The 57,671-nt window shown below is 37.3% G+C and carries 49 protein-coding genes; 10 read left to right on the top strand and 39 right to left on the bottom strand.

What is annotated here, in order from left to right:
- Nucleotides 1-237 precede the first annotated feature (237 nt).
- From APS80_RS04865 to ezrA, 9 genes are all read right to left on the bottom strand, one after another.
- A complete protein-coding gene (locus APS80_RS04865) occupies nt 238-1,437 on the bottom strand; it encodes an acetate kinase (RefSeq protein WP_059107152.1) in 1,200 nt (399 codons plus the stop codon).
- 110 nt (nt 1,438-1,547) lie between these two features.
- Nucleotides 1,548-2,468 (bottom strand): class I SAM-dependent methyltransferase, encoded by a 921-nt coding sequence (locus APS80_RS04860; RefSeq protein ID WP_059107151.1) that lies wholly within the window; start codon nt 2,466-2,468, stop codon nt 1,548-1,550.
- 134 nt (nt 2,469-2,602) lie between these two features.
- On the bottom strand, nt 2,603-3,085 hold the full coding sequence (tpx, locus tag APS80_RS04855) for a thiol peroxidase (RefSeq protein WP_059107150.1): 483 nt from the start codon (nt 3,083-3,085) through the stop codon (nt 2,603-2,605).
- 97 nt (nt 3,086-3,182) lie between these two features.
- The gene (locus APS80_RS04850; RefSeq protein ID WP_083498169.1) at nt 3,183-3,737 is read right to left on the bottom strand and encodes an RDD family protein; all 555 of its coding nucleotides are present in this window, start codon (nt 3,735-3,737) and stop codon (nt 3,183-3,185) included.
- Between the two features lie 9 nt (nt 3,738-3,746).
- Nucleotides 3,747-4,721 (bottom strand): signal peptide peptidase SppA, encoded by a 975-nt coding sequence (gene sppA / locus APS80_RS04845; RefSeq protein ID WP_059107149.1) that lies wholly within the window; start codon nt 4,719-4,721, stop codon nt 3,747-3,749.
- A gap of 218 nt (nt 4,722-4,939) precedes the next feature.
- Complete coding sequence (locus tag APS80_RS04840; protein ID WP_059107148.1) at nt 4,940-5,710, bottom strand: TSUP family transporter; 771 nt, start codon at nt 5,708-5,710, stop codon at nt 4,940-4,942.
- Between the two features lie 169 nt (nt 5,711-5,879).
- A complete protein-coding gene (gene thiI / locus APS80_RS04835; RefSeq protein WP_059107147.1) occupies nt 5,880-7,103 on the bottom strand; it encodes a tRNA uracil 4-sulfurtransferase ThiI in 1,224 nt (407 codons plus the stop codon).
- Nucleotides 7,100-8,239 carry a cysteine desulfurase family protein gene (locus tag APS80_RS04830; protein WP_059107146.1) on the bottom strand — a complete coding sequence of 380 codons (1,140 nt, stop codon included), beginning with the start codon at nt 8,237-8,239 and terminating at the stop codon, nt 7,100-7,102. The genes thiI and APS80_RS04830 overlap by 4 nt, the downstream gene beginning before the upstream one ends.
- A gap of 231 nt (nt 8,240-8,470) precedes the next feature.
- Nucleotides 8,471-10,171, bottom strand: a complete 1,701-nt coding sequence (ezrA, locus tag APS80_RS04825) for a septation ring formation regulator EzrA (protein ID WP_059107145.1) — start codon at nt 10,169-10,171, stop codon at nt 8,471-8,473.
- A gap of 379 nt (nt 10,172-10,550) precedes the next feature.
- On the opposite strand from ezrA, the gene APS80_RS04820 reads away from it, so the two are divergent.
- Together APS80_RS04820 and rpsD are read left to right on the top strand one after the other, a co-directional pair.
- Nucleotides 10,551-11,006: a GAF domain-containing protein gene (locus tag APS80_RS04820; RefSeq protein ID WP_370688026.1), complete on the top strand. Its 456-nt coding sequence runs from the start codon at nt 10,551-10,553 to the stop codon at nt 11,004-11,006.
- Between the two features lie 272 nt (nt 11,007-11,278).
- Nucleotides 11,279-11,881, top strand: a complete 603-nt coding sequence (gene rpsD, locus APS80_RS04815) for a 30S ribosomal protein S4 (RefSeq protein WP_059107143.1) — start codon at nt 11,279-11,281, stop codon at nt 11,879-11,881.
- 49 nt (nt 11,882-11,930) lie between these two features.
- Here rpsD and APS80_RS04810 read toward each other — a convergent pair whose 3' ends face one another.
- Nucleotides 11,931-12,677 carry a glycerophosphodiester phosphodiesterase gene (locus tag APS80_RS04810; RefSeq protein WP_059107142.1) on the bottom strand — a complete coding sequence of 249 codons (747 nt, stop codon included), beginning with the start codon at nt 12,675-12,677 and terminating at the stop codon, nt 11,931-11,933.
- Nucleotides 12,678-12,758: 81 nt separating this feature from the next.
- Between APS80_RS04810 and APS80_RS04805 the strand changes: the two genes are divergently transcribed.
- The 3 genes from APS80_RS04805 to serA all read left to right on the top strand — a co-directional run bounded on the left by APS80_RS04805 (nt 12,759) and on the right by serA (nt 16,115).
- Nucleotides 12,759-13,202, top strand: coding sequence for an SACOL1771 family peroxiredoxin (locus APS80_RS04805; protein WP_059107141.1), 444 nt, complete (start codon nt 12,759-12,761; stop codon nt 13,200-13,202).
- 164 nt (nt 13,203-13,366) lie between these two features.
- Entirely contained in the window at nt 13,367-14,527 is a 1,161-nt protein-coding gene (locus APS80_RS04800; RefSeq protein ID WP_059107140.1) for a pyridoxal-phosphate-dependent aminotransferase family protein, read from the top strand.
- Nucleotides 14,520-16,115: a phosphoglycerate dehydrogenase gene (gene serA, locus APS80_RS04795; protein ID WP_059107139.1), complete on the top strand. Its 1,596-nt coding sequence runs from the start codon at nt 14,520-14,522 to the stop codon at nt 16,113-16,115. The genes APS80_RS04800 and serA overlap by 8 nt, the downstream gene beginning before the upstream one ends.
- An 87-nt stretch (nt 16,116-16,202) precedes the next feature.
- Here serA and APS80_RS04790 read toward each other — a convergent pair whose 3' ends face one another.
- The 3 genes from APS80_RS04790 to APS80_RS04780 all read right to left on the bottom strand — a co-directional run bounded on the left by APS80_RS04790 (nt 16,203) and on the right by APS80_RS04780 (nt 19,764).
- A complete protein-coding gene (locus APS80_RS04790; RefSeq protein WP_059107138.1) occupies nt 16,203-17,324 on the bottom strand; it encodes an HAD family hydrolase in 1,122 nt (373 codons plus the stop codon).
- Between the two features lie 97 nt (nt 17,325-17,421).
- Nucleotides 17,422-18,912: an N-acetylglucosamine-specific PTS transporter subunit IIBC gene (gene nagE, locus APS80_RS04785; RefSeq protein WP_059107137.1), complete on the bottom strand. Its 1,491-nt coding sequence runs from the start codon at nt 18,910-18,912 to the stop codon at nt 17,422-17,424.
- 228 nt (nt 18,913-19,140) lie between these two features.
- Entirely contained in the window at nt 19,141-19,764 is a 624-nt protein-coding gene (locus tag APS80_RS04780) for a lysophospholipid acyltransferase family protein (RefSeq protein WP_059107136.1), read from the bottom strand.
- A 227-nt stretch (nt 19,765-19,991) separates the two neighbouring features.
- Here APS80_RS04780 and APS80_RS04775 point away from each other — a divergent pair, with 227 nt between their 5' ends.
- Complete coding sequence (locus APS80_RS04775) at nt 19,992-21,224, top strand: S1C family serine protease (RefSeq protein WP_059107328.1); 1,233 nt, start codon at nt 19,992-19,994, stop codon at nt 21,222-21,224.
- Between the two features lie 157 nt (nt 21,225-21,381).
- On the opposite strand, the gene APS80_RS04770 is transcribed toward APS80_RS04775, so the two are convergent.
- The 4 genes from APS80_RS04770 to acsA form a co-directional block, all read right to left on the bottom strand.
- Nucleotides 21,382-21,888, bottom strand: coding sequence for a cysteine hydrolase family protein (locus tag APS80_RS04770; RefSeq protein ID WP_059107135.1), 507 nt, complete (start codon nt 21,886-21,888; stop codon nt 21,382-21,384).
- A gap of 492 nt (nt 21,889-22,380) precedes the next feature.
- Nucleotides 22,381-23,643, bottom strand: coding sequence for a tyrosine--tRNA ligase (tyrS, locus tag APS80_RS04765; RefSeq protein ID WP_059107134.1), 1,263 nt, complete (start codon nt 23,641-23,643; stop codon nt 22,381-22,383).
- 481 nt (nt 23,644-24,124) lie between these two features.
- Entirely contained in the window at nt 24,125-25,792 is a 1,668-nt protein-coding gene (locus APS80_RS04760) for a formate--tetrahydrofolate ligase (protein ID WP_059107133.1), read from the bottom strand.
- Nucleotides 25,793-26,124: 332 nt separating this feature from the next.
- Nucleotides 26,125-27,837: an acetate--CoA ligase gene (acsA, locus tag APS80_RS04755; protein WP_059107132.1), complete on the bottom strand. Its 1,713-nt coding sequence runs from the start codon at nt 27,835-27,837 to the stop codon at nt 26,125-26,127.
- A gap of 278 nt (nt 27,838-28,115) precedes the next feature.
- On the opposite strand from acsA, the gene APS80_RS04750 reads away from it, so the two are divergent.
- Together APS80_RS04750 and APS80_RS04745 are read left to right on the top strand one after the other, a co-directional pair.
- Nucleotides 28,116-28,748, top strand: coding sequence for a hypothetical protein (locus APS80_RS04750; RefSeq protein WP_059107131.1), 633 nt, complete (start codon nt 28,116-28,118; stop codon nt 28,746-28,748).
- A gap of 13 nt (nt 28,749-28,761) precedes the next feature.
- Nucleotides 28,762-29,919 carry an acetoin utilization protein AcuC gene (locus APS80_RS04745; RefSeq protein WP_059107130.1) on the top strand — a complete coding sequence of 386 codons (1,158 nt, stop codon included), beginning with the start codon at nt 28,762-28,764 and terminating at the stop codon, nt 29,917-29,919.
- A 60-nt stretch (nt 29,920-29,979) separates the two neighbouring features.
- On the opposite strand, the gene ccpA is transcribed toward APS80_RS04745, so the two are convergent.
- The 10 genes from ccpA to APS80_RS04695 form a co-directional block, all read right to left on the bottom strand.
- Entirely contained in the window at nt 29,980-30,972 is a 993-nt protein-coding gene (gene ccpA, locus APS80_RS04740) for a catabolite control protein A (RefSeq protein WP_059107129.1), read from the bottom strand.
- Nucleotides 30,973-31,191: 219 nt separating this feature from the next.
- Nucleotides 31,192-32,283, bottom strand: a complete 1,092-nt coding sequence (locus APS80_RS04735; RefSeq protein ID WP_059107128.1) for a bifunctional 3-deoxy-7-phosphoheptulonate synthase/chorismate mutase — start codon at nt 32,281-32,283, stop codon at nt 31,192-31,194.
- A gap of 321 nt (nt 32,284-32,604) precedes the next feature.
- Entirely contained in the window at nt 32,605-34,134 is a 1,530-nt protein-coding gene (locus tag APS80_RS04730; RefSeq protein ID WP_059107127.1) for a hypothetical protein, read from the bottom strand.
- A 72-nt stretch (nt 34,135-34,206) separates the two neighbouring features.
- A complete protein-coding gene (locus APS80_RS04725) occupies nt 34,207-34,701 on the bottom strand; it encodes a DUF948 domain-containing protein (protein ID WP_059107126.1) in 495 nt (164 codons plus the stop codon).
- Nucleotides 34,702-34,768: 67 nt separating this feature from the next.
- Nucleotides 34,769-36,082, bottom strand: a complete 1,314-nt coding sequence (gene murC, locus APS80_RS04720; RefSeq protein ID WP_059107125.1) for a UDP-N-acetylmuramate--L-alanine ligase — start codon at nt 36,080-36,082, stop codon at nt 34,769-34,771.
- Between the two features lie 22 nt (nt 36,083-36,104).
- Nucleotides 36,105-39,812 (bottom strand): DNA translocase FtsK, encoded by a 3,708-nt coding sequence (locus APS80_RS04715; RefSeq protein ID WP_059107124.1) that lies wholly within the window; start codon nt 39,810-39,812, stop codon nt 36,105-36,107.
- An 18-nt stretch (nt 39,813-39,830) separates the two neighbouring features.
- The gene (gene ytpR / locus APS80_RS04710) at nt 39,831-40,430 is read right to left on the bottom strand and encodes a YtpR family tRNA-binding protein (RefSeq protein ID WP_059107123.1); all 600 of its coding nucleotides are present in this window, start codon (nt 40,428-40,430) and stop codon (nt 39,831-39,833) included.
- Between the two features lie 12 nt (nt 40,431-40,442).
- A complete protein-coding gene (locus APS80_RS04705; RefSeq protein WP_059107122.1) occupies nt 40,443-41,318 on the bottom strand; it encodes a DUF1444 domain-containing protein in 876 nt (291 codons plus the stop codon).
- A gap of 129 nt (nt 41,319-41,447) precedes the next feature.
- The gene (locus APS80_RS04700; RefSeq protein WP_059107121.1) at nt 41,448-41,756 is read right to left on the bottom strand and encodes a thioredoxin family protein; all 309 of its coding nucleotides are present in this window, start codon (nt 41,754-41,756) and stop codon (nt 41,448-41,450) included.
- A 12-nt stretch (nt 41,757-41,768) separates the two neighbouring features.
- Nucleotides 41,769-42,848 carry a M42 family metallopeptidase gene (locus APS80_RS04695; RefSeq protein WP_059107120.1) on the bottom strand — a complete coding sequence of 360 codons (1,080 nt, stop codon included), beginning with the start codon at nt 42,846-42,848 and terminating at the stop codon, nt 41,769-41,771.
- 79 nt (nt 42,849-42,927) lie between these two features.
- Here APS80_RS04695 and APS80_RS04690 point away from each other — a divergent pair, with 79 nt between their 5' ends.
- Complete coding sequence (locus APS80_RS04690; protein WP_059107119.1) at nt 42,928-43,257, top strand: hypothetical protein; 330 nt, start codon at nt 42,928-42,930, stop codon at nt 43,255-43,257.
- A 47-nt stretch (nt 43,258-43,304) separates the two neighbouring features.
- Here APS80_RS04690 and APS80_RS04685 read toward each other — a convergent pair whose 3' ends face one another.
- From APS80_RS04685 to APS80_RS04650, 8 genes are all read right to left on the bottom strand, one after another.
- Nucleotides 43,305-44,135, bottom strand: coding sequence for a YtnP family quorum-quenching lactonase (locus APS80_RS04685; RefSeq protein WP_059107118.1), 831 nt, complete (start codon nt 44,133-44,135; stop codon nt 43,305-43,307).
- A 152-nt stretch (nt 44,136-44,287) separates the two neighbouring features.
- Complete coding sequence (gene trmB / locus APS80_RS04680) at nt 44,288-44,926, bottom strand: tRNA (guanosine(46)-N7)-methyltransferase TrmB (RefSeq protein WP_059107117.1); 639 nt, start codon at nt 44,924-44,926, stop codon at nt 44,288-44,290.
- Nucleotides 44,927-44,942: 16 nt separating this feature from the next.
- Nucleotides 44,943-45,734 (bottom strand): phosphotransferase family protein, encoded by a 792-nt coding sequence (locus tag APS80_RS04675; RefSeq protein ID WP_059107327.1) that lies wholly within the window; start codon nt 45,732-45,734, stop codon nt 44,943-44,945.
- Nucleotides 45,735-46,177: 443 nt separating this feature from the next.
- Complete coding sequence (gene dat, locus APS80_RS04670) at nt 46,178-47,029, bottom strand: D-amino-acid transaminase (protein WP_059107116.1); 852 nt, start codon at nt 47,027-47,029, stop codon at nt 46,178-46,180.
- Nucleotides 47,030-47,032: 3 nt separating this feature from the next.
- The gene (pepV, locus tag APS80_RS04665; RefSeq protein WP_059107115.1) at nt 47,033-48,451 is read right to left on the bottom strand and encodes a dipeptidase PepV; all 1,419 of its coding nucleotides are present in this window, start codon (nt 48,449-48,451) and stop codon (nt 47,033-47,035) included.
- Nucleotides 48,452-48,773: 322 nt separating this feature from the next.
- Entirely contained in the window at nt 48,774-49,187 is a 414-nt protein-coding gene (locus tag APS80_RS04660; protein ID WP_059107114.1) for a YtxH domain-containing protein, read from the bottom strand.
- Nucleotides 49,188-49,202: 15 nt separating this feature from the next.
- Nucleotides 49,203-49,901: a pseudouridine synthase gene (locus APS80_RS04655; RefSeq protein ID WP_059107113.1), complete on the bottom strand. Its 699-nt coding sequence runs from the start codon at nt 49,899-49,901 to the stop codon at nt 49,203-49,205.
- Nucleotides 49,898-51,538, bottom strand: a complete 1,641-nt coding sequence (locus APS80_RS04650; protein ID WP_059107112.1) for a putative polysaccharide biosynthesis protein — start codon at nt 51,536-51,538, stop codon at nt 49,898-49,900. Before APS80_RS04650 ends, APS80_RS04655 begins: the two co-directional genes overlap by 4 nt.
- 396 nt (nt 51,539-51,934) lie before the next feature.
- Here APS80_RS04650 and APS80_RS04645 point away from each other — a divergent pair, with 396 nt between their 5' ends.
- The gene (locus tag APS80_RS04645; RefSeq protein ID WP_059107326.1) at nt 51,935-53,212 is read left to right on the top strand and encodes a BaiN/RdsA family NAD(P)/FAD-dependent oxidoreductase; all 1,278 of its coding nucleotides are present in this window, start codon (nt 51,935-51,937) and stop codon (nt 53,210-53,212) included.
- A 53-nt stretch (nt 53,213-53,265) separates the two neighbouring features.
- Here APS80_RS04645 and APS80_RS04640 read toward each other — a convergent pair whose 3' ends face one another.
- From APS80_RS04640 to APS80_RS04625, 4 genes are all read right to left on the bottom strand, one after another.
- Nucleotides 53,266-53,469: a hypothetical protein gene (locus APS80_RS04640; RefSeq protein WP_059107111.1), complete on the bottom strand. Its 204-nt coding sequence runs from the start codon at nt 53,467-53,469 to the stop codon at nt 53,266-53,268.
- Nucleotides 53,470-53,748: 279 nt separating this feature from the next.
- Entirely contained in the window at nt 53,749-54,060 is a 312-nt protein-coding gene (locus APS80_RS04635; protein ID WP_059107110.1) for a rhodanese-like domain-containing protein, read from the bottom strand.
- Between the two features lie 19 nt (nt 54,061-54,079).
- Nucleotides 54,080-56,494 (bottom strand): leucine--tRNA ligase, encoded by a 2,415-nt coding sequence (gene leuS, locus APS80_RS04630; RefSeq protein ID WP_059107109.1) that lies wholly within the window; start codon nt 56,492-56,494, stop codon nt 54,080-54,082.
- A 304-nt stretch (nt 56,495-56,798) separates the two neighbouring features.
- Nucleotides 56,799-57,671: MFS transporter (locus tag APS80_RS04625; protein WP_059107108.1), on the bottom strand; the 873-nt coding region annotated here is incomplete at its 5' end.

Raw genomic sequence — 57,671 nt, 5'->3', positions numbered from 1 at the left:
CTGTGCTTTTTTATGTCTATTTTTACAGACTACCCTCATAAAGAGAAAAAACTAAACTGGCTTGCAGAAACGACACACACTCCCCCGCTTCACGTTGTGAGAAATTGGTTCTCGATCCCCTGCTGATTATAAAACTTTGCAACTCTACATACCTATAGAAAAAGCCACTAAAACATCTATTCAAATGATTTAGTGGCTTTGATTTGTAATTAATTTTAAAACTCAATTATTTAAAGATTAATCGTGAAGTTCACCGAAATCGACAACGTCACGTGCAATCATAACTTCTTCATTTGTTGGGATAACCATGACTTTGACTGGTGAATGAGGATAGTTAATGAATCCTTCTCCACTGATGGTTTCATTTTTCTTAACATCCCAGTAAACACCCATGAATTCTAGACCTTCGAGCACTTTAGCTCTTACTTCGTCTGAGTTTTCACCGATACCTGCAGTGAAGATGATCACATCTACGCCGTGCATACGTGTCGCATAAGAACCGATGTATTTGTGGATACGGCTCGCAAATACGTCTAATGCAAGTTGTGCACGTTCATGACCTTCTGCTGCTTCTTCACTGATATCTCTTAAGTCACTTGAAGTACCTGAAATACCAAGTAGACCAGATTCTTTATTTAAAATGTTTAATACTTCTTCAGCTGTTTTGCCTGTTTTTTCCATAATAAATGGAATTAACGCTGGGTCGATGTTACCTGAACGCGTACCCATTGTCACACCTGCTAATGGTGTGAAGCCCATAGAAGTATCTACAGATTTACCACCATCGATAGCTGCAATTGAAGCCCCATTACCAATGTGGCAAGAAATAATACGTAATTCTTCAATTGGTTTATCTAAGATTTCAGCTGCGCGTTGTGACACATATTTATGACTTGTACCATGGAAACCATATTTACGGATACCATAATCTTTATAGTATTGATAAGGTAAGCTGTATAAATAAGCTTTTTCTGGCATAGTTTGGTGGAATGATGTATCAAATACAGCGACATGTGGAATGTCTGGAAGTAATTTTCTGAACGCACGGATACCCATTAAGTTCGCAGGGTTATGCAACGGTGCTAATTCGCTGAGAGACTCAATTTTTTCTTCGACTTCATCTGTAACAACGGCAGATGTTGGGAAGATTTCACCACCGTGCACGACGCGGTGTCCTGTACCATCAATATCGTAAATGCTGTCGATGATACCATGTTTTTGGAAGCTATCTAACATGATATTGACTGCTTCTTCGTGATTATCTAAATCATTAACTTCTTTAATTTTTTCCCCATTTACTTCGATCGTAAATACAGAATCTTTTAATCCGATTCGTTCAACTAAACCCTTAGTGATTAACTTTTCTTCTGGCATTTCAATAAGTTGAAATTTAAGTGAAGAACTACCTGCGTTAATCGCCAAAATTAATTTTGACATAAGCCATTGGCCTCCAATTTCCTTTATTTGTTATACAATTCTATTTAATCATTAATACAGAGCGATTTCAAGAGTGTTACAGTTTAATTTTTTGGATGATTTGTGTCGATTCATTGATTCAAATCTTGTAAGAATGCTTGGAATTGTTGTGGGTTTTTGAAGTCTGGAATATTCGCGAGTAAAACTTCCACAGGTTTAGTTACTTTCGGCTCTTTACGTTGTAAAATTAAAATCGATTTACGTGCTTTTTCGTTTTTAAATAAGGTTGTTGGTAAATTTAAGAAGGCTTGCATTTCTGCTTCTGTAGCAATATAATTTTGCAACTGTTTCACATGTTCTCCTTCAAAAATATCACTCGGCACGATTAAAAATGCATAGCCAGATTGTTTCAATGCATCAAGTGCTTGTTCGATCAATAGATAATGCGCATAACTATGACCTTCATCAAAACCTAAGTTCATCTCATGACTGCGTTCATCTAATGGATAATAGCCAATAGGTAAATCACCGATCACAACATCTGCATCCTCAAATGGTAGAGGTTGGATTGCATCTTGCGGATAAACATCAAACGGAATTTCTAAGAAGTTCGCTAAATGCACACTAACACGAGAGAGTACAGGATCTACTTCTACAAGATGATGCATTAACGTTGTATCAGTAATGATTTCATGGATGGTTGCACTGAGATGTCCTGCCCCACTTGCAATGTCAGCAACTTGGAGAGACTCTGGATCTCCCACAAATTGTTTCACTAAAAAGCCAAGGATGAGTCCGATAGAATCTGGTGTAATTTGATGATTCGCTTGCACTTCTTCTTGTTGTAAAATGCTCAAATACGCGAACTGAAACGCTTTTCTTCTGTCTTGCATCGTTGCTTGTTCAAGTAAATCTCGTTGGTTGCGATAAACATCTTCCATCGCAAGGCCAAGGTTTTCAATTAAACTTTGCCCATTCTCTTCATGTAAAGTTTTGGCTTTATCTTCTAAAACTTTAAATAACTGTTCCATTATCGTTTGTTCTTGTGCCATGTAACGTTCCTTTCTAAAAAACTGCCCATAATCGTTAGGTTGGGCTTACTTATACCAATTTCCTAAATAATTATGGACAGTCGCTAATATATTGTCAAAAATGATGACTATGCGTCGTATGATGATTCATTCAATTATGCATTACGATATGCAGAAAGTGCAGAATCAAAATCAGGGAAATCTGTACCTTCAGCTACGATTTGTTTGTAGACGATTTGATCATTTGCATCTACTACAAATACTGAACGCGCAAGTAATCTTAAGTCCTCCATTACGACACCGTACGCTTTACCAAATGATAAGTCACGGTGGTCACTTAATGTGATGACGTTATCTAAGCCGCTTGACGCACACCATCTTTTTTGAGCAAAAGAAATCGTAAGTACGACACCGTCTTCTTCCGCTGCTTGTTCGTTAAATTGACGAGTTTGTTGATCACAAACACCTGTGTCTATAGAAGGTACGACACTAATTAATTTCTTTTTACCTTTATAATCTGATAATGATACTTCATTTAAATCGTTATCTAATACAGTGAAATCAGGTGCTTGTTGTCCCTCTTCAACCTCATTTCCTGCCAATGTCATAGGATCGTTTTTAAATGTAATTTCAGTCATAATATGCTGCCTCCATTTATACTTGATGCTTAATACAGTTGTATTATACATGGTGGGTCCATGATTTTAAACTCATGACACTTCACGCGATATGACATTACTTCATATAGAAAAGATGTTCTAATTTATTTCTAATCACGACCGTATCAGCGACATAATCATGAATCCCTCTATGTTTATTTGTAAAAGCGATCACTAGATAAGGTAAATTTAAAAATAACCCGCTAATAATTCTACCGATCCACTCCCTAAACAAGACGTCTGACCATGTTAAACGTTGTCTATCAATACGTTCCACACGAATATTACAAATCATTTTACCTAACGTCTGTTTAAAGTATTTTGTCATTAAGACAAAATACAAATAGAAAAAGAGTGCATCTAAGATGTGATCAATACCTAGATATGGAATGAGTAGCTCTACCTCATCAATGTGAGTAAAATGATAAATCGGTGTTAAAATCAAACTTTTAATGCCAAAGAGCACCAATATATCAATAATATAGCTCAATAAACGAATCCCAAAACCCGCATATAATTGTTTTGCTAGTGCGTCATGATTGAGTTGCGCTTGTTTCGGATCTTCACGGTTTGATGCAAGTATTTCCGCTGGTTGCTGGACATATTGCTTACCATTATATATTTCTACCATCTCGATCACCTATCCTTCATAAAGGTACATGGGTTTCGCTTGGGTATCATTCGTGATGACGCTTTTAATTGCTTTTACATCTGATTTGAGACCCTGTACAGTAGATTTTACATTGAATAGTGTGAAGAAGCTGCCTGAAGCATCATATTCAAATACTTCCGGTTGATCTACTTTAATTTCTTTACTCAATCCCTTAATAACATCATCTTCATAACCAATTTCATCAATCAGGCCGTTGGATTTCGCTTGTTGAGCCGTATAAATTCTACCGTCAGCAAGTTCACGTACCTTTTTCTCATTCATATTTCGGCCATCTTTGACGATATTCACAAAGCGATCAAAACTATCATCAATAATAGATTGCATGATGTTTCGCTCTTCTTGTGTCATCTTTCTTGAACTACTCAATATGTCTTTATGTTCACCTGATTTGAACACATTTTCTTTAATGCCTAATTTTTCTTGTAAGCCAGTGTAATCCGTATTACTCATAATGACACCGATTGATCCCGTAGTGGTTTGTGGTCCAGCATATATTTTATCTGCAGGTGCTGAGATGTAGTAACCACCTGAAGCGGCCATTGTTTTCATCTGTACATAAATCTTTTTGCCTTTATGCTTAATTTCTTTGATCTTCTGGTAGATTTCATCACTTGCGTATGTACTACCTCCTGGCGTATCGACCGTTAATAATACCCCTTTAACCGTCTCATCATTTTTCACATTATCTAGTTGTTCTAAAAATTCAGTATGATTATAACCATCGCCCATGAAACCGCCGCCTCCCTCGACGATTTCACCCTCTAATGAAAGATGTGCGATACGTTGCGTTGGATCTCCTTCTTTTTCTGGTACCTCTCCATACATATATGTATCTGCTTCTGTAACCACATTCGAGACGATTGCAGAAATAGAACTCATCACAATGCCACCGATAACGATCACAACAGCTAACACAAGGGCTATGATTCTCTTGTTCGACATAAACTCACCTCTTCTGGAAATTTGCTTTGTTGTTCTTATTTAAACACAATTGATAAAGCAATGTATACCATCTATTAAAAATATATAATATACTTATTTCTTCTATCTAAAAACTTGTGGAATATGCATGTAAGCGATTTAAACATTCAACAATTAAAAAGAACTCAAATGCGTGTCAAAAACACGCATTGAGTTCAATATGATATGTATGCTCCACCTTAAAGAAGTTGCATGATATAGTCATACGTATTTTTAATGATTAACAGTAGGGTCACAATGACAAATAAAGCTTTTACATAGCCAACGCCCTTACTGATCGCAAACTGCGCCCCTACAAATGACCCAGCAATCATACTTGCAGCCATTACAAGCCCGTACAGATAGTTCACCTGACCTAATATCATGAATAATATTAAGGCACCTATATTAGAAGCAAAGTTTAACACTTTCGCATTCCCAGCCGCACTGAGAAAGTCAAAGCCAAACATAAGTAACACAAACAACATAAACGAACCAGTACCACCACCTAAAAAGCCATCGTAGAAGCCGATGAGTCCCATCAACGCTGCAAAGATGATCGCCTTTATAACCGTGAGACGTTGAAATGTACGCACATCTCCCCACTCTTTTTTAAATAACGTATATATAAGTACAAGCGTTAAGACAACAATCACGATAGGTTTTAGTAATTGTGACGGCAACATCGTCGCTAATGTCGCACCACCCATAGATAAGATAAAAATAAGTGGCATCAGGCGCAGGACGATTTTAATATCTACATGACCAGCTCTTAAGAAGCGTAGCGCACTGGTGAGTGAACCAAATGAACTCGCTAACTTGTTCGTCCCTAATGCGACAGCTGGCGACAGTCCAATTGATAACAAGGCAGGAATGGAAATCAAACCGCCACCCCCTACAACTGCATCGATAAATGCAGCTAAAAAACCAAATGCTATGACAATTAAGATTAAAGTTATATCCCATTCCATGTCCCATCCACCCTTTCTGTTTAAACCTTTCATGTTGATCCAACTTTTCGATAATACATGCCATCGATATAAAATAAGCCAACATATCGTCATATATCGTATCGATATGCTGGCGTCCATTATCTATGTGCTTTTACCTATTTTATTACTATAGAACTTCTAGTGAAGATTAAAAGAGATCTTCTGCTAATGCATCTGTTTCGCGATCTTTATCACTTTGATAATCTTTCGTGATCGTAAGCGTTTCTACGCCATCCACTGCACGTTCTATCATTTCTTCAAAATCATAGCCACTTTCATATTGTTCAACCTTTTCGAAGTTAGGTTCAGTCACTGGATTTTTTGGTGTGAAAATCGTACAGCAATCTTCAAATGGTTGAATAGACGTTTCATACGTGCCAATCGCTTTCGCTTTTTTCACAATCTCTTCTTTATCTAGTGTCAATAATGGTCTTAAAACTGGAGTTGACGTCACATGGTTAATCGCATACATGCTTTTAAGCGTCTGACTCGCAACTTGACCTAGATTTTCCCCATTCACGATCGCATCTGCGCCAATACGATGAACGAGTTTATCCGCCACTCGCATCATCATGCGACGTGTAGAAGTCATCGTATAACGTTCATGAACGACTTTGTTCACTTGTTTTTGTAGTTCTGTAAACGGCACGATGTGGAGCTTAATTGTACCCACGCGTCCCGCTAAAATACGTGTTAGTTCGATGACTTTCTCTTTCGCTTTATCACTTGTAAATGGTGGACTGTGGAAATGAATTGCTTCTACAGTGACACCACGACGCATCACTTCCATGCCTGCAACGGGTGAATCGATCCCACCAGAAAGCATGAGTAATGTTTTACCACCTGTACCCACAGGTAAGCCGCCTGCACCTTCAATGATTTGATCATACACATAAATCGCATCGAGACGGACCTCAACTTTGATTGTATGATCTGGGTATTTCACATCTACGTGAATACCGGTTGTATTTTTTAATACCGCTTCCCCAATATCGCGTTGCAGTTCAAAGGTTTCCATTGGGAATTGTTTATCAGAACGTTTCACTTCTATTTTAAATGAGTCGCCTTGCGCATAATTTTGCGCAAATGCAATCGCTTGTTGGTTCGCAGCTTCAAGTGTTTTGTCTATTTTTAGTACTGGGCTGATTGAGCGAATACCGAAGACACCTGATAAACGATCAAGCATTTCATCAAGGGGTGCATCCGGTTCGAGCTCAATATACATTCTGTCGCGATTGGCATTCACTTTATACCCTTGTAACGGCATAAGTGCTTTTTTCGTATTAGATCGTAATTGACTGACGAACGTTTTTCGATTCGCTCCTTTTAGTGTCAATTCGCCATATCGCACAAGGATATGATCATATATCATTTTTGTAACAACTCCTTAACTTCTTCATAAACATTTTCGAATTGAGCTTTGAATGCTTCTATGTCCTCTTCAGAAGTTTCACTACTCATAGAAATTCTAATACTGCCTTCAATTCGTGTTTTATCCACATTCATGGCAAGTAAAACCTCATTAAGGGTTGCTTTTTTAGAAGCACATGCACTAGTGGTAGATATCATGATATCGTATTTTGAAAATGCGTTGACGAGTACTTCACCTTTAACCCCTGGGAAGCTGATATTTAAAATGTGCGGCGCTGCCTCTTTCGGTGAATTGATATAAACACCAGGATATTGTTGGATAAATTCACGTAAAGTTTGGTTGAAATAGGCTAATTTTTCATTTGTTGTTTCCGTATCTTGTACAGCATGTTTTAATGCTTTCACGACTGCCACATTCATCGGAAGATTTACTGTACCGCTTCGCAAGCCATATTCTTGTCCTCCCCCATGAATAATCGGTGTCAATTGATGTAAATTACGGACAAATAGTAAACCTTGCCCTTTCAATCCATGGAATTTATGACCACTAAGACTCAAACTATCGACATGATCAAAGTAGAGCGGCACTTTACCAATCGCTTGTACAGCGTCCACATGTAAATGTGCTTTTGGATATTGTTGGACGATCTCAGAGACCTTTTCAACAGGTTGAACTTGCCCCATAATATTATTCACGTGCATACAAGTCACAAGACCTACCCGATCAGTCATCAATGATTGAAGATGATCTGTATCGATTTGTCCATCTTCAGTGACGTTGACATATTTAACAGTAAAGCCTTCATCTTCGAGTGAACGCACGACTTCTAGCACAGAAGGATGTTCTAATACTGATGTGATAATTTCATCAGCTACATCTTTCTTTTTATATGCGATCCCTTTAATAGCTAAATTGTTAGATTCAGTGGCCCCACTGGTGAAAATTAAATCAAATTCTGAAGTGATATCGAATAGCTCAGTAATTTGGTTTTTTGCGCGTTGTAATAATTGCTCACCTTGTAACCCTGCTTTGTGAGGACTGTTCGGGTTAAAATACACAGCTTCATTTGCTTTAATATACGTTTCTAACACAGAATGGTTAGGTTTCGTCGTCGCTGCGTTATCTAAGTATATCACTTAACTCACCTCTTCTATTCCGTTTAATCATAACATACGGTGAATCGCTCACGCGTTCTTATTTCTATATTCTGATTTATAGACAATATAGTATTATACGCTATAAGCCGCCTGAAACAAAAGAGGCAAACTGACAAAATGATAAAATCGTAAAAAAACTCCTTCTCAAGATTCCACTTTATCGTAGAACCTTAGAAGGAGTTAGCTATTTCTCGTGATATGTCTGCTGTTTTATGATTGTGACTCAGTGACCTGTGCTTCAATATCTTTTGTCACGCCTGGTTCAACGTCTTCCAATGCTTGTTCAGCAATTTCAATTGAACGTTTATAACGATTATTTTTAAATAGACGTTCAGCTTCGTTTAAGCTTTTATCTATAGATGAATAATCTTTACGGTAACGGTTACCATATTGGATGAGTTTTTCAGCGTAAGCCGCATTAACTAACACGTCTGTTGCTTCTTCTTCAAATTTATTCATTTGAACGACGGCTTTAGACACTTTATCTTTTAATTGTTGAACGTGAAGCGGACGCACATCAAATTTCTTATTGATTTCTCTTACTTCGTAATCAATTTCATTTTTCATGATGATGAAGCGTTCAGGTACGCTTGGTAGATTAGAACCTAACAATTTACGATAAACTTCTTCTTTTTTACTTTGAATACGTAATAAGCTGTCTTCAGCTTCTGACTCATCTTCACGTAATTGGATGAGATGATTTTGTAGTTTTTCTTGTTTGTCGTTAATGACATCGACATGCTCTTTAATGTATTCGAGATTGTCTTCAACTTCACTATAACGCACCGCTGATTTAGCCATTTCTTTCAATATTTCATCGTATACTGAGATGAGATTTTGAATTTCGTTTTCAAATTGACGTACGTTTTGTAAATCATTTTCATCGATGTAGTAATTTTCACGGACGTAATCAATTTCAGTTTGTAGCGTATAGTTCATTTCTTTTGCTCTGAAGAGATTATCTGTGATCGTTTCTTTTGTTTCCTCTACTGTATTTTTAGCGTTGATTTCATGTTCAATGAGGTCATACATTTCGTCTAAACGATCATTGATGCTATTGAGTTTACTGTCCGCTTCATCGAGTTCTAATCGACTAATCATTGGTTCAACGAAGCTTAATTCGGTCTTTAAGGTTTGTAATGTGCTATCAATTTTAACGTGATCTAAGTCATAGCCTTCAACCTTCAAGTCTCTGCATCCATATTTCAAATCTTGGAATTGACCTGGCAATTCTTTTTGAGCTTCTTTAATCAGAGAAGGAATTTCTGACATATCTTTTCTTAAATAAGTCATATCGTTTTTAAGATTTTTAATATGTTCATGTGCCTCTAAGTAATTTCCTTCTTCTTTTAGTGATTCATATTGTTCTAGCTCAGGTGCTAAGCCATCAATTTCTTCTTCAAGTGGTTCGGCTGCTTCACCATATTGATGACGGTTCGCTAACACATCGCGTTTCATTTCGCGGTATTGTGTTTTTGATTGTTCGTAGAGTTGATCGCTGTTTTGATTAATCGTTAAAATTTCATCAATCTCTTCATTAATTTGGCGATAATTTGCTTCATATTTATCCATTAATTCGTGAGCCTCATCAACCTCTGACTGTGCTTGAGAGAATTTGAATTTGTCTAAATATGTTTCAGCATCATGAAGCTTTTCCTCTACAGGAGCTAAATATTGTGTTTCACTTTCTAACGTCAATTGTTTAAATTGATCATGTTTTTCTTGGATTTCACCAGTAAGTTCTAATTCAGACAGACGAGACACGCTATCTTCGTAAGGTAATTGAGCGACTTCGGTTTTACGTGTCTCTGCTTTTTCTATGATTTGGCTCTTATTCGAGCGCATATAAAATAATACACCCGCAGCAATTAATATAATGATAATAATTGCTAAAATAATATACAGTACCATAAATTCTCTCCTCCTAGTTTATCATCTCTCATTATAACGTAAATCACCCTTTTATTTAAATAGAAAATGATTTAATTATTATGAATATTTCTCTTTCTGTGATGAATTTGCATACTCTTATCAAAAGTACTTATAAACAGGGATGCTAATATATGACAAATGCGTTCGTGTGTTAGGAGTGTGCCATGGACATTTCTGTTTATGTAAAACGTATTCACTTTCGCAAAGCTACAATTTAACCTATCATTTAAACATTGACACTTACTATTCATCATACCCATTCTAGCCATCTTTTATACTGTTTTGACACGAACAATTTTGATTGCTTCAGTATGCCCCCACCCTTTATAATGAACAGAAAATGAGAAGAGGTCCTCCTATGCAAACAAATTATAATTTACTACAAAAACAACTTGAGAGTTTAATAGAAGATGAAACAAATTTAATCACAATTCTAAGTAATGCATCCGCACTCATTAACGATAATTTAGATGAAGTGAATTGGGTAGGATTTTATTTAGTCGACAATGGTGAATTAATCCTTGGACCATTCCAAGGACACCCAGCATGCATGCATATTGCTTTAGGTAGCGGGGTCTGTGGCACTGCAGCAAGTCAGGACGAAACACAAGTCGTTCAAGACGTTCATCAATTCCCCGGTCACATCGCTTGTGATGCCAACAGTCAATCTGAAATCGTTGTACCCATTCATCAACATAATGAAGTGATCGGTGTGTTAGATATCGATGCCCCAATTAAAAATCGATTTGATGAAACGGATAAGCAAGGTTTAGAAACAGTAGTCGCTATACTCGAAGCGCAATTGAATCATTAAATCAAACCACGCGTGATTACATTTTAAATCTTCTTCAATGATTAAATGTAAAAATGCATTGACACGCACCCAAAATATCAGTATAATGTACTTTGTGTGAATAAACGAAAATAGCTGTTGTATATTCATTGGCGCTATGTTGTTCCCAATGCGGACGTGCCGTGTAACCATTGCTATGAGGCGAGGACACACAAAACAACATATCCAATGTAAGCATACAACCCTCTTTTTTGTTTTTTCATAACAAGAAAAAGAAAAGGAGGAGCTTATCTATGGCAACATTTAGAGGCTCAAGCTGGAAAAAATCACGTCGCTTAGGCATTTCTTTAAGCGGCACTGGTAAAGAATTAGAAAAACGCCCTTACGCACCAGGTCAACATGGACCTAACCAACGTAAAAAATTATCTGAGTATGGTTTACAATTACGTGAAAAACAAAAATTACGTTATTTATATGGCGTAACTGAAAGACAATTCCGCAACACATTCGAAGAAGCAGGTAAACAAGGCGGTGTTCATGGTGAAAACTTCATGGCCCTACTTGCAACTCGTTTAGATGCTGTTGTTTATTCATTAGGTTTAGCACGTACACGTCGTCAAGCACGTCAATTAGTAAACCACGGTCACATCGAAGTAGATGGTAAACGCGTTGATATCCCATCTTACTCATTAAAACCTGGTCAAACAATTTCAGTACGTGAAAAATCACAAAACCTTGATATCATCAAAGAATCTGTTGAAATCAGTAACTATGTTCCTGAATACTTAGAATTCGATGCTGATAACTTACAAGGTAAATTCATCCGTATGCCAGAACGTAGTGAATTACCAGCTGAAATCAATGAACAACTTATCGTTGAGTACTACTCAAGATAATGTGTTTCACTTCCTCACCAACATATCATTGCGATATGTTGGTGTTTTTTTATGCTTCAATATGTGTCCAAGAATCAAGTTGTTCTGGCACATCACTAATCACCCCATCGACGCCGAGTTCACGTAAATGCTTTTCGGTTCCTGTCGAATTCACTGTATAAGGGTAGACGGTTAAATGAGCATCATGCGCACGTGACACAAATGAATGCGTCACCAATTCATAGTTAGGATTCACATAGTCTGCAAAGTTCGCAATGTCTTTAAATCGAGGTTGACGATTCCAAAATAACTTTTTACTGATTAACACCCCTATCGGATAAGTTTGTTGACTTGCAGCCATCAGTTGCATACTTTTAATATCAAATGATTGAATTATTGCTTGACTACGCTGATAATGATGACGATCTAACGCTGCTAAAACTGCTTTTTCTATCCCTGGATATTGTCTCGGCTTTTTTAACTCTATTAATAATGCTTCAGGTCTATGTTTAAAGAGTTCCAATACTTCTTCAAACGTAGGTATGTGTTCGCCTTCAAAACGTTGATCCTTCCATGACCCTACGTCTAATTGCTTTAATTCTTCTAATGTAAAGTCTTTTATTTTACCAGAACCATTCGAAGTACGATTGACACTATCATCATGCATCACGACGAGTTGTTGATCCTTTGTCATATGGAGATCTATTTCTACTCTCTCTACTCCTAAATCTATCGCAGCTTGAAAAGCAGGCATTGTATTTTCAGGATAACGACCTGATAAACCACGATGTGCAATCACCGTATAATTTTTAGACATGGTGTACCTTCTCCCTTTATTTCTTCATCGCTATTAACTAAACTTAACTTATCATATCTCTTTAAAGGAGGGAAAAATTTTATGGCTCAACATGATTTTAAAGTGACGACACAATGGCAAGGCGGCCGAGAATCCGTGGGTCAACTTAAAGGTGACGTACTTGAAGAACAAGTCTCTATTCCATCTGGATTAGGCGGTAAAGGCGTCGGAACTAATCCAGACGAAATGCTTGTTGCAGCTGCCTCTACGTGTTATATCATTTCACTCGCTGCAGTTTTAGAACGCTCTGGATTTAATGATATTCAAATTACGCAACAATCTATAGGTCGTGCCTCATTAGATAAAGGTAAGTTTAAAATGGTAGAGATTACACATTATCTAGAAGTAAAAATTGACGAAGCACAATTACCAAAGTTAAAAGATAAACTATCAAAATTATTACAATTAGCAGATCGTAACTGTATGATTTCAAATGCCATCCGTGGTAATGTAGAGGTGAATATCGAACCATCGCTTCAAAACTAATCTATCTCATTTCATCCTCGAGACGACAGTTACCGTTTCGAGGATAAATGTAGATATCACAAATAGAAAAGCTGCTCATTTTATAAAAAGACGTCTTTAGCACTTTATTATTTTTAGAAAATTGGTTATAATATAAAAATTATAACATTGGGAGATGGTTAAACATGAAATTGAACCATAGATACTTATTAACCCCTGGACCTACGCCAGTACCACAACCGATCTTACAAGCGATGCAACAACCGATGATTGGACATCGCACCGCTGAATTTGAAACCCTCGCCGATGAAGCCTCACGTGCACTCATGCCAATATTCGGTTCTGAACATCCTGTACTCATACTCACTTCAAGTGGAACGAGTGTATTAGAAGCAGCCATGTTGAATACGGTTGAAGCAGAAGACCACTTTGTTGTCGTCGTTTCTGGCGCTTTTGGTTATCGTTTTAAACAAATCGCAGAGACCTATTACAAACACGCACATATTTACGATGTTCCATGGGGAGAAGCTGTAGATGTCGAGGCGCTAATAGCGTTTATTAAGTCTTTGAACGTACCGATCAAAGCAGTATTTTGCCAATACTGTGAAACCTCTACTGCAGTGCTCCACCCTGTCCAACAACTCGGTCATGCACTCCATCAATATGATGCCAATATTTATTTTATCGTAGATGGCGTCAGTAGCATCGGTGCGGTTGATGTGAATATGTCACGTGATGACATCGATGTGCTTGTGTCAGGAAGTCAGAAAGCATTGATGTTACCTCCTGGTCTCGCTTTTGTAGCGTATAATGATCGTGCTTTAAAACGATTTGAATCCATTCAAACCCCAAGTTTCTACCTAAATTTAAATCGTTATATCACAGCACTTAACGACCACTCTACACCGTTTACACCTAACATTTCACTCTTTCAAGGCATCCTTGCCTACGCGTCCTTAATAAAGGAAGAAGGCTTTACAGAAGTGATTAAACGTCACTATCTTGTCAGAGATTGCTTGCGCCAAGCATTGATTGCATTGGACCTCGAGTTACTCGTCGTAGAAGAAGATGCATCCCCTACCGTCACCGCTTTTAAACCTAAAGATGCCGAAGAACTCTCTACGATTAAAAGTGAACTCGATTCACGTTTCAACATTGTCATTGCAGGAGGTCAAGGTCAGTTAAAAGGTGAAATCTTGCGTTTAGGACACTTAGGCCAAGTGACACCGTTCGACATTTTACAAGCAGTCGCAGCCCTAGAAATCATCCTCACCGATCATCGTCAAAATAATTATATAGGTAAAGGTACGACAGCCTTTATGGAGGTATTAAGTCAACATGTATAAAATATTAGTCGCAGATGCAGTATCAACAGAAGGTCTATCTCCATTACTTCAGCACGAGCAGTTTGAAGTAGAGATTCACACACAATTAACAGAAGCAGAACTCATCGACATGATTCCCGATTACGAGGGATTAATCGTCAGAAGTCAAACTCAAGTGACTAAAGCAATCATACAAGCAGCCACGCAACTTAAAGTCATCGCACGAGCGGGTGTCGGCGTCGATAATATCGATCTTGATGAAGCGACAAAGCACGGCATCATCGTAATTAATGCGCCTGAAGGTAATACCATTTCAGCCACCGAACACTCAATGGCGATGTTACTATCCATGGCACGACATATCCCTAAAGCACACCATTCATTACAATCGGGTGAATGGAATAGAAAAGCATTTAAAGGAACAGAACTGTACAACAAAACGTTAGGGATTATCGGTACAGGGCGCATCGGTTTAGGTGTCGCCAAACGCGCGCAAAGTTTTGGTATGCATATTTTAGCTCATGATCCATATTTGTCAGAAGAAAAAGCACAGGAATTAGGCATTGAACGAAGTAGTATTTCAGATATTGCACGAGAGGCAGACTTTGTCACTGTTCATACACCTTTAACCGCTAAAACAAGAGGGATTATCGATTATCCATTTTTCGAGCGTGCAAAACCAACGTTGCAAATTATTAATGTAGCGCGTGGAGGTATCATTAACGAACAAGATTTAGTTCAAGCACTAGATGAAGAGCTCATCGCTCGAGCAGCGATCGATGTTTTTGAAAATGAACCTGCGACCGCTTCTCCACTCACGAAACACGACAAAGTTATCGTGACTCCACATCTAGGAGCCTCTACTGTGGAAGCAGAAGAAAAAGCCGCTGATTCAGTGTCCAATGAAATCATTGCCCTGTTTGAGCAAGGAACGATTCGAAACGCCGTCAATGCACCTAAAATGTCTATCGGGGAAATCGATGAGCACTTGCAACCTTTCGTTTCAATTAGTGAAACCATCGCTCAATTTGCTGTGCAACTTATCGACGAAGCGCCACGTGAACTTCATTTAACGTATCGCGGTACGATTGCTGAAGAAGATACGAGCATCCTTACACGAACACTTGTCAAGACGGTATTACAACAAGATTTAGGTACACGTGTTAACTTAATCAATGCACTCGTCCTGTTAAACGAACAAGGCGTGAAATTTAATATAGAAAAAGATGCCACACAAACACCTTTTCAAAATGCAATTGAATTAACACTCTATACAGAGCACCATTCGATCAGTTTGGCTGCCACTGTCGTCAAAGGATATGGACCAAGAATCGTGCGTATTAATGACTATGCGATTGACTTTAAACCAGGACGCTATCAACTCGTCATTCATCATACCGATCAACCTGGAATCATTGGACAAACTGGACAAATCTTAGGTCACCACGATATCAATATCGGTAATATGCATGTGGGTCGTGCAGATAAAGGTGGCGATGCTTTCATGATTCTATCGCTCGATTCACCTGTTAAATCAGACATCATCGAAAAATTGTATGAAGTCCAAGGATTTAAAACGATACACTCCGTTTATATGAATCCTTCTTAAACTCATTATGCATATATAAAGAGCAAGACAGTGCTACTGTCCTGCTCTTTTTTTGATTCAAACTATCTTTTATTGAAAGTCCGTACTTTATAATAAAATATCCCTGATGTCGCATACATCGTTCACGATATAATCTGCACCATGTGCTTCTAATTCTTCTTTTGCATCAGCCCCTTTTAACCCGGTCAACGGACCAATGAATGTGGCACCGATCGTTTTTGCGCTCAATAAATCAGCGAGTGAATCCCCGACGATAAAGACTTCATCTTTATTCACACGATTCGATTGATCTGTAGCGTAATGATGGTATTGATCAATCTGATTACCATCTAGGGTCGCTAAATAGCTAAATGGATTTGGTTTACCAAGAGGTTTAAGCTCAGGATACTTCGCTTCAGCGTTTAAGACTTCTGAAGCTGTCACGATATGTGCATCGTCAAAAAATCTCTTTAATCCTAATGTTTCAAACGGTACGATTGTTTCAGTTCTCGGGCGACCTGTAACCACAGCGAGTTGATAATGTGCACCGGATAAATCCTCTAACAATTGTTTCAGTTCATCGACAGGTTTTAACACCGTTTCATGATATATATAGCCTTGTTTAAAAGTCGTACGAGGTGTTTGATGTTCAACCTCCGCAAACAATTCATAACCGAGATACCATTCTTGATATATGGATTGAGCTAACTGCCAGAGCGGTCCTTTTAATTCAAATAGTGAAGACATATCAACATTTAATTGTTCCGAAGTGTAGTGTATTAAATTTTGATATACATTTATCTTACCTGCAGAAACATGTTGAAGGAAGCGTAAAGGCATTTCAAAATCTATGTGAGAAGATGACGCCACTTCACCAACTGATTGGAGCATTTCTGGTGTGATTTTTTCTTCTGTTAACAAGTCTTGCCACTGACTGTGCGGTAATGGTTGTAAGATGCGTACCAGATGTAGCGCCGTGATGATAAATACCATATCCCAATTTGAATTCAATCCTAATGATTTTAACCGATTTAAAATTTGATCATCTTTAAAAACACGGGAACGGATTGCTTGTATCTCTTCATCTGATAACGATTCAAATTTCACTGTTGGATCCAAGCCTAAATAATCTTCGCTCATTAATAATTCGTAAACAGTTAAAGCCGAAACGTCGAAGCATCGTGCTTCGCTTAAAAACACCCCATCGACATCAAATAATATTGATTTCACCGTTGTCACCTCTTTTTTCTAATTAAGTATACTTAACGTAATAGTAATATGCCTTACAAAAAAGCGCAAATGACCCTCGTCACTTGCGCCCTTTAAATTATATATTTTTATCGTCCATCATTTTTTCCATTTCATCAGCCACTTGTTGGACATGAGTACCGATAACAACTTGGGTACTATGTTTACCACTTTTCGTCACGCCCACTGCACCAGCTGATTTAATTTTCTTTTCATCGATGATTGAATTGTCGTCGAGTTCCATACGTAATCTCGTTGCACAATTCGTGAGTGTTGTGATGTTTTCCTCGCCGCCTAAACCATCTAAAATTTGGCTCGCCGTTTGGTGATATTTGCCGACACTTTTAGAATCATCTGTATTTTTTGGAGCATTTGTATTCTCTGCATCTTCCACAGGATCAGCTAATAAGTTTGTGCCACGTCCCGGTGTATTTAAGTTGAGTAACTTAATCGCTACGCGGAAAACGACGTAATAAATGACGAAGAATATGATACCTTGGACAAACAACATCCATGGATGATTTGCATTCGGGTTGATTAATGACAGTAAGCCGTCTAATAACCCTGCACTGAACGAGAACCCTGCTGTCCAATGTAATAACGCTGCAATGAAAAGCGAGAGTCCAGTTAATAATGCGTGAATGACAAATAGGACAGGTGCAACAAACATAAACGCAAATTCAATAGGTTCAGTTACCCCTACTAAGAAAGCTGAGACCGCACCCGCAAGCATTAATCCGTAAACACGTTTTTTCTGCTTCGTTTCTGCAGTATGGTACATTGCTAACGCTACAGCAGGAATACCAAACATCATGACTGGGAAGAAACCAGCTTGATAACGTCCAGTAATTCCTTTGATAGCACCATCACCTGTTTGGAATTTCGCAATATCATTGATACCAGCAAGATCAAACCAAAAGACCGCATTGAGTGCGTGATGAAGTCCTGTAGGAATCAATAACCGGTTGAAGAAGCCATATAAGAAGGCTCCGACAGCCCCAAAATCAATAATCCATTTACCAAATGCGACAATCGCATTGTAAACCGGTGGCCAGACAAAGAGTAACACGACGATTAAGAATAAACAGAAGAACGCCGTCATAATCGGTACCAAACGTTTACCGCTAAAGAATGACAACGCCATCGGTAATTCCGTTTCACTAAATTTATTATAAGTAAAAGCAGCGATTAATCCGACGAGCATCCCCACAAACACATTCGCATTATTCATTTGTTCAAAAGCCGCATCGACATTTTCTGGTTTCATACCAATAATCGGTGCTATTTTTTCAGGACCTAATACGACTGTAGTTAAAAAATAACCTAAGGTCGCTGCTAAGGCTACAGACCCATCATTTTTCTTGGCCATCCCTAACGCGACACCAATCGCAAATAGAATACCTAATTGATCTAGAATCGTTGTACCAGCAGTAGAGAAGAACTCCGCTACTGTCGGCCATAGATTTAATGCATTGAGCCCGTTCCCTATACCCACGATAATCGCGGCAGCAGGTAATATCGCAACAGGCAACATCAATGATCTCCCTAGCCGTTGTAAGAAAGCAAACATGTGATTCCCTCTTTTCTTTATGTAGAAATTTAATTTTAGTCTATCATTTTAATTATGTAAGCGTTTTTGTTAAAATCAAACCTTTTCTATAATACCATATTTTATTTAGTAAAATATATCTTTTAGTATTTTAACTAAATTTTTTAGAAACAAGAAGTAAGAAGTTGAAAATAAAAAAACCGAAAGTGGTATGTCAGTGGCATCCATTTCGGTTTCAATCATGATTCGTTAGTCATTTGTAATATTGTATTGTTTGAGTTCTGCTTGTAGTTGTTTTGTACGTTGTTCAAGTTCTTTTGTGAGATATTCTAATTTTTCATTTCGTTTCATTGATTTAGGTAAAGATTTCGTTTCAATCGGTTCACCGAATTTGATCATAGCTTGGCCTGTAATGAGTCCCATAATATGTTTAGGTCCTACATACGCTGCTGTTAAGATCGGTGAGCCAGAGAGCATTGCGATTGTGACTGCCCCACGTTTAAGTGGTGCTTCTTCATTACCTTTAGTACGGTGACCCGTTGGGAAGATACCGACTGTTTTATTATCTTTCAATAATTTAATCGGTTGTTTTAATGTACTTGGTCCAGGATTTTCACGATCGACTGGAAAAGCATTTAATGATTTTAAGAAATCACCGAAAAATTTGTTTTGGAACAATTCTTTTTTAGCCATATAATGAATTTCATTTGGATACAGTGCAAGACCTAACATAATCACTTCGTTGTAACTTTCATGTGTACAAGTGACAACATATTTATTGTGTTCTGGGATATGTTCTTTTCCTTTAACAATTAAACCTTTACCTAACGTTCGTATGTAGAAGTATAATAACGAACTGATAAATTTATACATGCTTTCACCTACTTCGTTTACTTAATAATCAATTATAAATTCTATCATTTACGTCATGGTGGGACAAGCACAATTTAAATTCAGTCCAAAGTTGTACAGTAGATTACTAGCATTCAACCTAAAAAACATAGATAATATGGGATATAGAAAAAATTATAAGGAGGAAAAGCATGACTGAGTACAACACAAACCAAGAGCAACAAGATCAGTCAGATTACGATACTGAAATGCACCGTAATCTGAACGAAGATATGACTGAACGTAAACCTAAATTCCCTTGGTTCAAAACAATCCTTGTCGCTTTAATCGCCGGCATCCTAGGTGCCCTCCTCGTCATGGGTATAGGTAAACTCATTGATAATAAATTCTTAAATAGCGGCGGTTCAGAAGTTCAACAAACAACGAATAGTAAAGGCGGCAATACGTTAGATGGCCAAAGCGAAAACTACGATTCAGTCAATGAAATGATCAATGATGTGTCCCCTTCGATTGTCGGCGTCATCAACAAGCAAAAAGCTAATAGCTTAGAAGATTTACTCCGTGGCAAAACATCAAAATCTGAAGAAGCAGGTACAGGTTCAGGTGTCGTTTATCAAAAAAATAACGGCTCCGCTTATATCGTAACGAATAACCACGTCATCGATGGTGCAAACGAAATCACTGTTCAACTTCATAATTCTAAACAAGTCGATGCGAAATTAATCGGTAAAGATGCCTTAACTGATATTGCAGTATTGAAAATCAAAGATACAAAAGGTACCAAAGCCATTAACTTCGCAGATTCATCTAAAGTTAAAACAGGTGATAGCGTCTTCGCAATGGGTAACCCACTCGGTTTAGAATTTGCAAACTCTGTAACTTCAGGTATTATCTCAGCAAATGAACGTACAATCGATACAAATACGTCAGAAGGTAATAATAAAGTTAATGTATTACAAACAGATGCATCGATTAACCCTGGTAACTCTGGTGGTGCATTAATCGATATTAACGGTAATCTCGTTGGCATTAACTCAATGAAAATTGCCAGTGAACAAGTCGAAGGTATCGGTTTTGCGATTCCTAGTAATGAAGTGAAAGAAACTATCAAACAACTTGTTGAAAATGGTAAAATCACTCGCCCTTCTATCGGCATTGGTTTACTCAACTTAGATGAAATTCCTGATGCGTACAAAGATCAATTAGGCATTAAAGAAAAAGAAGGACTCTATGTCGTTGAAGTCGATGGCAACAATGACCTTAAAAAAGGTGACGTCATCACAAAAATTGATGGCAAAAAAGTTAAAGAAGATACAGACTTACGTTCTTATCTTTACGATAATAAAAAACCAGGAGATACTGTTCAGTTAACTGTAGATCGTGAAGGAGATACACAAAACATCGATGTAGAATTAAAAGAACAACAGCCTTCTAACAACGATGAAAGTGAAGAACAAAGTAACGACAGCCTATTTGAATAATATAAATAAAGTGCGGGTTGAAAATGGTTCAATCCGCACTTTTAATCTTTACAAACATTTGTAATGGATTAATGTCAATGTTTATTAAGCGGTCTTCAACAGACTGCTTTGTCTTCTCACATTCCCAAGTACTTTGTCTCAACAAAATTTCACTTGATTATACTCTTTTTCCAATCATTTTCTCTAAATACTCCTCCAAATATGGAACCTCTATCACATTAGACCAATTTAGTATAGATCCAATAAAATCAGCAATATCTAATCCTGGCATTTCGTAAGTATCTTCATTATTAACAGTGCCACAAGCATCTTCTATCATATAAACTTTAAATCCTAATTCAAATGCTGTTATAGAAGTGAATAGCACACAATACTCAATATTAAATCCAACTATAACGACTTCTTTTATACCATAACTGTCTAATATAAGTTTTAGATTTGTATGAAAAAAAGCACTAGGAGTTTCTTTTTTAATAAGAATTTCACTTAATTTAAGTATATCTTTATCTAAATTGCTAGAACAATGTTTATCTTCTACTAAAATTATTGGCATATTTTTATACTTGAACTCTTCACCTAATTTTAATACTTTACTTTTTATTTCTTTACTCTCCTTTGCTTGGAGAAAATTTTCATGCATATCTATAATTATTAAAGCTTCCACTTAAATTACCTCGTTAATAAATAATACTCATTATTTTCATCTCATTAGAAAACATATTCCTCTAAATATATAACTGAAATTTTACATTTTAAAAACAGAAATAATATCATCTCATTTATTTTTTCATTATATATGAAAGAATAAAATGAATTCTGTCGATTTAAAAATAAAATAATCCCACCTATGCTTATTATTAAGATGTCCATTTTATCCTCATTTTTTCAACTATTTTCTCAACTGAATTGTTAGATTTTTATTACCATAAAAAGTGAAACGCAAACATCAATTATATGAATTTTCTGTATATTGATATAAAATACACACGGTTACTTTTTCTGTGAATTTCCCCTGGGTTTACACCCTATCTTTGTATTTAAATATAATTGGTTAGGAAAGGTACTTAGTAATATACGATATTATTAAATATATAAGTCATACAAAAAGAGGAGTGAAAGCCAAACCGGTTTCACTCCTCTTCCTTTATCTCATTGGTTATTTATAATTCACCATGAAGTATTTTTTCTTACCGCGGCGAATGATTGTAAATTCACCTTCGATTTTATCATCCTCAGATAATTCATATTTTAAATCTTGTTGGCGTTCGCCGTTAATATAAATGGCACCGTTATTAATATCTTCACGTGCTTGGCGTTTAGAAGATGAAATACCAGTTTCTACAATCGCATCGACTAAGTTTGTTGTTTCTAGACTTAGTTCAACTTGTGGTACATCTTTAAATCCAGCTTTTAATTCATCAGCGGATAATGATTTTAAATCACCTTTGAATAATGCATCAGAAATACGAATCGCATCATCCAACGCATCTTGACCATGAATGAAGCGTGTGACATCTTCTGCTAATGCTTTTTGTGCTTCACGTAAATGTGGCGCTTCTTGTAATGATTGTTCTAAGCGATCAATTTCGTCATGACTTAAGAATGTGAAGTATTTCAAGAATTTAATCACATCGTCATCAGATACGTTGATCCAGAATTGATAAAATTCATATGGACTTGTTTTCTCAGGGTCTAACCATACTGCACCACCTTCTGTTTTACCAAATTTCTTACCATCTGCTTTAACGACAAGTGGAATCGTAAAGCCATAAGCTTCTGTTTGACCGTACATACGACGCATTAATTCAATACCTGTTGTGATGTTACCCCATTGATCAGAGCCACCAATTTGAATCTTACAGTTTAATTCACGGTTTAAATGACCAAAGTCGATGGCTTGTAAAATTGTATACGTAAACTCAGTAAATGAGATCCCATTTTCTAGACGTGTTTGAATTGAATCTTTCGCTAACATGTAGTTAACTCCGACGTGTTTACCATAGTCTCGTAAGAAATCAATGAGAGAAATTTGGCCTAACCAGTCTTTGTTATTAACGAGTTGAGCACCTTTTTCTGTATCAAATTCAAACAAACGATGCATTTGTTCTGCTATACCTTGAACATTTTGTTCAATTTGTTCTTCGTTGAGTAATTTACGTTCTTCTGATTTACCAGATGGATCACCAATCATACCTGTACCTCCACCTATGAGTACGACAGGACGATGACCATGTTCTTGGAAGCGTCTTAACGTTAAGAATGGAAGTAAGTGTCCAATATGTAGACTATCAGCTGTTGGATCAGCCCCACAGTATAAGGTTACTTGTTCTTTATCTAATAGTTCTTCGATACCTTCTTCATCCGTTTGTTGATAAACGAGCCCACGCCATTTCAAATCTTCTAATAATGCGTTTGTCATTACAATTCCTCCTCTTTCGTCTTTAAAATATGGTGCGTTATGTATATTTTCAATAAAAAACACCCTTACGCCAAATACGTAAGGGTGCGATTGCACGGTACCACCATACTACTTAAATATAGTTACTCTATTAATGATACGTTCATTAACTCAAACGTTGAATTACGCGAAATAGTGCGAGAAAGGTGTATTCACATCATAGTTTGTGTTAGTTCACAGCGGCCACTAACTCTCTGAAACAATCTATCATGCTACTTGTCCTTTAATTCAAAATCCATATCTAATTGCATTTTATTATAATGAAAATGCATGTGAAAGTCAACTTATATAAGATGACTCATCTAAAACGACGGAACTTTACACCTCAGTATAAGAACAAGAAAAGACACCAACTCCCATTCCAATTGGAACGGAAATTGGCGTCTTTTGTGTCATTTGAATTGATTTGTTTATTCAGGCGTTAAACAAATAGTATTGCTTATTAGAATAAGCCGACTGCATGGCCGTCATCAGTCACATCCATGTTTAATGCAGCTGGTTTTTTAGGAAGACCAGGCATTGTCATGATTGCACCAGTTAAGGCAACGATGAAACCAGCACCTGTTTTCGCTTCAAGTTCACGAATTGTGATTTCAAAGTCTTCTGGTGCACCAAGTACTGATGCATCATCAGTGAATGAGTATTGTGTTTTAGCCATACATACTGGATAATTATCCCATCCATTGTCTTTAAATTGTTTTAATTGTTTTTGGGCTTTAGAAGTAAATGTTACTTTGCTACCACCGTAAATTTCTTTAACGATTTTTTCGATTTTTTCTTCTAATGGTAAGTCTAAATCATATAATTGGTGGAATTCTTGTGGTTGGTCAATGACTTCTAATACTTCTTTAGCTAAGTCAATACCGCCTTTACCACCTTTTTCCCAAACTTCTGTTAATGCAAGGCGTACGCCATTTTCTTTAGCCCATTGTTCTACGAATTCTTGTTCAGCTTCAGTATCGTGAACGAATGCGTTTAATGCAATAACAGGTTCTAAACCGTATTTTTTAATATTGTTAACGTGGCGTTCAAGGTTTACGATACCTTTTTTAACCGCTTCAACATTTTCTTCTTTCAAGTCATCTTTTGCTACACCGCCATGCATTTTCATAGCACGAATTGTTGCAACAATAACGACTGCTGAAGGTTCGAAGCCTGCTTCACGAGCTTTGATATCGATGAATTTTTCGGCACCTAAATCAGAACCAAATCCAGCTTCTGTTACAACGATGTCAGCTAATTTTCTAGCTGTTTCAGTTGCAAGAATTGAGTTACAGCCATGTGCAATGTTTGCGAATGGTCCACCGTGTACTAATGCTGGTGTACCTTCGATTGATTGTACTAAGTTTGGTTTGATAGCGTCTTTAAGAATCATAGCTAATGCGCCTTCAACTTTTAAGTCAGCTACAGTTACCGGTTTACGGTCTCTTGTGTAACCAATTGTAATTTTGGCAATTTTTTGTTTTAAATCTTTAAGGTTATTAGCTAAGCAAAGGATGGCCATAATTTCTGATGCAACTGTAATGTTGAAACCATCTTCGCGTGGAACACCTTTAGTTGGTCCACCTAAACCTACAACGACTTGACGTAACGCACGGTCGTTCATGTCTAATACACGTTTCCATTCAATACGTCGTTGATCGATACCTAATTCGTTACCTTGATGAATGTGGTTATCGATAAATGCTGAAAGTGCATTGTTTGCTGTAGTAATGGCATGGAAGTCACCGTTAAAGTGTAAGTTGATATCTTCCATTGGTAGGACTTGGGCATAACCACCACCAGTTGCGCCACCTTTGATACCGAATGTTGGTCCTAAAGCCGGTTCACGTAAAGCAACCATCACGTTTTTTTTCAATTCATGGAAAGCATCTGATAGACCAACTGTTACAGTTGATTTACCTTCACCAGCTGGTGTTGGGCTCATTGCACTTACAAGTACAACTTTACCTTTTTCCCCTTTTTCTTCGATCTTGTTAATATCGATCTTAGCTTTGTAATGTCCATATTGTTCTAACGCGTCCGCAGGGATACCTGCAGCTTCAGCAATTTCTCCGATAGGTTTTAACGTTGATTGATTTGCAATATCTAAGTCAGATAATTGTGCCAATTAGATTCGCCCCTTTTAATTTAATTATGTAGTAGACGATGTAACATTTTGTGTAACTCAACGATCTGATGTTACAAACCCTACACTGTTATATTAACCAACTGATTATATATTGTCTAATATTTAAGTTAGCGCTTTCAACTTTTAAGTTACATTTGTTACATTTTCGTGTTAAATATAAAAATATTTCGCAGCATGATGCGATTTATTTTTTCTTCAAAAATTTAGGAAATACATGCTGTTGTAAATGAAAAAAGCTCACGCTAAATCATTTTTCAGCGTGAACTTCATCATTTTTAGTTTAAATGTCGTACTTTTACATTGTTCCTCGCTCAGTCATCATCAATCGTACTTAAGTCACCTGCTGGTAAATCTAATTCCCATGCTTTCAGTACGCGACGCATGATCTTACCTGAACGCGTTTTCGGTAATTTATCTTTAAATTCAATTTCTCGAGGTGCCGCATGACCTGCGAGTCCTTCTTTCACTAACTTACGAATATCCTCTTTTAATTCGTCTGAAGGTTCATAGCCAGATTTGAGCGCAATAAACGCTTTAATAATTTCACCACGAATAGGGTCAGGTTTCCCAATTACCCCAGCTTCAGCAACGGCAGCATGCTCTACGAGTTTGGATTCGACTTCAAACGGGCCAACACGTTCACCTGCCGTCATAATCACGTCATCGACACGACCTTGGAACCAGAAGTAACCGTCTTCATCTTTGTAAGCTGAGTCACCTGATACGTACCAATCACCAATAAAGTAAGATTCATATTTAGCTGGGTTATGCCAAATGGCGTGCATCATGCTCGGCCAACCTTTTTTAAGCGCTAAGTTACCCATGCGATTGGGTTCTAGTTCATTACCTTGATCATCCACAATTGCAGCTTCAATACCTGGCAACGGTTTACCCATTGAACCTAGTTTGACATCCATAGATGGATAATTCACAATCATGTGACCACCCGTTTCGGTCATCCACCATGTGTCTAACACACGTTTACCATAGACGTGTTTCGCCCATTTAATCACTTCTGGATTTAGCGGTTCACCTACAGATAAGATACTTCTTAATGAAGATAAATCGTACTTGTGCACGATATCATCGCCCGCACTCATCAACATTCGTAGCGCAGTAGGTGCAGTGTACCAGATGGTTACGTTAAATGTTTCAATCATTTTATACCAGCTTTCAGGGGAGAATCTACCACCTGCAATACAGTTCGTTGCTCCATTTAACCATGGACTAAAAATACCGTACGACGTTCCCGTTACCCAACCTGGATCGGCCGTACACCAATAAACATCGTCATCTTGTAAATCAAGCACGTAACGTCCAGAAATATAATGGAGTAACATCGCTTTTTGAACATGTAAGACACCCTTAGGTTGCCCTGTTGAACCCGATGTATAATGTAAAATTAACCCGTCATATAAATTTAACCACTCTATATCAAAAGTATCCGATGCGGCTTCTAGTTCTTGTTTAAAGTCAACATATGATGCATCAACGTCATCATCCACGACGACAATCGTTTCGAGATGAGGTAATTGATCTTTAGGTATTCTGGATAACAAACTATTCGTCGTGATAACGACTTTGGCTTCACTATCCGATAACCGATCTGTTACCGCTTTTTCCATGAACGCTTCAAATAACGGACCTACGATAGCTCCAATTTTTAACGTACCTAATAATGCGATGTAAAGTTCTGGTGTACGTGGCATAAAGATGAATACCCGATCACCTTTTTCCACGTTGACTTTATCTTTCAACACATTCGCAGCACGGTTCGATAGCTGTTGTAAATCTTTGAACGTATATGACTCTTCTCTTCGTTCGTCTTTATACTTTAAAGCGACTTTATCGCCTTTACCCTTATCCACATGGCGATCGATACATTCATAAGCCATGTTCACTTTACCAGTTTCATGCCAGGAAAATGCTTTTTCGACCTCTTTCCAATCAAAATTTTGATACGTTTGTTCATAATCTTTAAGATTGAAATCTCCTTGATCCCCTTTATAGACTTCTACTTTCATTTTATTGCCCCCTTTTCAAAATGAAAACGTTTTCTTAAATGGTATTATAACCAATCTTTTTACAATTTTCAAAATATTATTAAAAATATTTCTGTAGCATGGGCGTCTGTCGTATTTTCGAGTATAATAAAAATAACCACTGAGAACGTTTTCTTATATAAACCGTATAACTCACTTTACTCGCAAATATGATGGAGATGCTTATCTCATGCGAGGACTTAAGCAATATACTGAAGTCAATCAACACTTGAGACCACAGCAAAAAAGAGGTGAACCTTATGGAACATGTTAAAACCTACCAACACCAGAACTACACGATCGAACAACAAACATTCATTATCGAAGGCCCTGTACCCTCTTCGCAATTGAATACGATGACGTTTGATGACAAACTGAACGCCTTTCGACCTTATGAAGAGCAATTTGCAGCATTGAAAGAAATCAGTGATCTTGAAGAAGGACGTATTTATGTCTTACATCACAATCAACATATCGTTGGCTATGTCACATTCCATTATCCAGATGAAATTGAACGATGGTCGACTGGAAACCTCCCCTATCTCATCGAACTCGGTGCGATTGAAATCAGTCTACCTTATCGCTCGTTACATTTAGGTAGTGAATTAATCCGGTTGAGTATGAGTGGAGATGAATATGAAGATTATATTGTGCTCACGACAGAATATTATGGGCACTGGGACTTAAAGCATTCGAAGTTAGATGTTTTTGAATATAAAAAGCTTATGCAGAATTTAATGTCACATGGGGGTCTAGAAATCTTTGCGACTGATGATCCTGAAATTACGAGTCACCCTGCCAACTGTCTCATGGCGCGTATTGGCTCACGGATTACATTAGATCAACAACAAGCTTTTGATGATATTCGCTTTATGAATCGCTTTTTCTTTTAAGGAGTGACGTATGATGAATCATAGTACACAAACTACAGGATATGTTTATTCGAAGGATATTTTGCGCTATCGTTTTAGTAATGATCATCCTTTTAACCAGATGCGTCTGAAACTTACGACAGAGCTGTTACAAGACTCTGGCTTTTTAACAGCAGATCATATCATCAAACCTCGGATTGCGACTGACGAGGAATTAGCGCTCATTCATACGTATGATTATATACAGGCAATCCGTCATGCATCACATGGCATTTTAAACGATACCGAAGCAGTGAAATATGGTCTGGGTGGAGATGATACGGTTCCGTTTCGCAGAATGCATTTACACAGTGCGAGGATTGTAGGAGGAGCCCTCGAGCTTGCCGATAAAATCATGCAGGGAGAGGTCACAAATGGGTGCCATTTAGGTGGTGGGTTACACCATAGTCTGCCTGGTAAAGCGAATGGCTTCTGTATCTACAACGATGTAGCTGTCACCGCACGTTATCTGACTCAAAATTATGGTGCACGTGTACTGGTAATCGATACTGATGCACATCATGGTGATGGCACCCAGTGGAGTTTTTATGCAGATAATCAAGTATTAAGTTATTCGATTCATGAAACTGGGAAATATCTTTATCCTGGTACGGGTCATTACACAGAGCGCGGGGATGAAACTGGGTTTGGTTATGCGGTTAATATTCCATTAGAACCGTATACCGAAGATGCGTCATTTTTAGACGTTTTTAAACGTTCAATTACACCTGTCGTTGAAAGCTTTCAGCCTGATATGATACTCAGTGTTCACGGTGTCGATATTCATTATTTAGATCCACTGACACATTTATGTTGTACACTTGAAGCACTTTATCAAATTCCTTACATTATCAAAACATTAGCGGATACGTATACCAATGGCAAAGTGATGATGATGGGTGGCGGAGGCTATAATATTTGGGAAGTCGTGCCTCGTGCCTGGAGTCATGTATTTTTAGCACTCATCGATGAACCGATTCAACACGGACCATTATCAAAAGAATGGATACGTAAATGGCAACACTATGCACCCCATCCACTGCCAACCGTTTGGGAAGATGGAAAACATGGATTTCCGTACTTACCACGTGCTGAAGCCATTACAGAAACTAATTTAAGACATGCCAACCAAGTCATCAGTTGGTTTAAATAATAAAAAAGACATTTATTAAAGCAACCACTTCAACAGGTCCTTTAATAAATGTCTTTCGAGTTATTTTTTCGTTGTACCACGGTATTCAATGTGGTGTGGTAAAATGACGTTCGGTTCTTCCACTTCTTCGTCATTCATAAATTTCGTAAGTAAACGCATGCCTACTGCACCGATGTCGTATAATGGTTGAATGACACTAGATAATTTAGGTCTAACCATTTCGACGAGGCGTGTATTATTGAAGCTCACGACTTGTAAATCTTCAGGCACTTTAACGTTGTTATCTTGTGCGCTGTGAAGTAATCCGATAGCTTGTTCATCACTGATAGATAAAACCGCATCTGGTTTTTCTGCTTGTAGAACTTCATAAGCACGGATACCGTCTTTATACATCTCACTACCGCTAAAGATCATATTATCTTTAAGTTCTAAGCTAGATTGAGATAGTACATTTTTCAAGCCTTCTAACACTTCTTCTTGTGCTTTTTTAGAATAATCGCCACCAACGAACGCAAAGTTTTTAGCGCCACTATCTATCAATTGTTGTGTCACTTCTTCAGCTGCTGATTTGAAATCGATATTGACTGAAGCAACGCCATCGTCTTTACCGTTTGTTCCAGATACAACCACTGGAATAGGTGTACGATTGATATCTTCTTTCATTTCTTTAGAAATTGTGCCACCTAAGAAGATGATACCATCGACTTGTTTACTTAACAGATTATTAAATATTTCTTTTTCTTTAACTGGATCATTATCAGAATTAGAAATAATTGTATAATACTTGTACATCGTTGCGATATCTTCTAAACCTCTTGCAAGTTGTGAATAATAGACATTAGAAATGTCTGGAATAATCACACCTACTGTCGTTGTACGTTTACTTGCTAAACCACGTGCAACGGCATTAGGTCTATAATTTAATTTTTTTATGATTTCATTTACTTTATCTCGTGTCTCTGGTTTCACGTTTTGATTACCATTGACTACACGAGATACTGTCGCCATTGAAACACGTGCTTCTCTCGCTACATCATAGATCGTAACAGTCATGATTTCCTCCTTGTAACCGCTTTATAAGTTATTAATATAAGCTTTCATATTATTTTCAAAGTGTACCATAAATTTTATATGAGTAAAATTATTTTGTTTACAATGTCAAAATGATGTCATAAAAATAAGTTAACTTAAAAATCAAATCAAATAGGATATCGCAACATATAAAGCGATGAATAGTGATTCATATTATGGTATACATCTTTTAACTGAATGTTACTTTATTTTACCTTCGTTATACATATTAGCTAATGGTTTAATTTCATTATAGAATGTTTCAAATTCGTCTAAATCCATTTGTTGTGCATTGTCACTTAATGCGACAGTAGGATCTGGATGAATCTCTGCCATGATACCGTCTGCACCGACTGCTAAACCAGCTTTTGCTGTTGGAATCATGATGTCTTTACGTCCGGTACTATGTGTCACATCGACCATAACAGGTAAATGTGTTCCTTGTTTTAAAATAGGTACAGCAGAAATATCTAATGTATTACGTGTTGCTTTTTCATAAGTACGAATACCGCGTTCACATAAGATGATATTGTTATTACCTTGAGAAGCAATATACTCAGCTGCGTAAACAAATTCATCAATCGTTGCTGATAACCCACGTTTGAGTAAGACTGGTTTACGTGTTCTACCTGCTTCCTTCAACAGTTCAAAGTTCTGCATGTTTCTCGCACCAATTTGGAACACATCTACATATTGATCTGCCATTTCAAAGTGAGCAGGATTAACAATTTCACTCACGATATTTAAGTCATAGCGGTCTTTTGTATTTTTTAAGATTTGTAGTCCTTCTTCGCCTAAACCTTGGAAATCGTAAGGAGAAGTACGTGGTTTGAACGCACCACCACGAATGAATTTCTCGCCTTTTTTATGTAAGTTTGCAGCGACTTCATCCACTTGTTCTTGAGATTCTACTGAACAAGGTCCAAATACAAATGATTTTTGGCCATCACCGATTTTCGCACCATTATCGAACTGTACAATCGTATCCTCAGGTTGCAATTTTCTTGATACATATAAATGTTTTTCGTTTTCGGATTTTTGTAAATCAGTAGAAGCTTTGAAGATTTCTTTAAATAATTGTTTAATGACGTTATCATTAAATGGACCTTCATTTTTTTCTACGAGTTCATTAATCATTTCTTTTTCTCTTTGTGGGTCATATATTACAGTACCCTGTTTACGCTTTTCTTCACCAATTTTTTGCGCAACTTCACCACGTTTAGTTAATAATTTTAAAATTTCATTGTTTATTTCTACAATCTCTTCTCTGTATGTCTGTATTTTGTCTGTCATGTTCGTCACCCCAACGCTCTTAATTTATGGTTTTGTTTCGCTTTAAAGTGATAAAATACTTATTTATATCAATTCTAACAATTTGATACTTTCGATTCAAGCGACACCGCTGTTAGTCTTTAAGAGAAACATAGTGATTATTTTAACTGAATTTTCAGTATATTGGAAGTAATTTTTACCTCTTATTGTTTTTTCTTTCCACCCACTTCTTGTGCATGCAAAAAGACCAACATTTTACTGCTCTCGTGTTCAACTATTGCGTTGATTTTATAAAGAGAAGCATCAAATGTCGGTCTTTTTCTTGTCTTATCATCCGTTTAATTATTCATCAAAAGATTTTTTCTCTATTTTACCTTCTGATTTTTCGCCTTGTTGTGCGGGTTTATTCTTTTTATAAATCGGTGTTTCATCACTAGAATGTGCTTTCACATCAGCTAAATCATCTTCATCTGATTGAGTTACTAGATGAGGGACTTGATAGTCTGAATGTGCTGGACTTGGTTTTTCTTCATGTAAAAGATTAGCTGTATTGCTTTTAACCGTGTCATCATCTGCTAACGCTTGTTGTTTCCCTTTTGCTGCTTGGGCAAGACCTTCAGTGGTCAATTCATGTGTAGCGTTTGCTGTTTCATTATTTTCTTCAGATTCATCTTGAATTTCATCCTCTTCTTGAATGGCACCTTGTTGTGCTTGTATTTCTTTAGCAGTTGGGTTCGCTGATTCATCAATATGTTCTACTGATGTATCGCCTTCAACGTCTCCTTCTTGTTCAGTTGTTTCTTTTGCAGTTGGTGTCACTAAGTTTGGTGCTTTTTGATCTTTTTCTGCTTGTTGTGGTTTTTCTTCAGCTAAAAGATTATCCGTATTGTTTTTAACAGTGTCATTATTTGCTAACGCTTGTTGTTTCTCTTTCGCTGCTTGAGCAAGATCTTGTGATGAGTCTGATTCGTTTGATGAGCCAGATACTAAGTTTGGAGCTTTCTGATCTTTTTCTGCTTGTTGTGGTTTCTCTTCAGCTAAAAGATTGTCTGTGTTACTTTTAACAGATTCATCATCCGCTAATGCTTGTTGTTTCCCTTTTGCTGCTTGAGCAAGATCTTGTGATGAGTCTGATTCGTTTGATGAGCTAGATACTAAGTTTGGTGCTTTTTGATCTTTTTCTGCTTGTTGTGGTTTTTCTTCAGCTAAAAGATTGTCCGTATTACTTTTAACAGATTCATCATTTGCTAATGCTTGTTGTTTTCCTTTCGCTGCTTGAGCTATACCAGCAGCTGTATTTGTGTCTGCAACTTTTTCATCTTCTTGTGCATCATTTGTGTCATGCGCTTCTTCTTGAATAGCACCTTGTTGCGCTGTCATTTCTTTAGATGTTGGTGTAGCTGATTCATCAATATGTTCGACGGATGTATCACTATTACTATCTGATGTTAAATCATTCGTTGGTTCTGATTTTGGCTCAGGTTGAGGTTCAGGCGCTGGTGTAGCTAAACCATGTTCTGAACTTTCTGCTTTGATCGCTTCTTGCTCTGCTGTAGCACCCGTAGCATCAAGATGCTTACTTTCTTCGTTCGCTTCATCGATTAAACGATTGATTTCTTCAACGTTTTGTTGGGCAATCGCTTTTTCACGATTACTTTGTTCGATAATTTTAGAGTTAAATTCAGGTGCTTGACTTGGTGTATCTGCTTTAGATTTAGATTTGAGTGTAGTCACTAAGCCAATCACTGAACCAATGGCTGTCCCGATTAAAAAGCCATAGACAAAGTCACGGTGAAAATATGTTTCTAAGTATGATGAGATATCGTTCGTATCCACATTGCGATCATGTTCGTCTTTATTGTAATGTGCCATAATAACAACCTCCTATAACAAATGCACTTAAACAAAGTTTGAAACCTCATTTAAGTGCATTTGAGTTAAGTATTATTTATTGTCTACTTGCGTCGTATAACTATGATCTGCATCATTTGCTACACTATTAGCTTTGTAGTTTGCACTTCCTCTACGATTTTTTCTGTTTTGCCATTTGTCAGCAATTTCCATTGCAACATTTGACCATTGAACAACTTGAGAAATTTTATCTTCGTTTTGAGAAATGTTGTGCGTAATAGAGTTAGTTACACGATCTACTGAGCCGTTTAAATTTTGTACAGAATTACCTATACCTTTAACAGCACCCACAACTGAATTTAAACGTTCTACTTTATCTTGAATATCTTCAGTTAAACGATTCACTTTGTGTAATAAGTCTGTTGATTCACGTGTAATACCTTGTACTTGTCCCTCAACACCGTCAAGTGTTTTAGCCACGTGGTCTAAGTTTTTCTTCACAGAAAATAAAACAACGACAATACCGATACATAGTATTAAAAAAGCAACCGCTGCTATGATTCCTGCAATTGGTAAAATCCAATCCATTAAAAACGCCTCCTAATAAACATATGTTATTTAAATTAAATACCCAACTTATTCTAACATAAACATCCTAGAATTCGGTAGTAGCTTCCATATTTTCCATATATGCGCGTTGAATTTGTTGGATATCTCCAGCGCCCATAAATAAAATAACAGCGTTACGATAAGATTCTAAAATGTTTGTGTTGTGTTCATCTATCAGTTTAGCATTTTCAATCTTATTAAGTAAGTCTTGAATTGTAAGTTCACCTGTGTTCTCACGAATTGAACCGAAAATTTCACATAAGAACACATGATCTGCTCTGTTTAAGCTTTCAGCAAATTCATCTAAGAATGCTTTTGTTCTTGAAAATGTGTGCGGTTGGAACACAGCTACGACTTCTTTATTCGGATATTTTTTTCTTGCAGTTTCAATTGTCGCATTGATTTCTCTAGGATGATGCGCATAATCATCGACGAGAATTTGATTGTTTAATTTGGTTTCATTAAAGCGACGTTTAACACCGCCGAATGTTTCTAAGGCGTCTTTAATGTTTTTGACATCCATATCTTCTAAATAACAAATCGTGATAACAGCTAAGCTATTTAAAATGTTGTGGTCACCAAATTGTGGTGAACGGAACGTATCAAAGTATTCACCTTTAACATAGACATCAAACTGCGTGCCTAATTCACTGATTTGAAGGTTGTCTGCATACACATCATTAGATTTATCTAAACCGTAATAGTAGATAGGTACATCTGCTGAGATTTGACGTAAGTGATCGTCACCGCCCCAGGCAATAATTGCTTTTTTCACGTTGGAAGCCATCTCTTGGAATGCGTTGAAGACATCATTGATATCTTCAAAATAATCTGGATGGTCAAAATCAATATTCGTCATGATGGCATAATCAGGATTATAACTTAAGAAGTGGCGACGATATTCACAAGCTTCAAATGCGAAATAATCACTTGCAGGAATACCTAAACCTGTACCATCACCAATGAGGAATGATGTTTTTTTATCTCCATTCATCACATGGGATAACAAACCGGTAGTTGACGTTTTACCATGTGCACCTGTCACAGCTACAGATGTATATTGATTAATCACTTGTCCGAGGAAATCGTGGTAGCGAATAACCTCTAGATTTAATTCATGTGCACGTTTAATTTCTTCATGGTCATCGGAAAATGCATTACCTTGCACTACAACCATACCTTCTTGAATATTATCAGCGTCGAAAGGTAAGATTTTAATTCCTTTGTTAAGTAGTGCTTTTTGAGTAAATACATATTTATCTATATCTGAACCTTGTACTTCATTTCCTAAATCGTGCATGATCTGTGCAAGTGAACTCATACCTGCACCTTTGATTCCGACAAAATGATAATGCGTCATAGTTAATTCCCTCTTTCTATATTTAAATATCGTCTAAATCAGATTCAGTGATGTAAACATCTCTCGGTTTAGAACCATTTGCCTCTGAAATATAACCGAGTTCCTCTAACTGATCAACAATTCTAGCTGCACGATTATATCCAATTTGGAAATGTCGTTGAATGAGTGATGTCGAAATATGCCCTTCTTTGACCATAAAGCGACATACATCATCAAATAAGTCATCTTTGGCTTGGCCTTCAGTTTTCTTCAACAATTCTTTTTCTTCAAATAGATACTGCGGTTCACGTTGTTGTTTAATGAAATCAACCACTTTATCTATTTCGTCATCAGAGACAAAGGAACCTTGAACACGTATAGGTTTATTCATGCCGCTTCCAAGATAAAGCATATCACCATATCCGAGTAAGCGTTCCGCACCACCATTGTCTAAGATTGTTCTAGAGTCAACACTAGAAGAAACCATGAATGCGATACGTGTAGGTATATTCGCTTTAATAAGACCTGTGATAACGTTAACGGATGGACGTTGTGTTGCGACAAGCATATGAATACCACATGCACGTGCTTTTTGTGCAATTCGAGCAATGGACTGTTCAACATCTTGTGGCGCCATCATCATTAGATCTGCAAGCTCGTCAATCACGATGACAATTTTCGGCATTCTATCCTCGTAATTCGCTTTTTTGTTAAAGGCTGTAATATTACGTACATGGTAGTTCGCAAACAATTTATAACGACGTTCCATTTCTTCTACTGCCCATTTCAGACTTTGTGTAGCTGCTTTCACATCGGTAATAACTGGTGAAATTAGATGTGGAAGATCGTTATATGGTGCGAGTTCAACCATCTTAGGATCGATGAGTAACAGTCTTAATTCTTCTGGATGATTTTTATATAATAGTGAAATTAAAATACTGTTGATGCATACTGATTTACCTGATCCAGTTGCCCCTGCAATGAGCGCGTGAGGCGTTTTCGCGATATCCATCAATAAAGGTTCATTATTTATACGTAATCCCATAGCGACAGTTAATTTAGACTGTGCATTTTTAAATGATTGAGACTCAATAATGGAACGTAAATTGACTTTCGTCGCATCTTGGTTCGGTACCTCAATACCTACTAAGCTAGTTCCAGGAATAGGTGCTTCAATTCGAATATCCTTGGCTGCGAGTGCCATTTTCAAGTCATCTTGTAAATTGGTGATACGAGAGACTTTGACACCTTTTTCGACTGATAATTCAAAACGAGTCACACTAGGCCCTACAGTCACATTTTGAACTTCTGCCGGAACATTGAAGTAATAGAATGAGTCATTGAGCTGTTGTTTTTTCTCTTCTATCCACGCCTCATCAACCTCATGTGCTTCAGGCTCTTCTAATAAATCTAATTTAGGTAGATTAATATTAGGTCCTTTACGGATTGATTTCATCGGCTCTGATTGTGTGATTGTTGATCCTTCGTCTTGTTGTTGGTTATCTTGACGAGATGATCCATTCACTTCATTTTGATTTTGTGCGGGACGTGAAGGACGCTCGTTAAAATGCATGCGACGATTTGGTGAAGTTTGCGCAGTACTACGTGGTGACGTTGAAGATTCGGTTGGTTCTGTCTGTGTCACTTCAGCTTCATTATACGCCTCTGATGCATGTTCAGTGTCATGAGATGACTCAGTTTCACTATCTAAATCTGAAGTTGAACTTGCTTCTTGAGATTCCGTTGCTGTATCTTCGTTCTCAACTGGAGTTGATGCTTCACTTTCTGTTGAAATGTCGTCTGAAGATGTTTCTGTTTGACTATTTGCTTGAACCTGAGCTTTTTTCGCATCTAACATGCGTTTTTTATCAGATGGTGTCATGACCACATTGAAAGGTTTACTACCTTTTTGAATAGATAATTTCACTGTAGATTCACCTTGTGGTTGTTCATTTGTATCCTCATCTTGAGTTTGTGTTTCCTCAGTTGTTGATTGGTTGGATGTTTCGTTTTGTTCATCTAGAGACTCGTCTTTAGCTTCAGTTTCTACAGTTTCTTCAGCATCATTAACTTCTGATGCAGAGGTATCGTCACTATTCACATCCTCTGCTTGAGCACCTTCATCCTCAGTATCAGTTGAAGATTCCGTTGATACTTGTGAATCTATTTCGGATGTTTCATTATCATCGGATGTTGCTTTTTCGTAATCTCCATCCGTTTCCATGTGCAATTCTGTTTGAGGTGCTTCATCCGCTTCTGATTGATTTGATGTGTCTGCTTCTGTTGTTGATTCATCGTCATCAGAAGGAATTTCTCTATATTGTGCTTCTGATACTTCGGTATCACTCTCGTCCTCAGCTTCCTCTGCTTCAACCGTTGACGCCGTTTCTCCTTGATTATCTTGTGATGTGGAAGTGGCTTCTGAATCATCAGTTGCTGTTGTATCTTCTTCTGTCGCCATATCTAATTGATTGTCTGCTTCAGTAGCTTCTGTCTCAATTTCAGGTTGTTGTGTTTGCTGAGACGCTTTGTCGTCTTCAACGTCGTTTACGATTTCGCGTTCGGTTGTTGAAGAGGTATGTACATCGTCTAAATTAACTTCTTCATAGCGATATTGTGCTTCTGGTTGATCTTGTGTCGCATCAGCTTGATAATTTGAAGCTCGGTCTGATTGATGGTCTGCTTCAGATTCGGCACCTGCTTCATCTAATGAACTTTCTCCAGTGAGATTTTTAGCTTGTTTCGCGTACATTTCATCGATTGCTTTTTGGATGCCATCTTCATTCGTCTTATTGTGTTCTTCACGTTTTTGTTGTAGCGCTTTTTTGAACTGACGTTTTTGTAAGATTTTGCGTTCGCGTTCACGTCTGATTTCTTCTACGATTTGTGAAGCATAGATATTTTCTATATTAATCGTATTATCTTGTTTTGAATAAGACGGAGTTTCAGACTGCGTTTCTTGAGGTTTGTTTTCTGATTGTTGTACGCTCCGTGTTTCAGCATCGTTACTTTGATGGGTAACTGTTGGTTGATCCTGATTTGTTTCTGTGTCATGACTTTCAGAACGGTCGAGACCTGTATTGTCTTGGATGCTATGATTACGAGATTCGCTTTCTGAGACTTCATCATGTGAAGTTGTTTTATCATCGTCGTTATCTTCAGCCGGTGGAATGACGCCGTTTTCAATTTTTCTGCGTTTTCTATTACCGAAAACAGATGAAGGTACTTCAGACACTCTGAATTCACGCGTTAATGGTGTACTTTCTGGAGATGTACGTTTCGATTTTGTTTCGCGTTTTGATTGCTCACTTGTTGTACGATGACGTGTACGACGTTCTTGAGAAGTAGGACGTTCGTAACGAGGTGTATGTTCTTCACCTTCTGACAGATCTGAACGACTTGACTCACTAGATTGACCTTGTGGTTGATTCATACGGCGATGACGACGCGTGTGGCCTGTTTGACGGCTTTGTTCACGCGTATCATCTTGAGTGTTGTATGTTGGGATATCAGATGTTTCTGCATAATCAATATGCTTGTCATCATTTTTTTGTTTAGATGAATCTTCTGTATTGATTTGAATTGGGAATCTGAAGCGCCCTCTAGGTCTGTTGTAAATATCGTTATGTTGAGAAAGTAATGAGTCTTGTTTTTGTTGACGTTCGATTTTTTCGCGTCGTTGCTGTCTTTTATTGACAGGTTTATCGTTGGATTCATTATCTTCTCCAAATATCTTGTCAAACCAGCTCATACTTTCTTTACCTCCTTTTTATGCTTCGAAAAATGCTTGTCCTACTTCGTAATCATCTGACAAGACCATAATTCCTTTTTCTTGTGGTGCGTTTGGTAAATCTAATTCTTTCATAGAACATACCATTCCGCTTGATGGTACACCGCGTAATTTTGCATCTTTAATGACCGTACCACTTGGCATGACAGCGCCCACTTTAGCTACAACGACTTTTTGTCCTTGATCGATATTAGGTGCACCGCAAACGATTTGGAGTGATTCATCACCGACGTCTACACTTAAAATACTAAGTTTATCAGCATTTGGGTGTTTTTCTTTTGTAGCAACATAACCCACGACAAATTTAGGTGATAAATCGACGTCAAGTTCATTAGTAAATCCGTTATCTTTAATCGCTTTTTGTAATGCATCGACGGTTGCTTCATCTAATTGGATATGACCGTTGCCTTCAAGTGTTACATAGCTAGAAAGATTAAAGATATTGTAACCAAAGATCTGATCATCTTTTTTAATCTCTACAACGTCACCTTGTTTTTCATATTGAAATGGACCTTCTGCAGGTTCTAATTGTAAAAATGCGACATCTCCAACCGCTTCTTTATTATAAAATAAATTCATGATTCAAACTCCTTACTCATTATCTTTATCTTTTTGTTCATTTTCATAAGAACGGCGTGTAGCTTCTAAGCGTTGTATCACATCTGGATTACGCTTTTGCTTATTATTTTTACCGAGAATAAATATAGGTTCTAAATGGCCTTTTTCATAACCAAATGAGAGGGATGTAATCGGTACTAATCCATTCGTAAAGAATTCCATTGTCAAATGTGCCATGACATCATAACCTGTTTTATTTCTAATATCAGCAATAATCAACACATCTTGATGGGGCACAGCAACTAGCATCTCGCCAGTACATTGAGCTTCCATTTCATTTAAGAAAGCCGTGTTTAAAATGCGGCTCGCATCATACCCATCATTTGTATTTACAAAGTAAAAGATATTTCCTTTCACTTCATCTGTCTTATAGCTGTTTTCTAACTTACGCACGTTAAACAAAGCCATCTCTTTTAATTGCTGACGGCTGATGTTCAATTCCTCTAACATCGGTTCAGTAATTAATCGATATGACTTACCTAAATCCAATGCATAGTAGATATTGGTTTCTGCTGTATGGGAATCAATGACTAATGCATGCCCTTCTTTATTCTCTTTACTAAAGCTCGGTGCACGCATAACCGGCATCACTTTGATATCGTCGATACTCGTAATCGGTTCACGTCCCATTTGTTGAATGGCTTCTTCTACATAATAAACGATTTCATCGATAATATTTTTTTGATCATCGTTATATTTTGCCACAATAGATTGTAATTTAATCGTTACACCTTGACCGTTATCTGATCGATAAATGCGTAATGTTTCTTCATCTCGATTGAAACTGAATTTCACATCCAGATGATTTAATCGGTCTTTAAGTTTATCCCTCATTTGAAAGACATTCATATATAACACTCCTATTTACGTGCCTTAATCCAGTTTACAATAAATAAGCCCTTACGAACAGAAAAACATATGTTGTAAGGGCTTATATTTTAAAAAAATTGACCTATGACGTAAATGGCATTCAATCAATTATAAATTGGCTAAGAATGAATCAATTTGTTCAATAGATTTACGTTCTTTTCCAATGTAGCTACCGATTTGTTCACCATCTTTGAACACTAAGAAGCTTGGAATTCCCATGATGTCATGTTTCGCACATAAATCGATAAATTGATCTCTATCCACACTCACAAATTGATATTGCGTATATTTTTCTTCAAGTTTTGGTAGATCTGGTTCGATCACTTTGCAGTCTGGACACCAATCTGCTGTGAAGAGAAAGACTGTTTGTCCTTGTGCTAATTCGTCAAATTGTGCTTCATTTTCTAATGTTTTCATATCAATTCACCTCTACATATCATATTGTAAATGTTCTATTTGCTGATCATCTAATTGTGTGATCGCTTGATACAACATTTCACGTGCTGCTTGATAGTCGTTCACATCAAATACGGCATCCGTACTGTGGATGTAACGCGCACATACACCAATCACTGCGGTTGGTATACCAATTTTTGCTTTGTGAATTTCCCCACCATCTGTACCGCCTGGAGAAATATAATATTGGTAGTTAATATCGTGTTTGTCCGCAAGTGATAATAGATAGTCTCTGAATGTCGGTTTCAATATCATTGTACCGTCTTTGATACGTAATAAAGTCCCCTCCCCTAGTTGACCTGAAAGATTTTGCGGTCCTTTCATATCATTTGCTGGAGAGCAATCGACTACAAATGCAAGATCAGGGTCCACGAGTTCAGCTGCAGCTTGTGCACCACGTAAACCGACTTCTTCTTGCACATTAGCACCGACATACAAATCCACATCTAATTGTACATCTTGCAATAATTCTAGTAATTCAATGGCAATAACACAACCATAACGATTATCCCAAGCTTTACCCGCAAAGCGGTGCTCAGATAGTTGGGTGAACGGTGTATCAGGTACAATGGAATCACCGATTTCGATTCCTCTATCTCTCACTTCTTCTTGAGATGTGCTACCTATATCTAACATTAAGTCTTCTATTTTAGGTGCACCTTCGTTTCCTGTTCTAAAATGTTTAGGAATATTGGCTACAACGCCCGAAATGATATCATTATGTCGTGTTTTTACTTTTAATCTTTGGCCTTGCCAAATATCATTAGCGACGCCACCTAAATTAGTGAATTTAATCATACCATTTTCTGTGATTTGAGTGACCATAAAGCCGACTTCATCCATATGTGCAGCGACTATGACACGTTTCGCATCCGCTTTCCCTGAACGTTTCACACCGTAAAAGCCGCCCATTCTATTATCTACAAAATCATCAACGTAAGGTGCCATGGCATCTTTAAGATATGCACGCACATCTCCTTCAAACCCTGGTGCACCATGCATTTCAGTTAATGTTTTCATTCTCTCTTTCGTTTTCTCAAAGTCTATTTTCAACGTGCTTCACCTCTCAATAGTTATTATATCATCTTCAATATGGTAAACTACTAATAAGAATACTATGGAGGTCGTTGAAATGTTGTCCTTTAAAAAAAGTAGTTTGATTGCAGCCACTGCAGCCGCAGCTGTGGGTACAGCCATGTTAGGCAGTTACTGTGTGTATAAATTAATCACTACGCCACGATACAAAGATCCTAATAAACTTATCGAACAAGTGAAAACCTACTTTATGAAAACAGCAGGTAGTTACATTTTAAATGAACCCGTGATTTACACGAAAGACGGTATCCAATATGAAGCTTATCAAGGTGGTATCACAACTTCTCGTAACCATACTTTCAAAAATTACGATATTTACCTTGATGCGAAAAAAGGCAATGTCCTTGATATCATTGAACTGTCATAGCACGTATTAAGTCCATTTTTCACTTTAACAAAAGAGTTCAATCCCTCTTATTGCTCGAGTTCTATCGCTTCAACGATGGATTTTCGATCTTGTGGATCAAATTTCACCGCAAAATAATCTTTATCGTGGTAGAACAAGAACCAATAATTTTCATGGATGTAATAAGGTATGAGGCGTTCTTTTTCTTCTATTGATTTCATTGGATAGTCATCATACGCTGTGACCCACAATGGATTTCTGTGAGCTACAGTTGGGAAAATATCTGCAAAATGAACTGCTTTATCGCCTTCGCTCTCAACTGTAATCATCGCATGTCCATAACTATGACCCCCTGTATGATGCATCACAATACCAGGATAAGGTTCAATCGTATCTTTGAACAGAATGACTTGGTTTTTATAATTCCCCATATTTTTTGACCAATACGTTGATTTGGTTCTGATATTCGGGCTTTGGAATTCATGCCACTCGTCTTGTTGAATATAATACGTCGCATTCGTAAAGATCGTGTTCCCCTCACTATCTGTTAAACCAGCCGCATGATCAAAATGCAAGTGCGTCATGAGCACTAAATCTATATCTTCAGGTGTCAGCTCAAAGCGTTTTAGCTCTTCCTCTAAATGACTTTCGTAATCAACGCCATAGTTACGCAATTGTTTCTCCGTTAATTTGCCATTACCAATCCCAGTATCGATTAAGATATTTTGATCACCCGTTTGAATTAAAATAGGATTTGTCGGCGTAGCAACTTGGTTTTTATCGTTCCCTTCATACTTCGCACTCCATAAGGGTTTAAGTACAGGACCAAACATTGCACCACCATCCATCTTCACGATACCACCATTAAGGTTATTCACTTCAAATGCACCAATTTTCATATCGTTTATCCTCCATTTTTCATAACATTCATTATGTTAATACAGTTATGATCAAACGTAAATTTTCCAGTGTTATAGCATCATAGAATATCTCCGCTTGTCACTCCCTCATTCGCTGTACAATAAAAAGCGTTACTCGTAATGAGCAACGCTTATTGATGAAACTTCGCTTCCATGCGATAGATTCTTGAACCTTTTTCGGAAAATTTTCGTTCGTATTCAGTTTCAATATTATCTTCATCATCTTCGTCATGAAGGTTTAAATTGATTTTAGTAAAGTACATGCCAAATTGGGACATGCTTTCTAAACTATATGCAAACAATCCTCTATTATCCGTTTTGAAATGGATTTCGCCTTCTTCTTTTAAGATCGTTTGATAACGTTCTAAAAATGTATGATACGTTAAACGTCGTTTTGTATGACGGCGTTTTGGCCAAGGATCAGAAAAGTTTAAGTAGATGCGATCGACTTGATGAGGTAAGAAATAATCTGTGAGCACTTCTGCGTCATCACAAATCAATTTGATGTTGTTCAGTTGTTGATCAATTACTTTATCGAGCACTTTGACCATGACATCTTTTTCACGCTCAAATGAAATGAAGTTGATTCCTGGATGTTGGGCAGCTAACGTCGTAATAAATTGCCCCTTCCCTGAACCAATTTCAATGTAAATGGGCTGTTCCTTTTCAAACCATTCATCTAATCGTTTCGCATGTGTTCTGTCAAGATCAACAATATCTGGACGTGATTGTAAATAATCTTTCGCCCAAGGTTTGTGTCTCATTCTCATCTCGTCTTTAAACTCCTTAAATAAACTGGTTATGATGCATGACTTGATGTAAAAATTCGAGCCAGTGGTTCATATCTTTATAACGTTTTTGCTCTTCATACCACTGCACGACACCAATCGCTTGAATGACTGTATACCATTTCATCCGTTTCTGTAAATCTAATGTATTTTTAATGCCATAAATATCTAACCAATGTTCCCATTTATCTTCAGGTACATACGTATACAATAGCATGCCTAAATCAATCGCTGGATCGGCAATCATCGCATCTTCCCAATCCACGAGATAAAGCTCATCGTGATCAGAAAGCAACCAATTGTTGTGATTGACGTCTCCGTGAACGACAGTGTAAAAACGGGAATCTAGCTGAGGCATATGGTCTTCAAGATAATTTAACGCTTTACGTACAGTGTAATGCGTCATTACATCTCTAGATAATGAAGCATTAATCTTACGTAACATAATTTCCGGTGTAATAGGTTCCATTTCCATGCGTTTTAACATGTTTAATAACGTCTTAGAACTATGGATTTTTTTCAATAAATTGGCTACACGTCGCTGCTGCATTTCGTTGAAAGTAAGTTCTCTGCCATTTTTCCAATGTTGGGCAGTTACAACTTCTCCAGTTTCTATTCTTTTTGTCCAAACTAACTTAGGTACGATTCCTTCTGCGGATAACGCTGCAATAAATGGATTTGAATTGCGTTTTAAAAATAATTTTTGACCATCTTGCTCAGCCATATAAGCCTCACCAGAAGCGCCCCCAGCAGAATCAAGCGTCCAACCCAATTGATAAAACTGCTCCAACATGTACACCTCACTTTCAATTAGAAAATGGCTCTAGAAAGTGGTTTTCAAGAGCCATATATAACAAATTTCTGGAAAATATACGCCTTCATACTGATCCCCCTCAACACGCACTTTTGAGGTTGTCCCGTATCAGTACAAGGCTTCACACTTTAACTCGTATGTTGTCTAAGTAAAGTTATCATTTTTGTTATTACGGATAATTCATTTTTATATGAATTCATTTTTATTTTCAGTCTCACGCGGTGACCTTATTTTTTAATAAATCACCATATCTCATAGAAAATTCTATAATGTTTAAGGCTATTTTTCAACCGCAAAAGACAAACAAAATGACACATTTTACTTTCTGTTTTTACTATTAATCTTAAAAATCGGCTCAAAATTTATTATAGCATATTTACAGTTAAATAAGTGTTTCCAGTCGTATATTTCAAAAATTTTTAAGCGTTTTGTTGTTCGATATATTCGACGAAACCAGCTTGTAATTGTTTCGTAATAGGTCCTACACTACCATCGCCTACGACTTCACCATCTAATTTGACGACTGGCATCACTTCGACAGATGTACTTGAAATAATAATTTCATCTGCTTGTTTTAAGAAATCAACAGTAAACGTTTCTTCTTTGAATGGAATATCGCGTGCTTCAGCGATTTCTTTTATCACTCTACGTGTAATCCCATTTAGGATAAACTGGTTGATTGGATGTGTATAAATCACACCATCTTTTACAGCATATACGTTACTTGAAGAACCTTCTGTAACTGTTTCGCCACGGTGTTGAATGGCTTCAGCAGCGTTGTATTTCACTGCGAACTCTTTCGCTAACACATTACCGAGTAAATTTAAGCTTTTAATATCACATCTTAACCAACGAATATCTTCCGTCGTTACAGCTTGCACACCATTTTCTAAATCTTTAAATGGACGGTCATAGCTCTTACAAAATGCCATTAAGTTCGGTTCAACCGCTGGCGTAGGGAATGCATGATCTCTCGGAGCTGCACCACGTGTGATTTGAAGGTAAACACCCCCGTTAGAAATGTGATTCGCAGCGATTAGTTCTTTGATCAATTCAGTTAAATCTTCTACTGAATATTTCAAATCTAGTCCAATTTCATCTGCACTTCTGACTAATCGTTCTAAGTGAGGTTTTGCTGTAAATAAATGGTTATCATAAACGCGGATATATTCATAGATACCATCACCAAATGTGAAACCGCGATCATTGTAAGGGATTGTCGCATCCTTTTCATCGACAATCTGTTCATTGATTAAAATTTTAGTTGTCATACCTCATTCATCCTTTTCAACACAGAGTTCATATAATGCTTCTAAGTAGATACTTGTTGCATTAAATAATTGTTTTTTAGTTATATATTCATTTTTCTGATGCATTAAGTCCTCAGAATCCTCAAACATCGCACCAAACGCGACACCTTTTTCTAAGTTACGTGCATATGTGCCGCCACCAATCGTATAAGGTTCTGTTTCATCACCTGTTTGGTTACGGTAAGCTTGAACCAATGTTTGTACGAATGGATCATTTTTATCTACATAATGTGGGACTTTATGTTCACCGACAGTGATGTCAAAGCCAAGTGCTTCAGCTTCTTTACCAAAACGTTGAATCGCTTCATCAAAATCAAAGCCATCAGGATAACGTAAATTAATACCAAATTGACTTTCTCCATTTTTATGATCATATTGGATCACACCAACGTTTGTTGTGACGTCCCCCATTGTATCTGTATGGAATTTCATACCCAATTTTTCACCAAAATGAGATTCGAATAAATATTTTTCACTGAAATCAACAAAGTTAGTTGCAGTTTTGTCTAAATTAAGTGTTGCTAAGAAATGTAATAAATACAATCCTGCATTGACACCGATAGAAGGATCCATTGCGTGCACGGCTTTACCTTGTACTCTCAATTCCAAGATGCCACGATCTACAATATTTGAACCTTCTAATTTATGTTCAGTTAAAAATTGCTCGAAGTTTTGAACGACGTCAGTCATATTTTCTTTTACAAATAGACGAGCGACGGCTTCATCTGGCACCATGTTATAACGTTCACCTGATTTGAATGTATAGAGTTCGTATTCAGGTTCATCTAAATCTTCTTCACGATGTTTTTGAATCACATCAAACGTTGTTAAACCTTTTTCACCGTGAATCGCTGGGAATTCTGCATCAGGAGCGAAACCGAGTTCTGGCATTTCTTCAGTTTCAAAATAACGATCTGTACATTTCCAGTCAGATTCTTCGTCAGTACCAATGATGATATGTAAACGTTTCTTCCAGTTGACGTTCATATCGTTTAATATTTTCACAGCATAATAAGCTGCAATCGTAGGTCCTTTGTCATCTAACGTACCACGTGAAACAATACGGTCATCTGTTACGACTGGATCAAATGGGTCACTATCCCAACCATCTCCAGCAGGAACGACATCAACGTGACAAAGTATACCGAAGACATCTTCACCTTCTCCTACTTCGATACGACCAGCAATATGGTCCACATCGTGCGTAGTAAATCCATCACGTTCAGCGAGTTGGTACATGTATTCTAACGCCTCTCTAGGACCTGGTCCGACAGGGTAATCTGTTGTCGCTTTACTATCGTCTCTGACACTTTCAATTGATAATAATCCTTTCAGGTCATCAATTATTTGTTGTTCGTATGCTTGAACTTTTTCTTTCCACACCCTGAATCACTTCTTTCTTCTAGAGTTATTTACACTACATTTTACACGAAGTTTCTCATAAACTACAGTAAGAAGCCGGAATTATTTTAAAATTATGTCAGAGGTTGATACATCAGTCATTGTGATATATATCACGTGCTTTCTACTTTAGCAATTTCTCATTTTTATTGTCTAATAAAAGGCTGAAGTAAAAGGTTTTCATTTTCAAAAATTTTGCGTCACAAATTCATGCGAAAAATGTTCTTTTTAAAGACAGAAAAAAAGCCAAGATACTGAGCTTACTCATAAGCGTCAGCAATCTTGGCTCTACAAAGATAATGCTTTATTTTTCTTCATGATTACGTTGATTCTTTTTCAATTCTTCTTCAGTAATCACGCGTAAATTGTTTGAAGGGTCTGCCGCACCTTCATCTGTGAAACGTGCTTCTTCAATATGTTCTTCATCTTTAGAATCCGTGTAAGTCAAACGTGCTTTTTGCTCTTTTAAAAAGCCTTTCGGATCTTCTTTGACTTTAGAAGCATAACCCTTCGGATCTTGTTTCACTTCTTTAAACGTTTCTGTTGCGTTTGATCCGATTTGATTTGCAAGTTCTTTTGCGTTTTGTTTATAGGATTCTGGATTTTCTTTATATTTGTCATATTCAGCTTTCAATTTCTCTCTGTTTCCTTTACGTGAAAGGATAACTGCAGCGGCTGCACCGCCGATACCTAGGACTGCTCTAAATAATTTACTCATGCTTACACCTTCTTTTCAATTTTTAAAAATCAAATCTAGATCTTGATCTGTTAAATGTCTGTATGCACCCGGTTCCAAATCAGGATCTAGTTCCAATTGACCGATACGTACTCGTTTCAATGCAGTGACCTCATTATCTATCGCATGAAACATACGCTTAACTTGATGATACCTTCCTTCGTAAAGCGTGACAAATGATTTGAGGTCTGTATCCGATTTTTCTAGCTGAGCAGGTTGCGCCTCGCCGTCACTCAACTCAATCCCTTCACTGAAACGTTGGATATCCTCATCTGTAATAGGACGCTTAGAAGTGACCGCATATGTCTTCGCTACATGTTTACCAGGACTCATAATGTCGTGATTAAACTGACCATCATTCGTAATCAATAATAATCCTTCAGTATCTCTGTCTAAACGTCCAACAGGGAATAACGACAGATGTTGATACTCTGGAATGAGTTCGATTACCGTACGATGTTGTGTATCTTCTGTAGCTGAAATGACATCTTGCGGTTTATTTAACATTAAATAAACATAATCCGTATAAGTCACTTGTTCTCCATTTACGCAAATCACATCTTCTTCAGGATTGATTTGAAGTTTTGGCGATTTTTGAAGTTGATCATTCACGGTCACTTGACCTTTTTTTAAATATTGTTTTACTTCAGTTCGCGTACCTATACCCATGTTAGCTAAAAATTTATCTAGTCTCATTTTAAAAATCCTAATTTATCTCTTATTTTGTCAGGTATATCCCCTAAAAATTCGTCAGCTAAACGTGTTTTAAGTGTGAGCCCACCATAAACAGCTACACCGATTAACACACCGATAGCTAAGATGATTAATGATCCCACTTTAGAAGCTGGAGATAAGAAGTATTCTAAGCCGAAACTTACACCTTCTACAATGACCATCATCAATAAACCATAAAAGAATATTTTAGCAAAATGCATCCATGTTTCTGAATAATTGAATTTAGCATGTTTTTTGATCACTACTAAATTACAAATGTTCGCAAAGAGTAATGCAATCGCTGTACTTAACACCGCACCTGGCGTATGAAGTACGTAAATCAATGGCACATTAATGACCACTTTGATAACGACAGCACTTAAAATAATGAACACCGTTAATTTCTGTTTATCTATACCTTGTAACATAGAAGCTGTAACACTCAACAATCCGATTAAGATAGAGACGGGTGCATAATAGAATAATAATGTACTACCGTCTGTATTAGCTGAATAAAAGACTGTATATAAAGGATATGCGAGCGCCATAATACCGAGTGCTGCAGGTACAGTGATATACATTAATACGCCTAATGAAACGCGAATTTGACTGTGCATTTCTTTTAAGCGACCTTCTTCAAATGTTTTCGTAATGAATGGCACTAAGCTGACCGCAAACCCAGCAGCAAGTGACGTTGGGATCATCACAATTTTATTTGTTGTAAAGTTCAACATTGAGAAGAAACCATCGTGTAACGCTTGCGGCACATTGGCTAACCCTAATGCGTAATTATGTGTAAATTGGTCGACTAAGTTAAATAATGGGAAGTTCAAGCTGACAATGACGAATGGAATACTGTAAGAAATGATTTCTTTGTACATTTTTCCGTAACCGACCGTAATGCCAGTTGAATCAGATGCGACCATGGTTTGGATATTGTTTTTTCGTTTTCGCCAGTAATACCACAATGTGAGTAATGCAGCGATGGCACCGATTGCAGCACCAAATACAGCGATACCATTTGCTGTAAGAATGTCCCCATCAAACACATAAAGGACTAAATAACTGCCGATTAAAATGAATAAGATACGCGCAATTTGTTCTGTTACCTCCGAAACAGCTGTAGGTCCCATGGATTCATAACCTTGGAATACCCCACGCCATGTCGCAAGTAATGGAATAAATATAATAACCGTACTGATGATTCTAATAATCCAAGTGACTTCATCAACAGACCATGCGCCTGCTTGACTTTGTCCTTCTTGGGCTAACGTAAATGTTGCGATGATCGGTGCTAAGAAGAATAATATCGCAAAACCGATAACACCTGTGACAGTCATGACAATAAAACTTGACCGATATAGTTTTTGACTGACACTATAAGCCCCTATCGCATTGTATTTAGCTACATATTTAGAAGCAGCTAGTGGTACACCTGCTGTCGCAACCGCAATTGCGATATTGTATGGTGTATAAGCATAGTTGAATGGCGCTAAGTTCGTTTCATTCCCCATGATTGAATAAAAAGGGATGACATAGAGAACGCCTAAGATTTTAGTAATTAAAATACTGAGCGTGATCAAAAAGGTCCCGCGTACTAAAGCTTTACTTTCACTCATTCCTATCTTCCTATCTTTATGTAATTTATATCCACACACCGTTAATATTAACGATATCAGTGCAATTTAGCAAAATAATGTTACTACAATTCACGCTTTTGTCGTATTTGTAAATGCCTTTATGAATTTTGCCTTGTTAAAATCTTTGTGCCAAATCTCACAAATAAAATTTCAAGCCCTTATTCTATCACTCATTTTTCTATTTTCAAACGGTTTAATGAAAACTTATTGCATCATTTGAACTGCGGTATTCCGTAGCTTGTGTTTAACATAGACATAAGTTATTCTTGTTATGGTTTTAACGTAGCGAATAAAGGGTTTTACTGATTAATAAAGAGTAAACAATGACGAATGATGATATACATAAACGATATGATGAAAGGATAATAAGCAATGATGTATCAAACGATAGTAATTGGTGGCGGACCGAGCGGATTAATGGCAGCTGTGGCAGCTAGTGAAAATAAACACCGAGTATTATTAATTGAAAAGAAAAAAGGTCTGGGTCGAAAATTAAAAATCTCTGGTGGCGGACGTTGCAATGTTACGAACCGCTTACCTTATGCCGAAATCATTAAAAATATTCCAGGAAATGGTAAATTCCTCTATAGTCCATTTTCCATATTTGATAATGAATCCATCATCGCTTTTTTCGAATCTAGAGGTGTGAAATTAAAAGAAGAAGATCACGGGCGCATGTTCCCGGTTTCAAACAAATCACAAGACGTGGTAGATGCACTGACGCGAACTCTCGAAGAAAATCATGTAGAAGTGAAAGAAAAAACGACGGTGCAATCTATTAAATATGAGAACCAACATTTCATTGTGACATTAGATACAGGTCAAACCGTGGAAGCTCAAACTGTCGTCATCGCGACTGGAGGAACCAGCGTCCCTCAAACCGGTTCAACAGGTGATGGTTACAAATTTGCTAAACACTTTGATCATACAATAACTGAACTATTCCCCACAGAAGTCCCTATCACTTCAGACGAACCTTTTATTACAAGCAAACGATTAAAAGGATTAAGTTTAAAAGATGTCGCCCTATCTGTGCTGAAGAAAAATGGGAAACCACGTATCACACACCAAATGGATATGCTGTTCACCCATTTCGGTATTAGCGGTCCAGCAACATTACGTTGTAGTCAATTTGTCTATAAAGAACAAAAGAATCAAAAACGCAGCCATGTAAAAATGCAGCTCGACGTCTTCCCAGAATTGAAACAACATGAGGTCGAACAAGATATACGACAACGCATCCAACAACATCCAGACAAAGCTGTTAAAAACAGTTTGCATGGTTTAATCGAAGAGCGTTATTTATTATTCATGTTAGAACAAGCTGATATTGATAACGAAACAACTGGCCATCACATTTCAAACAATCAAATCACGCAACTCGTGACATTATTGATATCATTTACGTTTACCGTTAATGGTACATTACCTATAGACAAGGCCTTCGTCACTGGTGGCGGCGTACAGTTGAAAGAAATTCAACCGAAAACGATGATGTCCAAATTCGTCCCTGGTTTATTCTTTAGTGGTGAAGTGCTCGATATTCATGGTTATACAGGTGGCTATAATATTACCAGTGCACTCGTAACCGGTCACGTAGCGGGCCAAAATGCAGGACAGTTTAAGATAGAAGACGAAAATTCAGAAGTATGATTAAACATAAACAAGGTTAGAACCCACATGTTCTAACCTTGTTTTTTATGTCACTACTCCGTTTTCAATTTTGCTTTTAACCATTTTACATAACATTGATAAACAATCAGTCCAGTTAATCCTGCACCGATCATACCGCCTATTCTAGCTACCCAAATATTAGAACTCAACGGCATAATCACTAAAAAGTGATGAACTAAGTTACCTGCTGCAACACATATGATGATAAATGCAAGAAATAATATGATGTCCTTCATATAAATAATCCCCTTTGCATACGGTTTTACATTTTAATAAATAGTTCTATTTTGAATTAACTCTATTTATAAAATAGCATAACATTATTTATAGTGGAAACGTTTTATAAAATTATGATAGTCAAAGTTTTATGCGTTCAAAACTTCTCTCCAACATAAGAACTTTCATCATTAATATTATGAGTTACACATTTTCCCCCAACGTAAAAAATGCCGATTGAAACCTTCACAGTTCAATCGGCATTTGATATTTAAACGATGCATTGCGCTATCAACAGCTTAGATGCTGTCGATTTGTAATCCTTCGTCGCCCCAAGCATCCATACCGCCTTCAACGTTGACAGCGTCGATACCTTGAGATTCTAAGTATTTTACAACTTGAGCACTTCTTCCACCTTTTTTGCAGATGATGTAGTAAGTATCGTTTTCGTTGAAGTGATTTAAGTTATCTTCAATTTCATCACTTGGGATTGTTTCAGCTCCTGGAATGATACCCATTGCAGTTTCTTCTTTTGAGCGAACATCCACGATATTAACCGGATTAGAATCTAAAATTTTAGTTTTTAATTCGTCAATTGAAATAGATTTCATAACGCAATCTCCTCCTGTATTATTTTGCAACTATGTTAACAAGTTTTTGTGGCACAGCGATGACTTTTTTAACGTCTTTACCTTCAAGTGAAGCTTTTACATGCTCGTTGGCTAAAGCAATTTCTTGCATGTCTTCTTTTGAAATATCTTTTGGAACTTTAGCTTTCGCACGAACTTTACCATTCACTTGTACAACGATTTCTATTTCATCATCCACGAGTAATGATTCATCGTATGAAGGCCAAGGTTCATAAGTAATCGTTTCAGTGTGACCTAATCGTGACCATAATTCTTCACCGATATGTGGTGCGATTGGTGCTAACATTTTCACGAAACCTTCCATGTATGGACGGTACAATTGATCTGCTTTGTAACAATCATTAATGAAGACCATCAACTGACTGATAGCTGTGTTGAAACTCAATGTATCAAAGTCTTCAGTGACTTTTTTAACGGTTTGATGGTAACTTTTATCGAGTGATTCATCATTATCATCAACTACTTTGTCTGTTAATGTACCATCTTCATTGATGAGTAAACGCCAAACGCGATCTAAGAAACGTCTTGATCCGTCTAGACCTTTTTCACTCCAAGCAATGGCTGCATCAAGTGGTCCCATGAACATTTCGTAAAGGCGTAATGTGTCAGCACCGTGAGATTGGACGATGTCGTCAGGATTGATCACATTGCCTTTAGATTTACTCATTTTTTCATTACCTTCACCAAGAATCATACCTTGATTGTAGAGTCGTTGGAATGGTTCTTTCGTCGGCACGACGCCTAAATCGTATAATACTTTGTGCCAAAATCGAGCGTATAATAAATGTAACACAGCATGCTCGACTCCACCAATATATAAGTCAACAGGGAGCCAATGTTTGAGTTTTTCTTGATCTGCAATCATGTTTTCATTATGAGGATCAATGTATCTTAAGTAATACCAGCAGCTACCTGCCCATTGTGGCATCGTATTTGTCTCACGACGACCTTTCATACCAGTTTCTTCATCGACTACATTTACAAAGTCGTCGATATTCGCTAATGGAGATTCACCTGTACCAGACGGCTTAATCTCATCAGTTTCTGGTAATAGTAATGGTAATTCATCTTCCGGTACTGTGGTCATCGTACCATCTTCCCAATGAATGACTGGGATAGGTTCACCCCAATATCTTTGACGGCTGAAGAGCCAGTCTCTGAGTTTGTAGTTGACTTCGTGTTGACCTGCACCGCTATCTTCTAATAATTCAATTGCTTTTTTAATCGCTTCGTCGTTGTGCAAGCCATCTAATTGACCTGAATTGATATGCGCACCGTCACCTGTATACGCGGTTTCAGATAAATCACTATCTTCAATAATGGCTTTAATTGGTAAATCAAATGCTTTCGCAAATTCATAGTCACGTTCATCACCAGCTGGTACCGCCATGACTGCACCTGTACCATAAGTAGATAGCACATAGTCTGCGATCCATACTGGAATATTTTCACCGCTTAATGGATTCACTGCATAAGCGCCCGTAAATACACCTGATTTTTCTTTAGCTAAACCAGTACGCTCTAAATCAGATTTCTTAGCAGCTTCTTCTTGATAAGCTTTCACCGCTTCAGCTTGTTCTTCAGTTGTAATTTCATTCACTAATGTATGTTCAGGACTTAAGACTAAGAACGTCGTACCAAAGATTGTATCAGGTCTAGTGGTAAAGACTTCTATTTGTGCGTCGTGTTCTGCAACATTGAATTTAACTTTCGCACCTTCTGAACGACCAATCCAGTTACGTTGCATATCTTTGATAGATTCTGGCCAATCTAAGTCATCTAAATCTTCAAGTAAACGATCCGCATATTCAGTAATCTTAAGTACCCATTGTTTCATTGGACGACGATAAACGGGATGACCGCCACGTTCAGATACGCCATCTACAACTTCTTCATTTGATAATACCGTACCTAAAGCTGGGCACCAGTTTACCGCAACTTCATCTACATATGCGAGACCTTTATTATAAAGTTGAATAAAAATCCACTGTGTCCATTTATAGTATTCTGGATCTGTTGTGTTGATTTCTCTGTCCCAATCATAGCTGAAACCGAGTTCTTTAATTTGACGTTTAAACGTTTCAATATTTTGTTTTGTAAACTCTCTTGGGTTATTACCTGTATCTAACGCATACTGTTCAGCAGGTAAACCGAATGCATCCCACCCCATCGGATGTAGCACATTATAACCTTGCATACGTTTATAACGTGAGATGATATCTGTTGCTGTATAGCCTTCAGGGTGACCCACATGTAGGCCTGCACCAGAAGGATATGGGAACATATCAAGTGCATAAAATTTCTTTTGACCGAGATTGTCAGAAGCTTTAAATGTTTTATGTTCGTCCCAATATTGTTGCCATTTTGGTTCCACTTCTTTGTGATTATAACTCACAGACTTGCTCCTCCTTTTCAGAAAAAAACACCTCAAACTATTTAACACTTGTTAACAAAGGGACGACATTTGCCGCGGTACCACCCTCATTCACGCTTACGTGCTCTCTATTAAATAGTTGAGATGTTTATTCATTCATAGTGTATTGACGGTAAGTTCACTTAATACAATAACATTAGCTCGCACCTACGCTAACTCTCTGGGGAAATGTGCTTAAGTTACTACTCCTATTTATTTATATCATATTCGAATTGCTTTAAATTTTCAAGTAAGGTCTTAAAAGTATTTGGGCTTAGCTTAAAAATTACTCTTCCTCTTTCTTTCTAGGAAGTACTTTATCAAATACGACTAAGAAGACAAGTGAAATTGCTAGTAAGCCAATCATGCTCAAGAACATGGCAGACATATCAAAAGTATCTACAATGACACCACCGATAAATGGTCCAAGCGCTTTACCTACTGTTGAAGCAGAATTGACATAGCCTTGGAACTGCCCTTCTTTTCCTCTAGGCGCCAATTTGCTAGCGATAGTTGGAATGGCTGGCCAAACGAACATTTCACCAAATGTAAGAATGATCATACCGATCATAAAGATACTAAATTGTTGGGCAAAACTTGTAACGAAGAAAGATAACATGAAGATCAAGACACCGACAAACATTTGTTTCTTCAAGTCACCTTTTAATAAACGAATGACCGGTTGGATTAATGGTTGTGCAACTAAGATTAAAATACCGTTCACTGTCCAAAGTAAACTATATTGTCCCATTGAAATATCGATTTCTTGTGTGAATGATGCAATAGTTGTTTCCCATTGAATGTATGTGATCCAGCAGATACTAAACATCACACATAACAAGAGGAGTGAAATAAAACGTGGCATATTTTCTCTTGAGAATAGCCCTAATGTTTCACTCGGTTTAACTTTAATATCAATTTTCAAATTAAATTGTTTAATCGATACAATCGCAAATAAAATATACATCACGAGATTAGCCATGAAAATGAAATTAAAACTGAATTCTGCGACGAAACCACCTGCAGCTGCACCGATTGATACCCCAATGTTTTGTGCTAAATAAATGGCATTAAATGTTTGTCTTCCACCATTTGGCCACACTGCACCAGCCATCGCATAAATGGCAGGTACGATAATACCGCCACCAAAACCTAAGCA

The sequence above is a fragment of the Staphylococcus auricularis genome (genome assembly GCF_001500315.1).
In the GTDB taxonomy this organism is placed as follows: Bacteria; Bacillota; Bacilli; order Staphylococcales; family Staphylococcaceae; genus Staphylococcus; species Staphylococcus auricularis.
The sequence above is the reverse complement of the archived record's forward strand: the minus strand, read 5'-3'. Positions and strand labels throughout refer to the sequence as shown.

Bases quoted from the DNA above. Each gene is read 5' to 3' on its own strand.
- APS80_RS04865 (WP_059107152.1), bottom strand. From the start codon at position 1,437: ATGTCAAAATTAATTTTGGCGATTAACGCAGGTAGTTCTTCACTTAAA.
- APS80_RS04860 (WP_059107151.1), bottom strand. From the start codon at position 2,468: ATGGCACAAGAACAAACGATAATGGAACAGTTATTTAAAGTTTTAGAA.
- tpx (WP_059107150.1), bottom strand. From the start codon at position 3,085: ATGACTGAAATTACATTTAAAAACGATCCTATGACATTGGCAGGAAAT.
- APS80_RS04850 (WP_083498169.1), bottom strand. From the start codon at position 3,737: ATGGTAGAAATATATAATGGTAAGCAATATGTCCAGCAACCAGCGGAA.
- sppA (WP_059107149.1), bottom strand. From the start codon at position 4,721: ATGTCGAACAAGAGAATCATAGCCCTTGTGTTAGCTGTTGTGATCGTT.
- APS80_RS04840 (WP_059107148.1), bottom strand. From the start codon at position 5,710: ATGGAATGGGATATAACTTTAATCTTAATTGTCATAGCATTTGGTTTT.
- thiI (WP_059107147.1), bottom strand. From the start codon at position 7,103: ATGATATATGATCATATCCTTGTGCGATATGGCGAATTGACACTAAAA.
- ezrA (WP_059107145.1), bottom strand. From the start codon at position 10,171: ATGGTACTGTATATTATTTTAGCAATTATTATCATTATATTAATTGCT.
- APS80_RS04820 (WP_370688026.1), top strand. From the start codon at position 10,551: ATGCAAACAAATTATAATTTACTACAAAAACAACTTGAGAGTTTAATA.
- rpsD (WP_059107143.1), top strand. From the start codon at position 11,279: ATGGCAACATTTAGAGGCTCAAGCTGGAAAAAATCACGTCGCTTAGGC.
- APS80_RS04810 (WP_059107142.1), bottom strand. From the start codon at position 12,677: ATGTCTAAAAATTATACGGTGATTGCACATCGTGGTTTATCAGGTCGT.
- APS80_RS04805 (WP_059107141.1), top strand. From the start codon at position 12,759: ATGGCTCAACATGATTTTAAAGTGACGACACAATGGCAAGGCGGCCGA.
- APS80_RS04800 (WP_059107140.1), top strand. From the start codon at position 13,367: ATGAAATTGAACCATAGATACTTATTAACCCCTGGACCTACGCCAGTA.
- serA (WP_059107139.1), top strand. From the start codon at position 14,520: ATGTATAAAATATTAGTCGCAGATGCAGTATCAACAGAAGGTCTATCT.
- nagE (WP_059107137.1), bottom strand. From the start codon at position 18,912: ATGTTTGCTTTCTTACAACGGCTAGGGAGATCATTGATGTTGCCTGTT.
- APS80_RS04780 (WP_059107136.1), bottom strand. From the start codon at position 19,764: ATGTATAAATTTATCAGTTCGTTATTATACTTCTACATACGAACGTTA.
- APS80_RS04775 (WP_059107328.1), top strand. From the start codon at position 19,992: ATGCACCGTAATCTGAACGAAGATATGACTGAACGTAAACCTAAATTC.
- tyrS (WP_059107134.1), bottom strand. From the start codon at position 23,643: ATGACAAACGCATTATTAGAAGATTTGAAATGGCGTGGGCTCGTTTAT.
- acsA (WP_059107132.1), bottom strand. From the start codon at position 27,837: ATGAAAGTAGAAGTCTATAAAGGGGATCAAGGAGATTTCAATCTTAAA.
- APS80_RS04750 (WP_059107131.1), top strand. From the start codon at position 28,116: ATGGAACATGTTAAAACCTACCAACACCAGAACTACACGATCGAACAA.
- APS80_RS04745 (WP_059107130.1), top strand. From the start codon at position 28,762: ATGAATCATAGTACACAAACTACAGGATATGTTTATTCGAAGGATATT.
- ccpA (WP_059107129.1), bottom strand. From the start codon at position 30,972: ATGACTGTTACGATCTATGATGTAGCGAGAGAAGCACGTGTTTCAATG.
- APS80_RS04735 (WP_059107128.1), bottom strand. From the start codon at position 32,283: ATGACAGACAAAATACAGACATACAGAGAAGAGATTGTAGAAATAAAC.
- APS80_RS04730 (WP_059107127.1), bottom strand. From the start codon at position 34,134: ATGGCACATTACAATAAAGACGAACATGATCGCAATGTGGATACGAAC.
- APS80_RS04725 (WP_059107126.1), bottom strand. From the start codon at position 34,701: ATGGATTGGATTTTACCAATTGCAGGAATCATAGCAGCGGTTGCTTTT.
- murC (WP_059107125.1), bottom strand. From the start codon at position 36,082: ATGACGCATTATCATTTTGTCGGAATCAAAGGTGCAGGTATGAGTTCA.
- APS80_RS04715 (WP_059107124.1), bottom strand. From the start codon at position 39,812: ATGAGCTGGTTTGACAAGATATTTGGAGAAGATAATGAATCCAACGAT.
- ytpR (WP_059107123.1), bottom strand. From the start codon at position 40,430: ATGAATTTATTTTATAATAAAGAAGCGGTTGGAGATGTCGCATTTTTA.
- APS80_RS04705 (WP_059107122.1), bottom strand. From the start codon at position 41,318: ATGAATGTCTTTCAAATGAGGGATAAACTTAAAGACCGATTAAATCAT.
- APS80_RS04700 (WP_059107121.1), bottom strand. From the start codon at position 41,756: ATGAAAACATTAGAAAATGAAGCACAATTTGACGAATTAGCACAAGGA.
- APS80_RS04690 (WP_059107119.1), top strand. From the start codon at position 42,928: ATGTTGTCCTTTAAAAAAAGTAGTTTGATTGCAGCCACTGCAGCCGCA.
- APS80_RS04685 (WP_059107118.1), bottom strand. From the start codon at position 44,135: ATGAAAATTGGTGCATTTGAAGTGAATAACCTTAATGGTGGTATCGTG.
- trmB (WP_059107117.1), bottom strand. From the start codon at position 44,926: ATGAGAATGAGACACAAACCTTGGGCGAAAGATTATTTACAATCACGT.
- dat (WP_059107116.1), bottom strand. From the start codon at position 47,029: ATGACAACTAAAATTTTAATCAATGAACAGATTGTCGATGAAAAGGAT.
- APS80_RS04660 (WP_059107114.1), bottom strand. From the start codon at position 49,187: ATGAGTAAATTATTTAGAGCAGTCCTAGGTATCGGCGGTGCAGCCGCT.
- APS80_RS04655 (WP_059107113.1), bottom strand. From the start codon at position 49,901: ATGAGACTAGATAAATTTTTAGCTAACATGGGTATAGGTACGCGAACT.
- APS80_RS04650 (WP_059107112.1), bottom strand. From the start codon at position 51,538: ATGAGTGAAAGTAAAGCTTTAGTACGCGGGACCTTTTTGATCACGCTC.
- APS80_RS04645 (WP_059107326.1), top strand. From the start codon at position 51,935: ATGTATCAAACGATAGTAATTGGTGGCGGACCGAGCGGATTAATGGCA.
- APS80_RS04640 (WP_059107111.1), bottom strand. From the start codon at position 53,469: ATGAAGGACATCATATTATTTCTTGCATTTATCATCATATGTGTTGCA.
- APS80_RS04635 (WP_059107110.1), bottom strand. From the start codon at position 54,060: ATGAAATCTATTTCAATTGACGAATTAAAAACTAAAATTTTAGATTCT.